Here is a 55704-nt window from a genome sequence, read left to right on the forward strand (position 1 = left end):
AGGTCCAGTTGAGCGTGGCCAAAAAAAGCGGCGCCTTTGTGCCCAGGTAGCTGGGCTGCGCGAGCGGCACGCCAACCGCATTGGTGATGCCAACGGTGTGCGGCCATTGCCCCCCCCAACCGTGACTGTGGGCGCAGTGGTGCCGCCATCGGGCACCACGCCGGCGGCAAGGCAAGTGTCCGTGAGCGGGAGCGCCCACAGGCCAGCGCTTAAGGGCGCAGGCCGTGCGCCGCCATTGCGGTGACCGTCTTCCCTTGGTGCCTCATCCCGGTCTCGCCATACCGCACAGGGCTCCTACCATTCCTAAGGTGCGCGTAGACGAAATCGGATAAGACGATGCGTGGGACGCTTCCCATGCTCAACGAGGTCGCTGCAATTCTGTCGCGCTGGATTTTGACGCGACATTAACAGAGTGAAATCGCCAGAACTTTGGGAAATTTCCCAATCTTTCGGTGTTTATTCGCTTCTGATGGTTCAGCAAACGAATCAGTCAGTGGATTTAACAAAAAATTAACAATTTGGCCCACAATAACGGCCATGTTTTAATCAGATGTTAGTAAGACTGAATTCAGAGTCTCAACCGATCTTTCCACAGGGGCAGCGATCGCTCGCAGAGGGGCGAGAGGAAGGAAGGTGTCCGCTTATGACGGCGGCCTGACAGCGAGGCTTCACCCTACATTGTGAGGGCGAGGCACGCGTGTCGATGACCAGAGGGATGCGGGCGAAGGAAGGCAGTCCACGTATTGAAATTGACGCGAGCCGACGACAGCCTGTCAACGATGCCTATGCTGTGAGAGACAGCAGGGTTTTCGGGGTTTTCAATCTTTTCCAGCCCGTCGAATCCGTGGAATTTGCTCGTCGGGGGCCCATCGGTCCGGCATCGACCGCTCCTATATGAGTTCGGTGGAGCGCGGAGGGCAAAACCTGGGGATGATGCATCTTTTGAGAATTGCGACTGCGCTTGACGTTACGGTCGCGGAGTTGATGGGTGTTGCCAAGCTCTAAGCGTCAACCCTAGCCGACTCGGGAGGTCCAACTCCAGGAACACGCCGGGCATCGGCCCACGCTTGTACTCTGACCGGCGGCGAACAACGGCAAACCCGGCTCGATGCTCTGGGGTCCCGGACATGGCATGCCGCCGCGTGCCTGGCAAGCCATTGCCAACGACGGCGTTTCAGAGGTGAAGTTCACCGCTGGCATATGGCAGCGGATTTCGGAGTGATCAGCGCTAGGCAGTAAGCTGCCGGCTTCGGTTTCCTGCCGGCCAGTTCCTCCGGCGGACTACCGCCAACGCATCACCCCTGCTCCTCCCATTTCACTTCCCCTGAGGCCCCAATGCGGCCTCTTTTTTCGTTCTCCCCGCGTAAGCCCTCGGATTGACATCCTCACTTCGAGACACGGGTGCGGATACCGAACGCCCCCCGCAGGCCCGGGTACAGCGCCTGCACCGGTTCACTGCCTGGTCCAACTGCTGTTTTAGCGGTGTCAGCAAGGCATGCAGGCGGCTATCGCCCGCGTGCAGGTTCAGCAGCGTGATGACGGATTCCAGATGCGCACTGATGCGCAGCAGTTCGTGGCAGCCTTGGTGGGCAGTCTCGTGGCTCGGATCCGCTTCGTGGTCCGGCAGCAAGGGCTCGGCTATCAGCCTGGCTTCCACGGCGGCTTCCCGTGCTTCGGCAGCGGTGCGCGGGCGACGTTGGCGGGCGGTCATGGGTACCTCCTGTTTTGTGATCGGGGTGCGAACTCAGACATCGATATGGCGATGGGCGGCGTTGGCGACCATCGTCCCGGCACGGGGCGGCGGCTGGGGCTTGCTTCGATAGGCGTGTGTATCCCCACCACCTGCGGCCTCGCGAGCCGCAGTGCAGGTGTGGGCAACGGGTGCGGCTCAGTACAGTGCTTGCACGCGGTTCACTGCCTGGTCCAACTGCTGCTTTAGCGGCGCCAGCAGGGCATGTAGGCCGTTGTTGGCGGCTTGCTCGTCGGCCTGTAGCTCCAGCAGGAGCAGGAGGGATTCCAGGCCTGCGCTGACGCGCAGGAGGTCGTGGCAGGATTGGTGGATGGTTTCGCGAGTGGAGTCAGTCGGCGCAGGCGTGGACTCCTCCGGCAGCAGCGCTTGGGCAAGCATGCTGGCGATCGGCGGCGGGAGCGAGAGTTTTCAGACGCGCGGTCATGGGATCACCTTTTTGGCGAATGGCAGGGTGTGTCGATTAATCGTCCCGCCCGTGTCGGCTTGCTGCATTAGGCCGACCGGCCGAGGGGGCGCGATTGCCTCGCTCCCCAGATGCTCAACAACCGGTTGCCCGCCAAGCTTCTGGCGGGTGCCGGGCACTGCGGTTACCCCGGTCATGTCCTGCAGGTCCCCTCTTGTGAGGGACTGCTACAGGGATCCCGTTTTTGATTCAGTGGCGGCGATATTCCGAAGTCTGACAAGCGTGTTCAGAGCCCTCTCCATTCGCTGGTGTGGCGCGCCTGGGTAATATCGTCCGTGGTCTTATCGTCATCATAGACCGAGCATGGCGAAATGCCAATAGCTTCCCCAAGGCACGGTGGTGCCGCCCCTCTTGTTCAGTTGGGATCCGCGATCAGAGAGGTCCGCCTTCGGCGTGGCCTTTCCCAGGAAGAGCTTGCCCATCGGGCCGGCATCGACCGCTCCTATATGAGTTCGGTGGAGCGCGGAGGGCAAAACCTGGGGATGATGCATCTTTTGAGAATTGCGACTGCGCTTGACGTTACGGTCGCGGAGTTGATGGGTATTGCCAAGCTCTAAGCGTCAACCCTAGCCGACTCGGGAGGTCCAACTCCACGAACACGCCGGGCATCGGCCCACGCTTGCACTCTGACCGGCGGCGAACAACGGCAAACCCGGCTCGATGCTCTGGGGTCCCGGACATGGCATGCCGCCGCGTGCCTGGCAAGCCATTGCCAACGACGACGCTCCAGAGGTGGAGATCACCGCTGGCGTATGGCGGCAGATTTCAGAGTGATCAGCGCTCGGCAGCAAGCTGCCGGCTTCGATTTCCGGCCGGCCAGGTCCTCCGGAGCACTACCGCCAACGCATCGCCCCCACTCCACTTCCCCTGAGGCCCTAATGCGGCCTCTTTTTTCGTGCTCCCCGCGTAAACCCTCGGATTGACATCCCCACTTCGTCTTTATATTCTTTTATGAACATTACGTTCATATTTGAACATATACACCGGCAAGTGCAACCGCTGAGCAGCGAGGCGCACACCCGGGCCCACACCAAGGCGACCCCAGAGGAACAAGCACCATGGCATCACAAAAGATTGGCATCAACGGCGCCGGCATCGGCGGACTCGCCGCGGCGATTGCGCTGCGCAAGCTCGGGAAGGACGTGGTGGTGTTCGAGCAAGCCTCGCGCTTCGCGCGGGTCGGCGCGGACATCAATCTCACGCCCAATGCCGTGCGCGCGCTGGATGGCCTGGGCGTGGGCGAGGCATTGCGCGAGACCGCCGCGCGGCCCAGCCACCGCATCAGCCGGGTGTGGAACACCGGCGAGGAGACCTCGCGGCTGGCCATGTCCGACGAGGCGCAGATCCGCTACGGCGCGCCGCAGCTCACCATGCACCGCGGCGACCTGATGACCGCGCTGGAAGCCGCGCTGCCGGCAGCCTGTGTCAAGCTGGGCAAGAAGGCGACGCAGATCGAGCGGCATGCGGCCGGCGCCACGCTGCATTTCGCCGATGGCACGCAGGAAGACGTGGATGTGCTGATCGGTGCCGACGGCATCCACTCGGCCGTGCGCACCGCGCTGTTCGGGCCCGAGCATCCGGTCTTCACCGGCGTGGTGGCCTACCGCGCGGTGGTGCCCGCCGAGCGCCTTGCCGGCGTGCCGAACCTGCAGGCCTTCACCAAGTGGTGGGGCCCGGAGGCGACGTCGCAGATCGTCACCTTCCCCCTCAACCGCGGGCGCGAGATCTTTATCTTCGCCACCGTGGCGCAGGAAGCCTGGCGCAACGAATCCTGGACCACGCCGGGTCGTGTGGAAGACGTGCGCGCAGCCTACGCTGGCTTCCATGCCGAAGCGCGCGCGCTGCTTGATGCCTGCGACGACGTGCTGATCTCCGCCCTCTACGTGCGCGACCCGCTGCCCGCCTGGTCGGCCGGCAACGTCGCGCTGATGGGCGACGCCTGCCACCCGATGATGCCTTTCATGGCGCAAGGTGCCGGCATGGCCATCGAGGATGGCGTGGTACTGGCGCGCTGCCTGGCCGAAGCCAATGGCGACGACATCCCCAGCGCGCTCGCACGCTACCGGGCCGCGCGCTTTGAGCGCACCAGCCGCATCCAGATCGGCTCGCGCAGCAATGCCTGGCTCAAGGAAGGCGGCAACGCGGACTGGGTGTACGATTACAACGCCTGGCAGGTAGCCCTCGGCTAAGCACCAAGTCCGCAGGCTGACCTCGCCGCCCCCCCCCTTTCCACGGAACCGATGAGCAAGAACCCCAAGCTGAACCAGCCCGTGCCCGACGCTAGCGATGCCGCCGATCTCGCCGACGGCGGCGACGAAGACAAGACGCAACTGGTCAGCCCGGTGATCCGCGCCATGCGGCTGCTGCGCTTTATCGCGGAAGGTGGGTCCACCACCAACCTGAGCGAAGTCGGCCGGCGCATCGACGTGAACCGCGTCACCGTGATGCGCCTGCTCGCCACGCTGGAACACGAAGGCATGGTGGAGCGGCTGCCGCAGGGCGGCCACCAGGCGGGCTTCGCTCTGCTCAAGCTGGGCGCAAAGGTGCTGGCAGGCAAGGATCTCACGGTCTTTGCGCGGCGCGTGCTGGCCACCCTGAGCGAATCGCTGCGGCTCTCCGCCTATCTCGGCGTGCTGGATGGCGGCGACGTGCTCTACCTGCTGCGCGATATGCCTCAGACCTCGCTGGTCAGCAATATCCAGGTTGGCAGCCGGGTGCCGGCGCACCTCACCACGCCCGGCCGCATGCTGATTGCCGGCCTGCCGGAAGACACGCTGCGCGGGCGTCTCGGCGAGGAACCGCTCGCGACCGTCACCGGGCAAAGCCCGGCCACGTATGCCCGCCTGGGCGACATCCTCGCCGCCGACCGCGAGCGCGGCTGCGCCTGGAGCTTCTCTGCGTTCGAGCCCGGCATCGACTCTTGCGCGGCACCCGTATTCGACGCCAGTGGCGCCACGGTGGCTGCCATCAGCGTGGCCGGCCCGGACATTCGTTTCGAGCGCGACCCCGATCTTCGCGAACGCGTGGAGCGCGAGGTCAAGCGTGCCGCACGCGATTTGTCCGGCCTGCTCGGCTACGCCGCCGGGCAGCGCCACCCACACTGACACCACGTCAACAGGAGACGCCCGGATGACAACGCCTGCACTCCCTACATTCTTCATCTCGCATGGCGGCGGGCCCTGGCCCTGGATGGAGGACCAGATGGGCAACCGCTACGACAAGCTCAAGGCCGCGCTGCAGCAGATGCCACAACTGGTACAACGCACGGGCAGTGCGCCCAAGGCCGTCCTGATGATTTCGGCGCACTGGGAAGAGCCGGAATTCACGGTCATGGCCAACCCGAAGCCGCCCATGATCTATGACTACTACGGCTTCCCGGATTACACCTACCAGATTCAGTACGCGGCACCGGGCGCACCGCAGCTCGCCGCGCGCGTGCAAGGTTTGCTCGAGGACGCCGGCCTGGCCGCGCGGCTCGATCCGCTGCGCGGCTTCGACCATGGCATGTTTGCGCCGATGGCCGCCATCTATCCCGACGCCGATATGCCGACCGTGCAGCTCTCGCTCAAGCGCGGGCTCGATCCGCAAACGCATCTCGCACTCGGGCGAGCGTTGGTGCCGCTGCGCCACGAAGGCATCCTCATCGTGGGCAGCGGGCTGAGCTACCACAACCTGCGCGCATTCGGCCCCGCTGGGAAAGCACCATCGGCTGCATTCGATGCCTGGCTCCAGCAAGCCTTGACGACAACCACCCCAGCGCAGCGCACTGCCGCGCTAACAGGCTGGGAAAGCGCACCCGCCGCCCGGCAGGCCCATCCGCGAGAAGAGCACTTGTTGCCATTGATGGTTGCCGTGGGTGCGGCCGAAGACGACATTGCCACGCGCGTCTACCACGAAGACGACTTCGCCGGCGGCATCACCGTGTCGAGCTTTATGTTTGGGGGAAGCTGAAACTTGAAGGCAGCCGGTGCGGGATTCCGCATTGGCGAGAGTAGCGTGGGCCGGGAGGAACAGCTTGTCGGCGCCAGCTAGCTTGATGAGCCCGCGCGAAGAACGCGAACCTGGGGACCTGGGGAAAAGACATGGTGCCCATGGGCAGGATCGAACTGCCGACCTCTCCCTTACCAAGGGAGTGCTCTACCACTGAGCCACATGGGCAACGATTGCGCGTTGCTTTACTACCTTACTACTTTATTCTTACCATCAAAAATCACTCTAACCCATTGATTTTTAAGGAATTTTTTGAGTTCCCGCCGAATCAATGGACTGCATTATGGACTAATCGACCCTGCTCGGCAACCCCTTAATCGCGAAAGTTTCCATCTCTGTTCCGGCAGAAATATCTCGCGGCATGTGATTCCGATGTGACTCTGCGTGGGTATTCGCAATTCAAAGCGAAATGCGGTAGGTCCACCCCTCGCTGGCGTGTAAACTGCAGGGTTTTTGATTCAGCCGGTATGGTGCAAGCTCCACAGCACACAGGTTGCAGCGGCCCGACGCTCATTCGCTTGCTTGCGCGCCTTGCGGACGTCGATGTTCCCGAACCCAGACAATCGCTCTCGGACCGACTGAGCCAGTGGCTCGGCTGGGCCGATGCCATCGAACTGTCCACGGCCCTGAACGGCAACCCGCCGTCGGTAGGCCCGGGCGCGCGCGCCTTCGGCAGCGCCGAGGCGCTTGCGTGCGACCGTGTGCGAGCCGCGCTGGCAAATGCCATCGCAGGCGATAGCGCCGTTGCTTCCGCCAAGCGGCGCGGGCAACCGCAAGCGCCTGCCCAGGGAGATTCCATGGATGCAGCGGTCGATTACGCGACTTATCGTCAGCGTTATCTCTCAATGCAGCAGGCGATGGAGACCGATATCGGCAGCTTGCGCGGCCGCCTGCGGGCGATGCTGGCCGCCAGGACGCCCGCCCTGTCGCAGCTCGCAGCGGTGGATGCTGTCATGGAGGGGGCACTGGGTGCGCGCGAGCGCAGCCTGCTTGGTGGCGTGCCCGCTTTGCTGGAAGGTCACTTCGCGCGCTTGCGCCAGGCCGAGCAGGCAATGCTGGCCGATGCCCAGGCCTCGGGCGAGCCCGCGGCGGTCACGTCCGGCGCATGGCTGGACGTGTTCCGCAGGGATATGCGCAGCGTACTGCTTGCCGAACTGGATATTCGTTTTCAACCGGTCGAAGGGCTGCTTGCCGCCCTTCGCTCCAGCTAACAGGACGCCATGTCCAGATATCTTAACTTCGCTGTTTTTCTGGTCGGTCTGGCCGCGGTGTGCTGGATCGGTGTCGGCTACGCCGGCTCGAACCCCCTGGCGCTGGCTGTCACCATGCTGATCGGCGCCTGCTATGTGGCAGGCGCACTCGAGCTGCGGCGCTATCACCAGGCCACGTCCACCTTGGCGCGGGCCATAGCTGGCCTGTCCGAGCCGCCGGCCAGCCTGGATGCCTGGCTGGCGCTATTGCCTGCGAGCCTGCGCAATGCGACGCGCCTGCGCATCGAAGGTGAGCGCGTGGGCTTGCCGGGTCCGTCGCTCACGCCGTATCTGGTGGGCTTGCTGGTGTTGCTGGGCATGCTGGGTACGTTCCTGGGCATGGTGGCCACCCTGAAAGGCACCGGCATGGCGCTGGAAAGCGCGACGGACTTGCAGGCCATCCGCGCCTCGCTGGCCGCGCCGGTCAAGGGCCTGGGATTTGCATTCGGCACTTCGGTCGCGGGCGTGGCCACCTCCGCGATGCTGGGGCTGCTTTCGACGTTGTGCCGCCGCGAGCGGACACAAGCGGCGCAGATGCTCGACACCAGGATCGCGACGACATTGCGCATCTACTCGCTGTCCCACCAGCGCGAGGAGACCTTCAAGCTCCTGCAGCGGCAGGCCGAGGTGATGCCCACCTTGGTCGATCGGCTGCAGGCCATGATGGCGGCCATGGAACAGCAGAGCCTGGCCTTGCACGAGCGCCAGCTCGCCAACCAGGACGCTTTCCACGGCAAGGCCGAGGCCGCGTACACCCGCCTGGCTTCCTCGGTGGAGCAATCCTTGAAGGAGAGCGTCGCCGATAGCGCCCGCGCCGCCGGTGCGGCGCTCCAGCCGGCGGTGGAGGCCACCATGGCAAGCCTCGCGCGCGGGACAGCCGCGCTGCAAGACACCGTCACGCAGGCCGTGCAGCGGCAGCTGGACGGCCTGTCGACCGGTTTCGAGGCGACCACCACCACCGTGGCCGGCATCTGGAACGATGCGCTGGCGGGGCACCAGCGATCGAGCGAAGCGCTTACCCAGGACCTGCGCACCTCGCTCTCCCGGTTCACCGACACCTTCGAGCAACGCTCCGCAGGCCTGCTGGAGGGCGTCTCCACCCGCCTGGAAGCCACGACCGGCAGCCTGTCGGCGGCCTGGAACCACGCGCTATCCCAGCACGAGCGCGTCAGCCAGAAAATGGCGGGCGACAATCAAAACGCTTTGGCGGCTGCCGCGGCGAGCCTAGAGCAGCAATCGACGGCACTCGTTCGCACGGTAGGCCAGTCGCATGCGGACCTGCAAGCGGAACTGGCTGGGCGAGACCAGCAGCGGCTGGCGGCCTGGGCCGATACGCTCGGCACGCTGGCTGCGACGCTGCGCAAGGAGTGGGAACTGACGGGCGCGCACACCGCGAGCCGGCAGCAGGAAATCTGCGACACGCTGGCGCAGAGCGTGCGCGACATTTCCGCCCAGACGCAAGCACACGCCAGCAACACCCTCGTCGAGATCGACCGGCTCGTGCAAGCCGCTTCGGCGGCCCCCAAGCTGCTGGAAAGCGTCTCCGCCCGCCTCGAGACCGCGACAAGTGGCATGTCGGAAGCGTGGAACAACGCGCTCTCCCAGCACGAGCGCGTCAGCGAAAAACTGGCGGGCGACAACCAACACGCCCTGGCGGCGGCCGCGGCAACGTTCGAGCAGCACTCGGCATCGCTGGTGCGCACCATGGGCCAGTCGCATGCGGACCTGCAAGCGGAACTGGCTGCGCGAGACCAGCAGCGGCTGGCGGCCTGGACCGATACGCTCGGCACGATGGCGGCATCGCTGCGCCAGGAGTGGGAGCAGGCAGGCACGCACAACGTCAGCAGGCAGCAGGAAATCTGCGACACGCTGGCGCAGAGTGTGCGCGACATCTCGGCCCAGACGCAGGCGCACGCCAGCAACACCGTCGCCGAGATCGACCGGCTCGTGCAAGCCGCTTCGGCGGCCCCCAAGCTGCTGGAAAGCGTCTCCGCCCGCCTGGAAACCGCGACAAGCGGCATGTCGGAAGCATGGAACAACGCGCTCTCCCACCACGAACGCGTCAGCGAAAAACTGGCGGGCGACAACCAACACGCCCTGGCGGCGGCCGCGGCGACGTTCGAGCAGCACTCTGCGTCGCTGGTGCGCACCGTGGGCCAATCGCATGCGGACCTGAAAGCGGAACTGGCCGCGCGGGACCAGCAGCGGCTGGCGGCCTGGACCGATACGCTCGGCACGATGGCGGCGACGCTGCGCCAGGAATGGGAGCAGGCAGGCACGCACAACGCCAGCCGGCAGCAGGAAGTCTGCGACACGCTGGCGCAAACCGCGCGCGACATCTCGGCCCAGACGCAGGCGCATGCCAGCAACACCATCGCCGAGATCGCCCGGCTCGTGCAAGCCGCTTCGGAAGCCCCCAAGGCAGCCGCCGATGTCATTGGCGAATTGCGCCAGAAGCTCTCGGACAGCATGGTCCGCGACAACGCGATGCTGGAGGAACGTGGCCGCTTGCTGGAAACGCTCGAAACCCTGCTCGATGCCGTGAACCACGCCTCCACCGAGCAGCGCACGGCCGTCGACGCGCTGGTGGGCACGACGGCGGATCTGCTGGATCGTGTTGGCACCCGGTTCACCGACAAGGTCGAGGCTGAAGCCGGGAAGCTGGAAGCCGTCGCCGCGCAGGTCACCGGCAGCGCCGTCGAGGTGGCAAGCCTGGGCGAAGCCTTCGGCATGGCGGTGCAGCTGTTCGGCGAGTCGAACGACAAGCTGGTGGCCCACCTGCAGCGCATCGAAGCCGCGCTGGACAAGTCCGCCGCGCGTAGCGACGAACAGCTTGCCTATTACGTCGCACAGGCCAGGGAAGTCATCGACCTGAGCATGCTGTCGCAGAAGCAGATCGTCGAAAACCTGCAACATCTCGCAGCACAGCGGGCGCCCGCCAGCGCTGAAGCGGCATGAGCGAGGAGATCGACGCCGGCGTGGAGCCGACCGTGCCGATCTGGGCCGTCTTCGGTGACCTGATGTCGGTACTGCTGGGCGCCTTTGTGCTGATCCTGGTGAGCGTCATCGGCGTGCAGCTTGAACTCTCGACCAGGCTGGAGGAGGAGGTCAAGCAGCGGCAGGTGGAGAAGCATCGCCGCGAGGCCCTTGAGCAAGCGCTGGCTGGCCCGCTGGCGGCGGGCCGGGTGACGCTGGTCAACGGGCGCATCGGCATCAAGGGCAGCGTGTTGTTTGCCCTCAACTCCGATCAATTGCAGCCCGAAGGCCGGGAGGTGTTGAAGAGCCTGGCCGCGCCGCTGTCCGCTTACCTCCAGGCCCGCGAGGAGATCCTGATGGTGAGCGGATTTACCGACGACCGCCAGGTGCGCGAGGCCAACCGCCGCTTTGCCGACAACTGGGAGCTGTCGGCCCAGCGCGCGCTGACGGTAACCCGCGCGTTGATCGATGAAGGCGTCCCGCCCTCCTCGGTGTTTGCGGCCGCCTTCGGCGCCGAGCAGCCCGTGACCTCGAATGCCAACGACGAGGGACGGGCCAAGAACCGGCGCGTGGAAATCGCACCGATTCCGAGGCCGTCCAACGAAACGGGGAAGCCGCGTGATTAGTGGCGAGATTGGTGGCGAAGGCCACGACGCCCTTGCCACGCTCGACGCATGGCGCGCGCGTGGCGCCGATCGCCTGAATCCTGTCCGCTTTCGATTCATCGAGGCGCTGGCCCGACGCGCGGCCGCCTACAGCGGCGATGCGCGACACATCCTGGACGGCAGGCTGGCCAAACTACTCGAGGCCTATGCCGGCGATCTTGAAAGCGCCGGTTGCAAAGACAGCAAGGACGGCAACGTCGGCGGCACAGCATTACCAGGCGCTCCCCCTCGCGGGCCGCTGGCCGGACTGGTCAACTACATCGCCATCCGGGCGCCGTCGGATCGCGGCGCCCCCGCGGCGATTGCTGGCGTGCCCCGTCGCGCGTCCTTACCGGACATGGAGGTGCTCGACTACTTCCGGGAAACCTGGTCCAGGGTCAGCACCGATCGACGGTTGCGGCAGTCGCTGGAGCAAGTGCCCGATAATGCCGGCCCGCTCAATTCGAGCCGCCTCGTGCATCGCTCGCTCTCCCTGATGCGCGATCTGTCGCCTGAATATCTCCACCAGTTCTTGTCGTACGTCGATGCCTTGTCGTGGATGGAGCAGATGAACGGCGGCGGTGTCATGGCGGGTAAAGACGCGCCGCGCGCAGGGAGCATCAAGCCGAGCGCTCGCAGCAGGCCACGCTAGCGCAGCTTGGAGGACGACGGGTCAATATCGGCTTAGTTCGTCCCGGCGAGCCGTACGATGCCACGCCACAGGTGCGAGGAGCAGCACCGCCAGAAGGAACCCCACCTGCGAAAGATAGAACGGCTCGAGCCATTGCCGATTCAATGCGACGTAAAACGTGTTGTGAACGACGTCGACAATAATGATTGCCGCGGTGAGAGCAATGCCCACCCTTGGTTTGATGAAAAGAAGCAGTGCCGCCAAGGGATCGACAATCGTCAGCGCGCCCCAGAACACCCGGCTGGCCAAGTACGCGCCATTCCCATAGCCGTAGTCCCAGAGAAAGCCATGTTGAAAATCTGCCCGCACGTGATTGGCTGTCGCGACCAGAAGACAGCAGGCAAAGAGAAAACGAATGGAAAATGAAACGCTTGGCATGGGTTGATCTGTCTGCTTGGTCGTCTATCTAGCGTTTGCCCGTGGCGATCGGCGGCGCTTCGCAAGCCTGCGCCGTGAGCTCCGATGTATCCGCGCACTGCCGCCACAACGCCTCCGGCATTGCCGCCACCAGCACCAGGTCCTGCCCCGGCGCATAGTTCCAGAACACCCGGCCCGGACGCGCGCGCGCGGTTTCCCAGATCTTGCGCTTCTGTTGCGCGGTGAGGCGGATGTCGCTGCCCCGCCCGCTGTTGCCAGCGGCGAGCACCTCGCGCTGCCCGGCGCTGAACGCCATCATGTCGCCCGCGGCCTCGTCGCCGGGCAGCAGCAGGATCTTCCATGGGTAATGCCAGGACTCCACCGATGGAACACGCCAGTCCGGGCCGTTCAGTACCATGGTGTATTGCGCGGGATTGCTCGCGGCATAGCTTGAGTCCTGCCCCTCCTGGGCGCCCAGGCTTTCGGGCAAGCGATACGGCAGGCCTGCGTTTATCGACGAGTAGCCCTCGCTCGGGCTTTCCTTGACGTACAGGTGCTGTGGCTTGCCTTGCGCGTCGAAGGTGCGCACCTGCACACGCCGCCCATGGGCATCGCGCTGGATCATGCGCAGCAGGTGGCCATCGGCATCATGCACATAGCGCAGCGCGGCCGTCTCGCCGGAGCCGGACTCGCATGCCCCTTCGCCCGACGAGGCAAGCCAGCCTGCCTTGTCGTAGCGTAGGCAATGCTGGCTGGACAGCTTTGGCGGCGCGTCGTCATCGCTGTCATACGTGTCGAACCCAGCCAAGCGTGCCGCGCCGTCGTAGCGCAGGACGAGCGTGCGCTCCCGCTTGTAGTCTTCAGGCCCGGCCGCACGCGCATCGTTGGCACGATTGCCCGGCTGGCCGTGCCGCCGCTCCGATGCGTAACGAAGGCTCTGCGCCGGACTCAGCAGCGCCTCGCGCCTTTGTTCGAACGCTTCGGTGAAGCGGTACTGCTCCACGCGGCACAGGTGGCGCGCGCTGTCGCCCGCATCATCGAAGTACAGCACGGTTGGGCCCACGCGCTGGTCCGTGGGCAGGCCGTAGACCGACCAGTCGACCTGCTCAGCCCATAGCAAAGCCCGCGCGCGGCCGGCAATGGAGATGCGCAGCGGCGTGTCCAGGTTGTCCGACTTGACGCGCGCGCCATCCAGGCCCAGCAGCGTGCCCGCTTCGTCCAGCGGAAAGTCCACCACAACCCGCGTCATCGCAGCCGAGGCGCTGGCCGCCGGATCGCACACGGCGTGAGCGACCGGCGAGACGGAAAGCGCGAGCAGCAGTGCCAGCGTTTGCGCTGGACTAGGCCTATTGAAATTGCGTGGCATGGAGGTAGGACACCAGGTTCCAGAACTCGGCGCTGACGCCGCCCAGGCGCAATGCGCCGCTCTTGTCATCCATCAACAGGAAGGGATAGGCACGCCGCTCAAACCTGCCCGCCGGTGGCAGGCGATAGGGCTCGAAGCGCTTGGGGTCGCTGAAGTAGCGCTCCGTGGTGTCGCCACCGCCGCCGTTGATGTGCATATACCAGACGCTAAGGTTGTGCGCGCCGATCGTCGCTTCGTTCTCCGGATAGATGCCGCCGTCACCCGCCGGCACCGCGTCGCGCAGCAGGTCGAAGAAGATGCGCCCCGCACCCACCACCGCGAAGCCGCTGCCCGCGCTAATGTCGCTCTGTTCCGCCAGAGCCTTCAATAGCGGCACGGCACGCGATTCCGGCACGACTGACTTTGCGAAAACCTGCTCGATCTGCGCCTCAGTGATCTGCGCGCCCGCCTTGCGCCGCTGCTGCAGCGTGGCGAAGTCGGTTTCGAATTGCTGCTGCCATGCGCGATAACGCTGCGCTTGTGCCGCGCGGTCGAACTGCTGAGAAAATGCGGACGTCGTGAACAGAAGAGCGAGCATCCAGAAGGCCAGCGCCCGGATGCTTGCGCTCTTGCCAGGTCGTGTTCTCATGATGTCGACGGCGAAGTGGTTCTTCTGTTGCGCGGCGCGGCGCAGGGTGGTCAGGCGTCTTTGCAAGGCGGTGGGCATTCAGGTGGAATTCGGTGTAAGCGTTTCAAAGTTGACTAGGCAATTGGATCGGCGACAGCCTGGCGCATTGGTTCATCCGCGCGTCAACCTGTCCTTCGATGGATGGCGCGCCGCGTGAAAAGCGTTGCCAGCATGCCGATCAGATAGCCACTGCCGGTGGCCACGCTGATGAATAAAACCAGAAGGCCCGAGTACGGTCGCCCCCAGATTGTCGCTGCGGAAAATGCTGCGATTGCCATGCTGGCCGGCAAAACCACGCGCCATATTACCGAGCGCAGCTGCATGCTCCCGACGGCTGCGGAAATGCCCCCCAAAAGCAGGCCGAGGCCAAACGCGATGTCTTCGATGTCTACTCTCCGTTGAGTGCGTGGATGATGCGTTCGCGGCAGCGCCACTGTCGCGCGGCCAGGCTGCCTCGCACCTGCGCGCGCGAAGGCGCATGAGAAGGAGTACGCTGGCCCCGGGCCACTAATATGTTCGTCAAGCGGCAACCGTTACGCAGTGCTACAGATTGATCTGCGCCTCCGTAATCACCTCTGCAACCAGCACCTTTCCGGGGCCATCCAGAAAATACTCCACCTCGGCCGGCTCGCGCAATTTCAAATAGGTGGATTCGCCGATCTGCATGGTATGCCCGGCCGCCAGCTCCGCGCCGCTTTCCATCATATAGCCCATGATGTTGTTGAAGATGTCGGCATACCGCTGGCCCTCTTCGTGCCCACTGGCAAGCACAGCAAAGTCGGGGAGTCCGAACAGGTCGCCGCCATAGGTGCGCATCCACACGCCCTGTACATCCTGCACTTCATACTTGACGAACCCGCAGTAGAGGGCATTGATCGGCAGGCTGCGCAGCAATTCCAGGCTCTCGCTGCCAAGACTGTCTGGCGCCAGGATACCGGCGGGCAGTGAGGTGCGCGCATGCTCGTTCAACACCGCCAGGGCACCGAAGCCCGCCAGGGCGCCGGCTACGGCGGCGAGCGCTACGTACTGCTCCAGCGGATTGTCGTCAAAACCAGCGTAGTACAGGATGATGTGGCTGGTGTGCGCGCGTACCTCGTCCTTGACCTGCGCCGGGTAGGCTGCGGGCGCCACGCAGGCTTCGAGCGAGTCCTGCGGATAGGGGGCATCGAAACCAATCAGCCGCACCACATGCTTGCCCCAGCCGATGAGCCCGAACAACTCCTGCATATCTGGCGCAATCTCGGCGCGGGCCTTGCTCATGGAGGGATGAAAGGCGCGCAAGGCGGTCGTCAACGTAGCCGCCTGCATCGTGAGCGGTCCGCAGAACAGCACCTGCAGGCTAAGCGGATTCTCGATAGCGGCGTTGGCGGTCAGGGCGGTGGCATCGGCAGATTCGTCGGCGCGTCCGAAGTAGCGGGAGAAGATGTTCATCTGTTGTACGGGCGGAGTAAGGTAAGCGCGATATCCACGCATCGCGCCGCCAGTTTACAGGCCGCAATCACAGCTGTCGCCTTCCCGCATCAAGATCCGAGTTCTCCTGGCCGGCGCCAGGGGGCTCGGCTCGCTCGCTCACCGCAGCGATGTCGGCTCCCGTTGCATGAGAACGCGGTCGATCAGCCCCCATTCCAGCGCTTGCTCCGATGTCATGTGGCGGTCTCTGTCAAGGGTACGCTCGACCTCCTCGTAGGTGCGCCCGCAATGTTCGGCATAGAGCCGGGTGACACGATGCTTGGTCCGCTGCATCTCCTCGGCATGAATGAGGAAATCCGACGCCTGCCCTTGAAAACCGCCCAGCGGTTGATGGACGTGCAGACTCGCATTGGGGAGCGCCACCCTTTCGCCTGGCTCACCCGCCATCAGCAGAAACGAGCCCATGGAGCGCGCAGTTCCCATGCACAACGTATGCACCGGCGCTTTGATGTATTGCATGGTGTCGTACATGGCGAGACCGCTTGTAATGACCCCGCCGGGCGAGTTGATGTAGAGATGGATAGGCTTCGCCGGATTCTCGGCTTCCAGGTACAGGAGCTGCGCACAGACCAATGCGGATACCGCATCGTTGACCTCACCGTTCAGGAAGACGATTCGCTCGCGCAGAAGCCGCGAATAGATGTCGAAGGACCGTTCTCCCCGGCTGGATTGCTCGACGACCGTAGGGACGAGTTGCATCATTTCGCGCATTGGCGAACTCCTGTCTTCCAGATTTGCGGTTGCCGGCGCGAGGCGTCAGGCGGCGCGCATGAGGTAGGGCCAGCGGTCGTTCGCAGCCGTCCGCGCGTGGTGCTCTAGTCGGGCGTCTTTCAGTATGTGGATGATTCTAAGCACGGTGCCGCCAACGGCATTGGGCCTGAGCTGCAGCGTCACGATGCTTTCGAGGAAAGGCGGCTCTTCCTCCCGCATCCTGTAGCGAATTTCCTCATCTGGCGTCGAAGAAACCGGCTCGGCATCGGCCAATGCTCCCTGGGGCAGCCATTTCTCACGAAACGCGGGGATACTGATTGCCCGCCAGACCTTCTCGGGCGGCGCGTCGAGTTCGTATTCGAGCACCAGATCCCTCATCTGCCCTTCGGTTTGCATGCCGTTCATTGGTCCATGTCCTTCAGCAAAGCCTTCAACGTGTCGACGCGCGCAGGCCAGTAGGCGCGATACTTCGCCAGCCAGCCCGCGATGAGCGCCAGGCCCTCTGGGTTGACCTCGTAATTCACGAAACGGCCTTGCCGCTCTTCACGCACCAGCCTGGCGTTGCGCAGGACCGAAAGGTGCTGGGACATGGCCGACTGGCTGATCTCCATGCCTTGCCGCAAGGCACTGGCGTTCATGCTGCCAGCCGCCAGCTTCTCGAAGATCGTGCGGCGGGTCGGATCGGCCAGCGCCTTGAAGATGTCGTTTTCAATCATGACAATACATTAGCGTATACTTATCTGAATCACAAGCACGCCGAAGGTTGATGCGCGGTATTTCTCCGGTACCCCTGACGCGCTTAGCTGCACGTTCAGCCTCGGCCAGTTGATTCCGCTTACTATAAGAAATTGTCACCGTGGCTGGCTGCGTCGCTGGACGGATGCCTTGGCGGTGCCCCAGCCAGCATTCCTGGCGACAGATTCAGGCGAAAGGGAACATCACGATGAAGAAACTGATCAATGACCCGCTTTCAGTGGTCGACGAAATGCTTGAGGGCGTTGTGCTGGCCGACCACAGGCTGACGCTGCTGGCAGGCGAGAACACTGTCGTTCGCAAAGACTTCCAGGCGCTCGCCGCCGCCAACAAGGTGAGCATCATTTCGGGCGGCGGCGCCGGCCACGAACCTGCCCACGGGGGTTACGTAGGCAGCGGCATGCTGACGGCTGCCGTTGCCGGGCCGGTATTCACCTCGCCCAGCGTGGACGCCGTTCTCAACGCCATCATGACTGTCGCCGGCCCGGCTGGCGTGCTTTTGATCGTGAAGAACTACACAGGCGATCGCCTTAACTTCGGGCTGGCCGCAGAGATTGCCAGAACGTTCGGCGTGAAGGTCGAGATCCTGGTCGTGGGCGATGACGTTGCCCTGAACGACAACGGCGGCCTGGTGGGCCGCCGCGGCATTGCCGGCACGGTGTTCATTCATAAGGTCGCGGGCGCTGCAGCCGATGCCGGTCTATCGCTCGCGGAGGTCAGGGCCGAGGCTCAACAGGCAGCCGCTGGCTTGTTCAGCATGGGGCTGGGGCTAAGTGCCTGTACGGTACCTGCCGCCGGAAAGCCAGGCTTCAAGATTGAAGACAACGAAGTCGAATACGGGCTCGGCATTCACGGCGAGAGTGGCGTGCGTCGTGGCCCTATCCAGCGGGCGGATGACATGGTCAACGTTCTCTTGGAACGGATCATCGAGCAAGGCCGATTGAAAGCAGGCGATCGTGTCGCGCTGATGGTCAATAACCTCGGCGCCACACCAGCGCAAGAATTGGACATTGTCACCCGCCAGGCCCTGCTGAGATGCTCTGCGCACGGTATCAAGGTGGAAGCTGCGATGGTCGGCACCTTTCTTACCGCGCTGGAAATGGCCGGCTGTTCGATCTCCCTCATGCGGGTCGACGATGCGATTCTGGCGCGCCTCAATGCCCCCGCCGGCGCCACCGCCTGGCACGGCATGACCGTTCCCGCAGTTGGAATTTCCAGGCAGTCTTGTGATAAGGCGGCGGAACAAAGCGCAACCCAGGGTGCTGCGTGGCCTGCGGCCAACGCCCAGGTGTTCAGGCGTGTCCTGCAGTCCGTCACACAAGCCCTGCAGCGAAACGAGGAGATCCTGACCGAGCTGGACTCTGTTGTCGGGGATGGCGACATCGGCATCAGTCTCGCCCGAGGCGCACGCGCGATCGACGACGCACTCGATACCCTCGCTTTGGATCGGCCGGCCATTGCCCTGCAGCAGATATCGGGCATCCTGCGTCGGGTCCTGGGGGGAACTTCCGGCCCGTTGTACGCGGTATTTGTCCTGCGTGCCGGCGCTGCCCTCTCGACCAGCACAAGCCTCACCTCGATATCCGCCTGGGCCGAAGCGCTGCAAGCAGGCTGCGACGGCATGGTCAGGCTGGGCGGCGCTGGAGCCGGTGACAGAACGATGCTCGATGCCCTGCTGCCTGCGGCCCTCGCGTTGCGCTCGCAGGAGGCAGGTCAGAGCGCATTGCATGCCGCAACTCAGGTAGTGAATGCAGCCTTGGGTGGCGCGGAAGCGACGCGCAACATGATGCCGCTGAAAGGCCGCTCGTCCTACATCGGAGAACGAGCACTCGGGCATGTGGACCCCGGCGCCTTTGCCATTGGCGTATGGACGAAAGCCATCGCCTCGGCCCTGGAAACATAGTGCCGTTGCGGCAGATGGAATGAATTATGGGCCAGTCACTGCCCCTTGGCAGTAAGCGAATCGGCATCCCTGTGGTGACGGGGCGCTAGGATTTCGGTAGTGCCTCAGGCCGAGCGTTGTAGCTGCCATCCGTAAAAGTGGCGTTGAAGCCCGCATACGCGTCGGCATGCAGGATGCCGCGGAAGCCGGCCAGATGAGCTTGGGGGGCAAGCACTGGCGATTTGCAGCGCGCATCCGGCACTCAAGAACACCAGCGCCACCAGCATCGCCCGCTCTTCGCCCAGCCGGTGTCGCAGCTTCAAGCCGATGACGGAAAACAGTCCCAGCAGCAAAGCAGGCAAGGTGGTGACGAGCAGCGTGATGGTTAGATCGATATCCAGGCGCTTGAGCAAGGGGCCAACGCTGGCGAAGATGATTCGCAGGTTCAAGGCGATCAGAATGAAGCTCACCCCAAGCAATCATTGGTCGCTGGTTCCCCACCCATCCGGGGCGCCAGTTCGTTCTATGTTCCGTTGATCGGTATGTTTCATGCCTAGTCCTATGCTGACGTCAAGATGCCCATGGAGCCGGAGGCGACGAGCTATCCGAGCGACCCGACATTTGGCCTGCCGAGCGGCGCGGCCCTGAGATATTGCAGGGTGAGCATGAGTACCCCCAACAGACCGGCGATAATGCCAGCGTGTTGCGCGTACCCCATACCGCTTGGTGACATAGCCGCCGATCATGCTGGCGACGGCACCGACAAGGCCGCCCGCAACGCCCGCTACCCAGGCAACGTTCTCGGCCTTCATCCCTTGGTCGAGCAGGAGCGGCTTCAGGTGGACAGCCCCGGCCACTCACAACTAGCCTGACGAATGACGGAAGCCACCCCGTCTTCGGTCATAGCGAGCCGCGTGGTCGTGGTAGCCTGACGCCAACATTTGTCAGGCCGGTGAATGCCATTTCATGCGCGGCCAGCGACATCGCGATTGCGCGCGAGCGTACTGCCCAACACAACTGTCAGCGTGGCGTCAGCGTGGCGCCAGCGATCTTCCGCTATAAATTCCTTGCCAATGATTCATGGCCCGCAATGGCCTACCCGAAATGCAATTGCCGCCCCTCTCCACCCGCTCGCGACGCGCGGCTCTGGCCAGTTCTGCCCTCGCACTGATCCTGCTCGGCACACTGGGCCTGCTCCAGCGCAGCCAGTCGAGCCATTCGCCCGCCCCCGCAGCGCCGCCCCCGCCCGTTCCGGTACTGCTTTCACGCGTGGAGGCGCGGGATGTGCCACGCCAAGCGGAAAGCGTCGGCACAGTGCGTTCGTTGCGCGACGTCGTGGTGCGGGCGCAGATCGATGGCCATCTCACACGCCTTTATGTGGTTGAAGGCCAGCAGGTCACGAAGGGAGAATTGCTAGCGTCCCTGGACGACCGCCCCGTCCAGGCGGCACTCAACCAGGTCCGCGCCACGCTGGAGCTGACCCTGGCTCAACTGCGGATAGCCGAACTGGATCTGAAGCGCTACAAGACCTTGATAGGCGAGAACGCGATCCCGCGCCAGACACTCGACCGGCAAGTAGCCTTGGTGGAACAGCTACGCGCGACCGCGCAAGGCAACCGCGCCGCGATCGCCGCCGAGGAAGTGCGGCTGTCTTATACGCGGATACGCTCGCCCATTTCTGGGCGGGTCGGTCTGCGCAATGTCGACGAAGGCAATCTGGTCCGTATGAATGACACCGAGGGGCTGTTTACAGTGACGCAGATCGCACCGATAACGGTGGAGTTCGCCATGCCGCAGTCGGCGCTGCCAGTATTACAGAGCCTGATTCGCGCCGGCACGCCAGCCGCTGTGCAAGCGATATCTCGCGAGGCTGGAACGTCCGTGGCGCAGGGACGACTGCTGGTGATCGACAGCCGCGTGGGTACAAGCAATGGCGCGGTACGTGTCAAGGCGGAGTTCGATAACAGTGCTGGTCAGCTCTGGCCCGGCCAGTTTGTCACTGTGCGTCTACAGACAGGGCTGCTGCACGACGCGCTGGTTTCCACGCCTGCGGTGCTCCGCTATGGCGAGCAGGACAAACCGTATGTGTTCCGCCTGAAGCCGGACAGCACAGTGGAAATCATACCGGTCAACGTCCTCTACCAGGACAGGCAGCAAGTCGTGATCGATGGCGTGACCGCCGGCGACCAGCTGATATCCGACGGACAGTCGCGCCTGCGCCCTGGCGTACGCGTGACCGTTCCGCCTGCCACCACGAAGGCGAGAATCTGACGTGACAGAACGAGCCCCCCTCTATCGCTGGTTCGTCGATCACCCGATCGGCACCGTCCTGCTCGCCATGGCGTTGGTCCTGCTGGGCGTAGTCAGCTACTTCCAGTTGCCCGTCGCACCGCTTCCTGAGGCCGAAGTGCCAACCATCCAGGTCAACGCGCTACTGCCTGGAGCAAGTCCCGACACCATAGCGTCGTCAGTCGCCACACCGCTTGAGGTCCAGTTTAGTGCGATCCCGGGCATTGCGGAGATGACGTCAACCAGCGCATTGGGCTCAGCTAGCATCGTCCTCCAGTTCACGCTGGATACACGGCTCGACAGCGCCGTGCAGGAGGTACAGGCGGCGATCAACCGGGCCAGCAGCAGGTTGCCGCCTGACATGCCGTCCATGCCGACCTGGCGCAAGGTCAACCCAGCCGACAGCCCAGTCGCGATCATTGGCGTGCATTCCGATTCGCTCTCGCTGACCGAGGTCAGCGACTATGCAGAGCGTGTTCTGGTGCGCGAGATCGGCCAATTGCCCGGCGTGGGCCTGATCACTACCACCGGCCTGCGCAGACCGGCCATTCGCGTGCAGGCGTCGCCCGTGGCGCTCGCGGGCGTGGGCCTGACGCTGGCGGACATCCGCACCGCCATTCGCGCCGCCAGCCGCAATGCGCCGAAAGGCGCGCTATATGGCGACACGCGCGTGAGCACGCTCGACACCAACGGCCAGTTGCTCGAGCCAGGCGCCTACGGCGACCTCGTGGTTGCCTGGCGGGGGGGCAGCCCGGTATTCCTGAAGGATGTGGCACAGGTCGCGCTGGGCCCAGAGGATGCCTATGTGAACGCATTTCCTAACGGCCGGCCAGGTGTCGCCCTGTCGATCATGCGCCAGCCCGGCGCCAACATCGTCGGGACATATGACCGCATCGCACGCGCGCTTCCTGCCCTGCGCGAAGCGCTGCCCGCAGCCATTCAGGTAGAGATCACCAACGACCGCACCCGCACGATTCGCGCCTCCCTGCACGAGGTCGAGTTGACGCTAGTGATAACCATCGCGTTGGTGATCGGCGTGATGGCGCTGTTCCTACGCCAGTGGTCTGCCACACTGGTCGTCGCGGCGGTGCTAGTAGTGTCCCTGGCTGCCACCTTCGCGGCCATGTACCTGATGGGTTTCAGCCTGAACAACCTGACGCTCGTCGCTGTGGTGGTGGCGGTTGGCTTCATCGTCGATGACGCCATCGTCGTGATCGAGAACATTCATCGCTATCAGGAAACCGGGCTGAGCATGCGACAAGCTGCGCTGCGCGGCGTGGAAGAGGTCGGTTCGACCGTTTTATCAATCGGCCTGTCGCTGGTGGCCGTGTTCATCCCGCTCCTGTTCATGTCTGGCGTGGTCGGCAGGCTGTTCCGCGAGTTCGCGCTGACCTCTGCCGTGGCCATCCTGATCTCCGTGGTCATTTCTCTGACGCTGGCGCCATCGCTCGCTGCCGTGGCCATGCGCCGGGGTGCGCATGGCGTTGATCTCAAGCAATCCCGGCTGTCCGCATGGCTCGTGCAGCGATACGCCGCTGGACTGCGCTGGTGCCTGCGCCGACAGGGCCTTATGCTATGCGTGTTCGGCATCACCGTATGCCTCAGTGCAGCCGGCTTCGTGCTGATGCCAAAGGGCTTCTTTCCTCTGCAGGATACAGCCTTTATCGTAGGCACCTCCCAGGCGGCCGCCGATGTCCCATACACGGCCATGCTCGAGAAGCACCGGGCGCTGACTGACATCATCCGCGCCGATCCTGCCGTGCTCACGATCACCCAGTCAGTTGGTATGACCGGTGGCAGTCAGACACTGGCCAACGGGCGCTTCTGGATAGTGCTCAAGGACCGCTCTGAGCGCGACGTTTCAGCCAGTGCCCTAATCGACCGGCTGCGCCCCAAGCTGGCGGCAATACCCGGCATCCAGCTTTATCTGCGCGCGGCGCAGGACATCAACATCGGCGCGGGCCAGCCGCGCGCCCAATATCAATATGTGCTGAAGGCGAACGACACGGGTAATCTGTACACTTGGTCGCAGCGCCTGGCCGCTGAACTACAAAAGGAGCCGCTCTACCGTGACTTGTCCAGCGATCTGCAGCTCGGCGCCAACGTCATTCGCCTGCAAATTGACCGCGCAGCTGCCGCCCGTCTGGGTCTCACCGCAGGCGATGTAGACGACGCGCTATATAACGCCTTCGGCCAGCGCCAGATCAATGAATTCCAGACCGATACCAACCAGTACAAGGTGGTGCTGGAAGTGGACGGCGACGGTCGAGGCAATATCGAGACGCTTCAATCGCTCCGGCTGCGCTCGCCGATTTCCGGCGACATGGTGCCGCTCTCGGCCATCGTCACCATCGCCGCGCCAGGTGCCGGGCCGGTTTCGATCCTGCACCACGGCTTGTTGCCCGCCGTCAACATATCGTTCAACCTGGCTGCGCGCGCGCCGCTCGGCGACGCCGTGGCGCGGATCGATGAGATACGCCGACGCATCGGCATGCCCGCCTCCATCCAAGGCACATTCCTCGGCTCGGCCCAGGCGTTCCAGGAGGCGCTGGCTGGTCAGCCGAGCCTGATCCTGGCTGCGCTGCTCGCTGTATACATCATCCTCGGTGTGCTGTACGAGAGCCTGGTCCATCCGCTCACCATCCTGTCCACGTTGCCGTCGGCCGCCATTGGCGCTCTCGCCTTCCTGTGGCTCGGCGGCTTTGACTTCTCGATCATGGCGCTGATCGGCGTAATCCTGCTGATCGGCATCGTCAAGAAGAACGGCATCCTATTAATCGATTTCGCGCTCGAAGCGCGGCGCGCGCGCGACATCAGTCCTGGACAGGCCATCTATGAGGCCGCGCTCACGCGCTTCCGTCCTATCATGATGACCACGCTGGCAGCTCTGCTAGGCGCCGTACCGCTAATGCTCGGCTTCGGTACCGGCGCGGAGCTACGGCAGCCCCTCGGCGTGGCCGTGGTCGGCGGCTTGCTGTTGAGCCAGATGCTCACGCTCTTCACCACTCCAGTGGTCTACCTGGGACTTGACAGGCTCTCGCGCTACCGCAGGAGACCCGTGCAATTGCAGCAGCCGGCGGCTGCCACGGAATAGGGCGACGCCATGCAGACCCGACGACCCCGCCGAACTGCGGCAGTTCCCACCGCACGTCCGAACCCTGAAATGATCCCGAGACTGTCCGCGCTGCTGACCGGCTTCCTTATAACCGGCTGCACGCTTGCGCCCCCCTATGAACGCCCTGCATCGCCAGTGGCCCCCGCCTACCCTGATGCGCCTGAAGGCTTTGCCAAGCCAGCCCCGGCCACATCGCGCAGCGCCAGCGACATCGGCTGGCGCGAATTCTTCCGCGACCTGCGCTTACAAGGCGTGATTGCCGCCGCGCTGGAGAACAATCGCGATCTGCGCGTGGCCGCGCTCCGGATCGACGAAGCGCGCGCCCTCTATCGCGTGCAGCGCGCCGACTTGCTGCCGCGGCTCGATGCGACGGCGGGTTTCACGCGCCAGCGGACATCCACCGCGCAATCGCTCAATAGTCAAGGCGAGATCCGACAGTCCTACCAAGCCGGTGGTGCTGTCACCGCTTACGAACTGGATTTCTTCGGCCGCGTGCGAAGCCTATCCGATGCGGCACTCGCACAGTACCTCTCCACCGAAGAAGCACGTCGCGCCGCGCAGCTTTCTCTTGTGGCGGAAGTAGCCAAGGCCTATCTCGCGGAGCGCTCGTACGCCGAGCAGTATGCCATCGCACGCTCCACGCTCGACGCGCGCAACCGCGCCTATGCGCTCACCCGGCAGCGATACGACGCCGGCATGGCTGCGGCGCTGGACCTGCAGGATAACGAATCCCTGGTCGCCCAGGCCCGTGTGGCCGTGGCCGAGCTGGGCCGCCTTCGCGCGCAGGCGCAGAATGCGCTGGAAGTGCTGATCGGAACCCCGTTGGCCGCACTGGGAGGGCTACCCGCGCCGCTCGCGCTGTCGGAAAGCAGCGTGATCGCCGACATTCCGGCCGGATTGCCATCGGACCTGCTGGTTCGGCGACCCGACATCCGCCAGGCCGAACAACAGTTGCAGTCCGCCAATGCCGTTATAGGGGCGGCGCGCGCGGCATTTTTCCCGCGCATCACGCTGACCACGACGGCGGGCAGCATCAGCCCTACCCTCGCCAGCCTCTTCGGGTCCGACACCGCTACCTGGTCATTCGCGCCGCAACTCGTGCTGCCGGTCTTCGATTTAGGCCGCAACCGTGCGAATCTCAATCTGGCCGAGGTTCGCCTGCGCATTCAGGCCACCAACTATGAGCGCACCATCCAAGTGGCGTTCCGCGAAGTGGCCGATGCGCTATCGGCGCTCGCCACCTTGCAGGAGACGGTGGCGGGCCAGGTGCAGGTGCGTGACGCCGAGGCTGCGCGGTACCGGCTTGTCAGCCAGCGATGGCGCAATGGCGTGGGCGGTCAAATGGAATCGCTGGATGCGCAGCGCCAGCTCCTTGCCGCGGAGCAGGCGCTAATACAGGCGCGCCAGCTTCGCCTAGCCAATGCCATCGACCTGTATCGCGCCCTAGGAGGAGGGCTCAGGGAGAGTGGTCCGGTGGCAAGTGCGACACTGCCATGACACCGGCTTCCGGGCCGGTACTGCACGATCCTGCCAACGCGCACCCGTTACCGCGCGGACTGGTATGCAGGGAAGGCGACCTCGCCTTGCAGGACAATGCTTGCGACAACTGACAGACGGGGTTGCCATCGCGTTCGCATCGCCAAGCTGCATGGGTCGCGTGTCTCCACTGCTGCCGCCGCGCGCACATCAGGGCCCGTTTGATAATTCGCCGTAGACCTGTACACAGGTTCGGATATGGAACAGGATAGCCGATCCGTGAAAGCGCCATTGACGAAAGAGTGCGACCCGGAAGCGGGAAAGATGCTGGTCTAGCGCAGGTGGCATATTGCCGCGGGCAGGAATGGCCGGCTGCTAATGGTGAACCTGACTCCTGCGGACATCGCCGACAGGTCGGGGGCGTTGGCGATTCTGAAGGCCCTCGAACATACTGCCTTGAATTCTCATACCGAAGGTGTTTATGCCTTCGCTACTGCTAGCGAAAACGGTGCCACCATGCATGCGTGCTATGGCCTTCACGATCGCCAGGCCGAGGCCGTGGCTGTCCGAGCCTCGCGCTCGTGATGAATCAATGCGATAGAAACGGTCGAACAAACGATTCAGGTGTTCCGATGCAATTTGGGCGCCAACATTTGACACCGCAACTTCAGCGCCTTCGTGGCACACCCGCATTGTTACGCGCACATTCGAACTAGGGGACGAGTACTGTATGGCATTGTGCAGCAAGTTGGTTATCGCTCGCCGGAACAACGCCCGGTCCACAAGTGTTTCTGCGTCTCCCTCTGTTTGGACCGTCAGAGCCTTCTCGTCGATCAATGGCGTCAGAAATTCAACCGTTTTCTTCACCTCGTCGGAGAGCCGGGTCTGCCTCAATGTTTGTGCAGCCTCTCCCTGGTCGGCTCGGGCCAAAAATAGCATGTCATTGACGATGGCTCCGAGACGTTCGAGCTCCTCGAGATTTGACTGCAATACATCCCGCAGATCTGCCGCGCTGCGTTCGCGAGTGAGCATCACCTGCGTGGCTCCAAGCATATTTCCTATCGGCGTTCGCAGTTCATGCGCTACGTCGGCGCTGAAGCCTTCTAGCTGCGCATAGGCAGATTCAAGCCGGTCTAGCGCGCCGTTGAACGATGATACCAAAGGGGTCAGCTCACTAACTGCCGGAACAAGGTGCAAACGTTGAGCCCGATTGCTCGGGCTGAGTGACTGCGCGCAAGCGGATAGTTGCGCTACCGGATGCAGTCCAACGCGTGCCACCCAGTAGCCGAGTCCGCTGACGAGTACGATGCCACACAAGCAGATTATGGTCAGTCCGACTGCGAAAGCACGCATCGTTTCCGCGATCTGCGTTGTGCTTACTCCTACAACCAGATGGATCTCCGGATGGTCCGCCAGAGGTTTTAGCATTTTCCCTAGGGTTCTCAGCGGGTGCTGCGGATCATCGAGCACCAATTGCTTGATGCGGCTGTCCCCTGGCGGATGAAGCGCGGACGGAAAGTTCTTTCCGTAATTCAGGGAGGGATCCATACAGGAGATCCAGAAGCGAGTGTTTCCGTCCGTGGTGGTCAACATGGTCAATGCGTCGCGTAACTCACCCCACCGCTCGACCGACGGCACCTTCTCCACGAGGTTCTGGACCACCTCCAGTTTCGCGCGCAGGTCGTTGTCCAATTGCTGATCGAGCGTATGACGGAGTCCTTGATATAGTGCGATGCCTGAAAGCGCGAACACTAAAAGGCCGACCAGCCCGAATAGTAACGAGAGCCGGAATGCAATCGAGCGTATCATTGCGTCACATCATTGATCCGGGACTCTAGAACGTAGCCCATACCACGAATGGTGTGTAGCAGCTTGTTATCATACGGCCCATCGATCTTGTCCCGCAGCCGCTTGATCGCAACTTCGACCACGTTGGTGTTGCTGTCGAAGTTCATATCCCACACGAGTTCCGCCAGCTCCGTCTTTGACAGTATTTTTCCCTTACGCCTCGCCAGCGTGGTCAACAGATTGAACTCCTTGGCGGTCAGCTCCAGCCTCACATTGCCGCGATAAGCCTTGCGTGCCAACATATCCACGTGGAGGTCGGCAATTTGAAGATGCACCATTTCCTGCGGCTTTCCGCGTCGGATCAACACATGCAATCGTGCCTGCAGTTCCAGGAATGAGAAGGGTTTGATTAAGTAGTCATCAGCGCCCGCCTGCAGACCTTTCACGCGGTCTTCGATCCTGTCACGGGCGGTCAGCATGATCACAGGTGTCTGTCGGCTGGCCCTGAGCGCTTCCAGTACGGCAAATCCATCGATACCGGGCAGCATGACATCAAGCACAATCGCGTCGTAGTCGTTCTGTACAGCCAGATGTCTCCCATCGATGCCATTGCTTGCCACATCGACCACACATCCGCTCTCGGTCAAACCTATGCGCAAGTAGTCTGCTGTCTTGGCCTCGTCTTCGACGATCAGAATTTTCATTTGATGTCCCTTGAGCAGGAAACCCAGTTCCGGACGTCATTTTTAACCGAAATCATATGCATGCTGAATGACAATTCCGTAAGGCTGGCGACAGCGTGGCGTTGAGTCCAGTGATCTATGGTTCTCGATACACCGCACCATTTCTGCTCACGTAGCGATTCCACTGGAGTTCCTCATGTCGAAGATCGCCGCCCTGGCTTTCGCATTTCCCCTTCGGCTATATCTCCTCTTCCCGGTTTGGGCTGATCCACTCAATCCCCCAGGAGGAGCTGCTTCCAGCGAATCGGCTGACCGCTTCGTCCGCCTGGATGCCAACCCTCCCTGTATCATTGTCGCACTCGGCGAAACCGTCACTCTGGTCAGCAGCGAGCAGTCATTCACCTGGCTTTTTGACACCTCCGGGGTAGATGGTTTCCCTCTGTCGCGGATCGCAGGTGCCGGATTCGCTGGAGGGGCCGTCAAAGAACGCCAGCCGGGAGTTGGCCCGGACAGCAGCATGAACCGAGCATCAATAGCAGGTGCGCGACCGTACTGCAATCGCTCGTTGGAAGACTGCACGGGCTGCGTACACAACGCCGTCATTGCGCTTCGCTTGCGTTGATTGCCAAGTGGGGACGCCTCGCCATCAGCAACAGCATCAGCGCGGAGATTACAGCCGGCACAGCCACAGCGAGGAATAGGTCGGCATTAGACCAGTTCAGCCGGATCAGTTCGCCTCCGACCACCGGCCCCACAATGGAGCCAACTCGTCCCACTCCCAGGCTCCAGCCCACGCCAGTGGAGCGCAACGAGGTCGGATAGTAAGTGGCAGCCAGGGCATTTACCGCAGGCTGACCGCCAATGATGCAGATCCCAGTGATGCCGACAACGAGAAACAGCAATGCCGGCGGTAGACCGGACTGACCGATAGTTGCAATTGTGACCGCTGCCAACAGGAAGGCCGGCACGAGTACTTTGAAGAAGCCGATGCGGTCAATCGCCGGCCCCATCGCTAGCGTTCCGACCACCCCACCTATCTGCAGCGTCGTGCCTACCAGCACCGCCGTCGAAGTCGGGAGCCCGGCGCTCTTGACGATCGTGGGTAGCCAGTTGGAGAGAAAGTATAGATTGAGCAGGTTCATGAAATTGACTGCCCAAAGGAGCAAGGTCGTCCTGGCGCGGCCGCCGCGAAACAGCTCCAGCACGGGTACGCCACCCTGGCGAGCGTCGTGCACGACCAAGCGCGTATCCGGCGTGACCGCCAGGGACGGGTCGATGCGGCGCAGGCACGCCGCTACCCGATCGAGCCGCACGCTGCGCACCACCAAGAACTGCATGGACTCAGGCATCTGCAGAAACATCAAGATCGCAAGCACCATCGGCACCATGCCACCCACGATGAAAACGGACTGCCAGCCCCAGGCCGGAATGAGCACGGCCGAGATCAGACCACCCAGCACCGCACCGACAGTGAAACCGCAAGACACCAGCATCATCAGCGTCACGCGCTTGCGCTTGGGGCTGAACTCGCTCGCCAGCGCCATGGCGTTGGGCATGATGGCGCCCAGGCCCACGCCCGTAGCAAACCTCAGCCCCAGCAGTTGCGTAATGGTGGTCGCCTGAGAAGTGGCGAGCATGCACAGCGCAAAGGCAAGCGTAGCCCAGATCAAGACCGGGCGGCGCCCCACCTTGTCGGCAACGACACTGAAGGCCAGCGAACCCAGAAGCATGCCCAGCAAGCCGGCGCCGAATACCGGGCCGAGCGCAGCCTTGTCCACACCCCAGACCTGGATGATGGCGGGCGCGACGAAGCCCATGGATTGCACGTCGAACCCATCGATGATGACTGTCAGGCCAGTCAGCACCAGGATCCAGATCTGGAAGGTGCTGAGGCGGCTTGTGTCCACGACCGCTGAAACGTCTATAGTGGGCTGCGGTTTAAACATCGCAGGTGCCTCCTGTTGGGGCATTGTTGGATATTGATGGCAACCCGGCTCAGATCCTGACCGAAGGTTCGCCACGGACTCTCGACTTTGCCTAGTCGGCAGCCCGGCTGAGGCGTGGGATTGCATCGGTGCATGCGAGCATCAGCAATGCGCCGAACAGGGCGCTATTCTTGAGGAAATGATTCAGCTGGTTACTGTAGTTGGCAGAGTCAGCGAGCCAGAAGCTATGGAAGGTAAGCGTGGCCGGAACCACAAACAGCGCCAGTACCGCAGCGGCCAACCGCGTTTTCCAACCTAGCGCCAATGCCAGCCCTACACCAACTTCGACGATGATGACAAGGACGGTGACGCACTGCACGAATGGCAGCCCTAAGGTTGTGAGCATTGCCGAAACGCTGGCAAAATGTCCGATTTTCAACAAGCCAGATACGACAAACAGCGCGCCCAGCAGTGCGCGCCCTACGATTACGCCCAAGTGCAGTCTCGGTGACGCAGGAAAAAATTGGATTCTGTTCATCCCTAGACTCCATATAGTTACGATCCTGATGACTTCATACTCTACGAGTAGTCCCTACTAACAAGAAGTCATCTGGCGGCATTTCATTTGTGCCACGGCGGCACAAATTCTTGAACATGCAGCATTGCGAGTCGGCCATATCACGTTGGCCAAGCTCCGCGCGGCAAGGGATGATGCCGCGATACTTCCTTTCGGGGACACACGTCATGAAAGATCTGGGCACAAGCAGACTGAATACAGTGGAACTGTTCTGCGCCGCGGCGAAAGCGCAGAGTTTCACCGCGGCAGCGGCCTCCCTGGGGACCACACCGTCCGCGATTAGTAAGGCTGTGCGGCGCTTGGAGAACAGGTTGGGGCTCAAGCTGTTTCAGCGCACAACCCGCGCCATCCGCCTGACGGACGACGGACTTGCTTACTACAAGACCTGCCACCAGGCGCTGGAAAGCATCCAAGAGGTAGAGCAGGCGCTTACCTGCCATAGCAGGCCTCGCGGAGTGCTGCGCATAAGCCTGCCTTACAGTTACGGCATCAAGCGCGTCATCCCACTGATCCCGCGGTACGTCGAGCGCTACATGGGGCAAGTGAGGATCGAAGTCTCTCTTAGCAATTCGTTGGCTAATTTTGTGAAACAGGACTTTGATATGGCTATCCGGCTGGGGCAGATAGCAGACTCACGGCTAGTTGTGCGCCGCTTGCATGAGGCACAGTTTCGTGTCGTTGCCACGCCAGCGTACCTGCGCCAGCATGATGTCCCCCGCAGCCCCGATGATTTGCGCCAGCATAATTGCCTGGGGTTGCTTATGCCCGATAGCGGACGCGTCCTGCCTTGGACTTTTTCTGCAGAGGGGAATTCCAAAAGCGAAGTCGCCATTCGCTCGAGCATGACCTTTGATCACCCGCTGGGCACGCTGGCTGCCGTACTCAGCGATGCCGGTATCGCGCAATTGCTCGATTTCACGGTTGATGATGATCTTCGTAGTGGTCGCCTGGTCGAGGTACTGGCGGACGTACGTCCACCGTCCCAGGCAGTTTCAGCCGTCTATCCCAGCAGCCGAAATCTGTCGACAAAGGTGCGCACGTTCCTGGATTTCTTGCTTGAGGCAGTTGATGAGCGGAATCGTGGCTAGGGATCTCACCACCCTCGTGAGGGCTGAGGCACGTTGCCTTGAACTGATAGTACATCGCGCCGAGCCGGAAGTCTTCCGGATGGCATCCCCACAATGGGGAAGACGTGTGGCGACAGCAATTGCCGCAAGGTCGCCTAGGGGCCGGGTGATTTGGAGGGTCGTCCTGGACGCTACCGGTCGGAAGTGGCGACTTTGGCCGATGAGCGAACGATCTATTCACCGGGCAGATTAGCACCGCACCAGCGGCTCGCGATCGGTCCTCGTGGTCACTGCGGCTAGCGCCGGCGCGATCGCCAACACGCCCAGGAACCAGCGCCTCAGCCCCGAAACGTGCCGTGGTCGACGCGGCCTTACCACTCTCCCCGACGGTGATTCGATACCCAGCGATACATGCCCATGATGTTCATGGTCCGCATCGTGTCGAAAGCGATCCACCGTTTTACCTCCTCGGTGAAACGGACGTTTCGATAGAGTTGATCCCAAATCCGAGGCAACAATGCCCGGCGGCCCTTGCCGCGGAGGCGCATCCAAAGCCGCCAGTTTCCTAGCCGTTCTCCCGCGCTCCGTTGTTCTCCAGCGCAGGGCGCACATCGACATATCCTTGACCTGGGCGCAAGAATCATTTGCCCGCGGCGGGGTTTTTTCGGAACCCGGGTTCTCCCGATAATCGCCACATCTTGCCGGCAACGCGGCCGGAGCAACCCCAAGGGTCTTCATGCTGGCCGGCTCCTCGTGGCGGCTTTCAGCCCAACCCTTCCTACGTGCGAGAGAACCATGCTTTTCACTCCCTACCGCCTCGGCAACATCGAGATGCCCAACCGCATCGTCATGCCTCCTATGACCCGCTCGCGGGCTGGCGTCGGCGACATCGCCACCGACCTCATGGCCGAGTACTACAGCCAGCGCGCTAGCGCAGGCTTGATCATTTCCGAAGGCACGCAGATCAGCAGGCAAGGCCAGGGCTATGCCTGGACCCCCGGCATCTACAGCACGGAGCAGGTGCGCGGCTGGCGCAAGGTCACCGACACGGTGCATGCCGCCGGCGGCAGAATGTTCGCGCAGCTCTGGCATGTGGGCCGGGTTTCGCACACGTCACTGCAGCCGGACAATGCCGCGCCGGTTTCGTCATCGGCGCTGGTCGCGGATGGCGTCAAGGTATTCGTCGATCCGGAGGGACGCGGCCCGCAAGCCGGCGTCGGCGAGATGATCCAGCATTCCACGCCGCGCGCGCTTGCTGTCGACGAAATCCGGGGCATCATCGCGGACTATGCCAGCGCCGCGCGAAACGCGCTGGAGGCTGGCTTCGACGGCGTTGAACTACATGGCGCCAATGGTTACCTGATCAACCAGTTTATCGATTCGCAAGCCAATGCCCGTGATGACGAATATGGCGGTTCGCTGTCCAATCGGCTGCGCTTCCTCAAGGAAGTGGCCCAGGCCGTGACCGACGTGGTTGGAAAGGAACGCATCGGTGTGCGGCTGGCGCCGTTGACCACCCTGCAAGGCGCGGTCGACGACACGCCGGAAGCCACCTACCTTGCCGCTGCGCATGCGCTCGGGCAGATCGGTGTTGGCTATATTCATATCGCCGAGGCGGACTGGGAAGATGCCCCGGTGATGCCGGCGGCGTTCAAGGAAGCGTTGCGCGCCATCTATCCGGGCACGCTGATCTATTCCGGCAACTACACCCTGGCGCGTGCCGAGCAAGCGCTGACCAATGGCTGGGCGGACCTGATCGGCTTCGGCCGCGCGTTTGTTGCCAACCCGGATCTGCTCTACCGCCTGCAGCACAAGCTGCCGCTCAGTGTGGGCGACCGCTCCAAGTATTTCGGGGGTGCTGCTGCCGGCTATACAGACTACCCCCGCTACACCGCCGCCTCGCTCGAAACCAAGGCCGCCGCATAGACCGGCACACAAGGAATCGCCATGCCATCCGCATTGGAAAAACTGACCGCCGGCGGCTTCAGCGTCGGCGTCGAATTGCCGCTGGACAATGACTGGTCGCCTGCCGGCGACCTTGCGCGCCGCCAGGCCGGCCGCCTGCCCGGAGAGCCGGACCTGGCCCGGCACGGCGAGTTGGCCAGGTTGGCAGATCAACTCGGTTTTCGCGCACTGTGGGTGCGGGACGTACCGCTCTATGACCCGCAGTTCGGGGACGCCGCGCAGGTCTTCGAAACCTTCAGCTACCTGGGCTACCTGGCGGGCGTGACCGAGCGCATCCTGCTCGGCACGGCCGCGGTGGTGCTGCCGCTGCGCGAACCGGTGCTGACACTGAAATCCTCCGCCACAGTAAATCATCTCAGCAACGGCAGGGTACTGCTCGGGGTGGCCAGCGGCGATCGCCCCATCGAATACCCGGTCTTCGGCCGCGACTTCGAACACCGCGGCGAGGCCTTCCGCAACCAGGTAGCACTGTTGCGCGACGTGGGCGCGGCCGAGTTGCCCGCTGGCGTCAAGGTATTGCCGCGCCTTCATAAGCCATTGCCCCTGTTGGTAGCAGGACTGGCCCAGCAGACCCCCTCTTGGGTAGGTGAGCATATGGACGGGTGGCTTGCCTATCCCGGCACGCCGGAAGACCACACGCGCCGCAGCGTGCTCTGGCGCAGCGTGGCCGGCGCGAAGCCTTACATCAGCTTTATCCATCTTGACTTGCTGGACCATGCGAACGCGCCGCTGCAACGCCAGCGCTTTGGCGCGGCAGTTGGCCGCAACGGCCTGATTGCCGAGCTCCATGCCATGCGCGAAGCCGGCGCCGGACATATCGGCCTGCACTTCCGCCGCAGCCACCGGCCGGTGCAGGAAGTCATGGAGGAAATCGCGGCGCACGTACTGCCGCACTTTCACGACGACGCGCGCATCGCCAATGCTCAGCCAGAAACCGCCTGAGGAACCCCAGATGCATCAACCTACCGACGATCGCCAGTCCTCCCCGCGCGAATACCTTGCCTGGACCTGGTCCGAGACAGGCGAGCCCTCGGCCTTGAAGCTGCAGCGCAAGGCGATGCAGTTGCCCGGGGCTGGCGAAGTACTGCTGGCAAACCGCATCATCGCCCTGAATCCGGTGGACTGGAAGATGATCGAATGGGGCCACGCAGCGTGGCGCCCAGGCCACGTACCCGGCGTCGACGGCCTCGGCAGCATCGCAGCGCTGGGAGACGGCGTGCGGCTGCCTGTCGGAGCCCGCTTTGCCTACCACCAGGACCTGGCGCGCGACGGCAGCTTTGCCGAATACACCTGCCTGCGCGCCGAATGCCTGTTGCCGGTGCCCGAAAACGTGAGCGACGAACTCGCCGCTAGCCTGCCCTGTCCTGGGCTGACCGCCTGGCAAGCGCTGCAAAAAGTGCCCGACGCGCCGGCGCGCGACGTGCTGGTGAGCGGCGCGGGCGGCAGCGTTGGCTTGATCCTCGTCCAGTTGGCGCTCGCGCGCGGCTGGCGGGTCTGGGCCGCTGCCTCGACGAGGCATCACGCCCGGCTCATCGCCCTTGGCGTGGCCGGCGCCTTTGACTACCGCGAGCCGGGCTGGCTCGACCGGCTACAGGCCGTGCTCGGCACGCGCAGGCTGTACGCCGCATTCGATACGGTCAGCGGCGACCATGCCCGCTCGCTGGCCGCTCGACTCGGCTACAACGGGCATCTGGTCTGCATCCAGGACCGCCAGGAGCAGGCACCACTGCCCGCCTTCACTAGTGCGATCTCGCTTCATGAGGTAGCGCTCAACAGCGCCCATGCCTTCGCAGCCGCACAGGACTGGCAAGAGTGGCGGGGCGCCGGCCTCAGGCTGTTCGAGCAGCTTCGCGGCGGCAATCTGCAGTTGCCGGAGACCACCATGTACGATTTCGCTGCGCTGCCCGCGGCACTGGCTGCCCTCAAGGCAGGGGATGCCCAAGGCAAGCAGCTGATCCGGCTCTGACCGCCGCTCCGTAGCGTCGCCGAGGCCGTGCCCACCCCCGAGGTGGGCACGGCTGCGGTGTGTTGGAGTCTCGTTGCCACCAGTAAGCCACTCGGCCTGGAACCGGCAATTGCCTTGCTGGCCAGCCGGCCGTATGGGATAGATTCCGGGATGACGTGTAGATGGGCATTGCGTATGACATATGATGTGTCCTTAAACATCCCCTATCGAGGCAAGACGTCACGAGAGAACTAGCGCGCGTGGAGAAGAGCAATCTGTCTTCACGCGTCTATGACCAGATCCGGTCCGCACTGATGAGTGGCAAGTACGTTCCGGGCGAACGATTGCGCGTGGCGGAACTGGCCCAATCGCTGGGAACGAGCAGCACGCCAGTGCGTGAGGCAATCTTCCGGCTCGTCAGCGAACAAGCCCTGACGATGACAGCGGCAATATCAATCACGGTGCCCGAACTCGATGCGGATACGGTGTCCGAGATCCAGTTGATGCGCACCCTCCTCGAAGGCGCTGCCGCGGAAGCGGCCGCACTTCGGGTGACGCCGCAGGAAATCGCCCGGCTGCGCAAGACGCATGAAGCGTTCATCAAGGCGGTGGCAACCAGCCCGCGCGAAGCAGCAAGCCAGAACCGCAAATTCCATTTCGAACTGCTGGCGGCCTCGCATCTGCCGAACCTGTTTTCGGTCGTCGAGAGCATGTGGGTACGCATGGCCCCCCTGCTACACGTCTTTCACGCCGAACTGCAAGCCAGCCGGGAAAGCCTGGACGAGCATCCGCACTACCGTGTGCTAGAAGGACTGACGAAGCACGACGCGAAGATGGCATCGGGCGCTATACGCGACGACATTCAGTGGGGCAGGACCGTTTTGCTGAATTGGATGGCCGCACGGGAAGAAGAAACTGCCTGACCGCCGTAAAACGCGACGCCTAACGGGCCTCGCGTCGAGAGCCGGGCGTCACGCGAGTACGCCCGGCATTGCCTCTTCCGCAGATGTCGAGACTCCACGGATTACCGCGTCAAGCTCCGTTTATGACTTTGGTTTCCAGGAAGTCCTCGAATCCAGGCCGGCTTATACCGACGCACCGCCATCTCGGCTGGCAGGGCTTTGACGCGGTCTGGATCGGCGTGGTGGCGCCGCGGGACTTGCCCACGCCCATTGTCAACCGGCTGAACAAGGAACTGGCCGCGGTCATGGAGTCCGCCGACATTCGCAGCAGCTACGAGCAGGTAGGTAAGGAGATCGAGCCTGGCACCCCGGAAGCGATGACTGCGGCGATCCGCCAGGAGGTCCCACGCTGGCGCGAGGTGGTCCGACAGGCCGGGATCGCTTCGAACTGAGACGACGCGGGGTGGCACAAGTGGTACGGCCCTGACTCTTGCCTGACCACGCGCCGCTCTGTGGGTATCGGGTGCGTTTCCCGCGCCGTGTGTTGCCGCAGTCCCGCATGTCGAACGGGCCAGACCACTAGCCGAACGACTAAGGCAGTCGCAATGGCTGCCTGAGCATTCACCGACTCACCCCGATCGCTTCTGGACCTGTTCTACCGCGCCGAGCCGAAAATAAAGAGCCGCAATGGCGGCAGCACTTCGGAAGCGGTCTTCGCGATGAACCAGACCCGAACGACCGGTTGAATCCTCACTCTGATAGCCGCCACTCCTGCTGCCGGAGGCTGGACGGTTCTTCGGGGTCGATTAGAGCCATCTGGCTCGACAGCGACCTAGCCTGCTAAATGTCCACGGGGCCGCTGCAGATCCCACGCAGCATCCCCGGTATTCGGTACCGAGCCAAGTAAGTAAGATCGACTGATGAGCACATCGTCCCCCATCTTTCCAACCGGCGAAATGGACAGGGTTTCGGAGCTATGAGCCACGCCCGATAGGGGATTCGGATGTATCCGTCGTTCCGAACCTCTCCGTATCGAAACCTTGGCCATCGTCCAGCATCACGCCGAGCAGCGACTCTCCGAGCTTTCTGCTGGCCCGTTGCGAGACGATCTGGCAGTGCCGGCAATGACCACGTAACCCGACCGGCGGCGCTCCGCTAAGGCTGGCCAACCCTACCGCGTCAGGGGTTTAGTTCAAGAATAGTTATCGGCATGAATGGGGGCGCAAAAGAACCCTCACCAAGGACGGGTTTCGCTCACTCAACGGAATCTTTGCTCGCTTAACTCTGAACTCCAGCTGCCATGGTGGCCCGTGCCTGGTCAAGTGGCATGGCGCGGTTGCACTTCTTGTTGGCGGCTGTCTGTACCGCAACCGAACCCCGACCTCGCGCGGTACGGTCCGAGGTGCGTGTTCATGCGGAATGCCGTCGGCTGGCCGTCCAATCGCGTGGTGCAAACACTCGCCCTTCAGTGCACTTGTCGTACGCCGGGTGTCCGCCTTTAGTGGAAATGCTGTGATGCAGCATTTCCTAGATCTAGCTACGCGAGATCGCAATTGGGACGAAATCCCATAATCGCACGAACTTTTGTAATGATCTCTACATCATTGAAACCTGTGCGATGTCTCCCTATGCTGCCTTCCATGACCACACCCCAAGACTCCTGGATCCTGCTGATTGTCAGCCTTCCCACATCGGGCGCGACTGCACGCATGCGGATTTGGCGCACCCTCAAGGCGTTAGGCGGAGCCGCCTTGCGCGACGGAGCCTATCTGCTGCCTGCCCGCGCCGAACAGGTGGAACAGTTCCGCGAGCTGGCCGACGAGACGCAGCAGCAGGACGGCCAAGCCTGGCTGTTGACGGTGCATCCCCATCAGGATGACGACGCTGCCGCATATCGCGCACTGTTCGACCGAGCGAGCGAATATGCCGAACTCCTTGCATCTGTCTCGGAAGCCCGCCAGACCCTTTCCGGACTAAGTGAGGCCGAACTCAACCGCTTGTTGCGACGGCTTGGACGCATTTTTGAAGCGATCCGCAAGGTCGACTTCTTTCCCAACGAGGCGTCCTTGCGTGCTGAAGCGCAGTGGCGAGATTTCACGGGCGCCGTTGAAACGATCCTGTCGCCGGGAGAACCGCATCCCGCTTCCGGGGCAATCGCCCGGCGCGCCCCCGCGCAGTATCAGGGACGGCTATGGGCCACCCGCCGCCATCTTTGGGTCGACCGGGTGACTTGCGCCTGGCTGATCCAGCGCTTTATTGACCCCCACGCCCGATTCCTGTGGCTCGAAAGCCCCAGCGATTGCCCCGCAGACGCGTTGGGCTTTGACTACGACGGGGCGACCTTCACCCACGTCGGCGAGAAGGTGTCCTTCGAAGTGCTGCTAGCGAGCTTTGGCCTTGACGCGAACCCTGGATTGCAGCGTCTGGCGGGAATGGTCCACGCGTTGGATGTCGGCGGCCCGACCGTCCCCGAAGCGAGCGGGTTCGAGGCGATTCTGGCCGGCGCCCGCGAGCGGCTAGCCGACGACGATGCGCTGCTGGCCGAAATCGGCTTGGTGCTGGATTCCCTGCATGCCCACTTTTTGAATAACCGGAAACGCTAGCCGTCACCGAACCCATCTCAAGGAGGATCAATGAGCAACCTGCAGCAAACCGAAATTCCGCAGGCCCCGGCGGCCGAACGGCCGAGCTATACGCTCTGGCAACTTGTGCTCTATATGTTGCGCCTGGGTACGCTGGGCTTCGGCGGCCCCGTGGCCCTCGCAGGTTACATGCACCGGGACCTGGTGGATACGCGCAAGTGGATCAACGATGCCGACTACAAGGAAGGCCTAGCGCTGGCGCAGTTGGCTCCCGGTCCACTGGCCGCGCAGCTCGCCATCTATTTCGGCTATGTGCACTATCGCCTCGTCGGAGCGACCTTGGTCGGCATTGCGTTCGTCATCCCGTCGTTCCTGATGGTGGTGGCGCTGGGTTGGGCCTACGTGCGATTTGGCGGGCTAACCTGGATGCAGTCGGTGTTCTATGGGGTCGGTGCCGCGGTCATCGGGATCATTGCCATCAGCGCCTACAAGCTCACGAACAAGAGCGTGGGCAAGGACAAGCTGCTGTGGGTGATCTACCTGGTGTTGGCAACAGTGACCGTGGTGACCGAATCCGAGATCGCCTGGCTGTTCCTGGCGGCCGGCATCGTGGTGTGGTTTTGGCGCGCGCCACCGAAGTGGCTGCGACAAGGCGGCCTCAATGCCTTCGCGGCGACGCAAATGCCCTCGGTGGGCGGGATCGTCAGCACCGTGGACTGGCCGCTGCTGACGCAAATCGGCGTGTTCTTCGCCAAGGCCGGCGCCTTCGTCTTCGGGTCCGGACTTGCCATCGTGCCGTTCCTGTACGGCGGCGTAGTGACCGAGCACCATTGGTTGAACGACAAGCAGTTCGTCGACGCAGTGGCAGTGGCCATGATCACGCCGGGCCCCGTGGTGATCACGGTCGGGTTCATCGGCTATCTGGTTGCCGGCCTGCCAGGGGCGTCCGTGGCCGCGCTGGGCACCTTCCTGCCTTGCTACCTGTTCACCGTGATCCCGGCACCCTACTTCAAGAAGTACGGGAAGCGCCCCGGCATCATCGCCTTCGTCGATGGCGTGACGGCGGCAGCTGTTGGGGCCATCACGGGCGCCGTGATCGTCCTGGCCAAACGCTCAATTATCGATCTGCCCACAGTCTTGCTTGCGCTTGTTACCGTCGCGTTGCTTTGGAAATTCAAGAAGCTGCCTGAACCAGTCATCGTCGTCGGCGCTGCACTAATCGGCCTGGTCGCCTACCCACTCCTCCACGCATGAGCCGCACGAACAAGGAATCCATCATGATTCACCGCAATGGGCAAAGCGCTAGGCGGCGGCTCGGGATGGGTGCTGCTGACCTACTCGCCGCGCGACAAGCGGCTCGTCAACCAGTGGGCGCCAGATCACGCACATACCCTCGCCGGGGCTACCCCAATCCTGGCGCTTGACATGTATGAGCATTCTTACCACATGGACTTCGGCGCCAAAGCTGCGGCTTATGTGGATGCCTTCGTGCAGAACATCCATTGGGCCCAGGCAGCCGAGCGCTTCGCCGTGGCCCAAAAATAATTCGAATACCAGATCATGCCCACAGCCATTTCTCCCCGCGAACTTGCCGAAGCTATCCAAGGTCCTGCCCCACCTCAGATTGTCGACGTCAGACGCAAGCCGGCCTTTGATGCCAGCGCGCAAATGATCGCAGGCGCCTCCTGGCGCGATCCCGACAACATTGACGGCTGGATCTCCGCGCTCGACACCGGCCGACCGGTGATCGTCTATTGCGTACACGGTCATCAAGTCAGCCAGGACAGTGCCGCCCGGCTAGAAGACACAGGCTTCCAAGCAGCGTATCTCACCGGCGGCATCGAGGAGTGGGCCGCCGGCAATCACCCCACGATCGGCAAACCGTAAGGAGTCAGCCATGAAATGGATTACCCGCGAACGTCCGAAGATTGACCGGATTGCCTGTCCTTGGCTGATCGCCCGCTTTATCGACAAGGAACCAGAATTTTTGTACGCGCCCACCGGCGACGTCGTGAAAGTCGCTGGCGAGACGGGTGCCGTTCCCTACGACATCCCCGGCGTCGAGCTATCGCATGTCGGCGAACTGTGCAGCTTCGACGCGTTCCTGGATAAGTACCATCTGAACGATCCTGCCTTGCAACAACTCGCTGGCATTGTGCGGGGCGCGGACACGTCAAAGCTGGACCTGACCCCGCAATCCGGAGGGCTCTACGCTATCTCGCTGGGTCTCTCGCAAGTATTCGTCGACGATCACGAGATGCTCCGGCACGGCATGGTGATGTATGACGCCTTGTATGCCTGGTGCCAGCATTGCCAGGCGGAAACGCATCAATGGCCGCCGAAGATGCCGGCGTAAATCGTTCCGTTACCGCATCGCCCAGGAGGTGCTCCGTGAAACCGATCCTGCTCATGGTATCGATGCTTCTGACAGCCATGCCGGCAACTGGAGAGACGCTTATGTTCAACCAGGACCAACAAGGTGCATTGCCGGCGGGATGGGTGGCGGGTGTCACCGGCCGCGGCAAGCCGAAATGGACCGTCGAGACAGACCCGACCGCGCAGGACGCCGCCAACGTGCTCAAGCAATCGGGCTCCGGAGATTTCCCCTGGTGCGTGAAGCAAGACGTCTCTATCGCCGATGGCTTCGTGGAGGCGAAGTTCAAGCCCGTTTCAGGCCGCGAAGATCAAGCTGGCGGCGTTGTCTGGCGTTGGAAGGACGGCGATAACTACTATGTCGCGCGGGCAAACGCACTGGAAAACAACGTCTCGCTGTACTACACGACGGGGGGCCGCCGACACACGATCCAGTACCGGGAAGCCCCTGTCGCCGCCCGGGTCTGGCATACGCTGCACGTGGACTTCGTGGGCAACCGCATCCAGGTGGCGCTGGACGGCAAGCGCTATATCGATGTCGCGGACGATCACATCGGCGGCGCCGGCCGGGTCGGCGTATGGACCAAGGCGGATAGCGTGACCTTGTTCGACACCGTCTCATTCGGAAACGCCAGCACGAAGTGACAACAAGGAAGAGCTATTCGGTGAGCGCAGTCACCAGCCCATTGATATTGCGCAAGTACCTGCTCCGGTCAAAGCGGCAATCGAGAAGCAAGCGCAGGGCCGTACGGTCGGCGAGATCGAGAAGCAGACAGCAAACGGCAAGATCCGCTATGAGATTACGCTCGGCACCGGCAGCGAGAATCAAACCGTTCTCATTGGCGAAGACGGCAAACAGTTCGCCGCCCGTGCCGACGATGATAATGACGAAGATAATTGACGCGAGTTGGCCACAGGAGAACGGCTCAAGCTGCCGATCGGGAGACCCTCATGCAATTTATTGCTCGAGAACCCACCTGAATTGACCGGATCCACTTCAGTACGGCCGGCTATGACACATCATACAGACGGCACTTTCGCGATGCATACCCTTAAAGACCCAGTTGCACCCAACAGTCGAGGCTGGCTTGCACGCCAGGTGTTGCCGGCAGGCGTTCACGCAGGCGCGTTGCCGCTTCTCGTCGGCCGCGCGTTACGCGGCTTCTGTGACGGGTTCATCGCCGTCCTGCTGCCAGCATACCTGCTGGGGCTCGGTTTCGCGCAACTGGCGGTGGGGTTGATCAGCAGTGCGACCCTGATCGGCTCAGCACTGGCGACGATACTGGTAGGCGTCCTCGGCCATCGCTACCCACAGCGCCGCCTGCTGGTGTTGGCGGCTGCATTGATGGTCGCAACCGGTATCGGCTTCGCCGGACTGTCCTCCCTATGGCCACTGTTGCTCGTCGCATTCGTCGGCACGCTCAACCCGAGTTCCGGTGACGTTAGTGTTTTCCTGCCGCTGGAGCAGGCTCGTCTCGCCGACTCGTCGACCTCTGATGCTCGCACTGCGCTATTCGCCCGCTATAGCCTGACTGGCGCCTTCTCCGCCGCCATCGGCGCGCTGGCGGCAGCGCTGCCGGGCTGGCTTGCCCCGCAGTTGGGGATATCGTTCCTCAGCGCCATGCGCGTGATGTTCATGATCTATGCATTGACGGGTGTCGCACTCTGGTTCCTCTATGCGCGCATCCCCGAGCCACACCCGCACGCGACATCGGTGCGAGTACCGCTTGGCCCGTCTCGCCGGATCGTTACCCGCCTTGCACTGCTCTTTAGCGTCGACGCCTTTGCCGGCGGGCTGGTGGTGAACTCGCTGCTGGCACTGTGGTTGATGCAGCGCTTCGGTCTTTCCCTTGGCGCCGCTGGCCAGTTCTTTTTCTGGGCGGGGATGCTCACGGCCGGCTCCCAACTCGTTGCCGTGCCGCTGTCCCGCAAGTTCGGCTTGCTGAACACGATGGTGTTTACCCATATTCCATCCAGCCTCTGCCTGATCGCGGCCGCCTTCTCCCCCTCCCTGGTGGCGGCCCTGGCCTTGTTGCTCGTGCGCAGCGCGCTGTCCCAGATGGACGTACCGACCCGGACTGCCTATGTGATGGCGGTGGTCACGCCGCCGGAGCGACCGGCGGCCGCAAGCCTGACCGCGGTCCCCAGAAGCCTGGCTTCCGCACTCGGCCCGACCCTAGCAGGCGCGCTGTTGGCCTTGGGCTGGGTCGGTGCACCGCTGGTCGCCTGCGGCCTGCTCAAAATCACCTATGACCTGGCGCTCCTGGGCGCCTTTCGACGTATCAAACCGGTCGATTGACCGTAAGTCGACTTTGATCCATGCATGGCTTGCGTGTAGCTCTGCCAGACCCGCTTCGGATACGCGCTCTCCGAAGGCACTATTGGCGGACATGGGCCGGATTCACCCGCATGCCTTCCGGCATGCATTCGGCTCACACGGTCTCGCCGCCGGCATGGCCCTCAACGTCATGCAAGGCTACCTGGGACACACCTCCATCGCGACAACAACGCTATATAGCACGGCAGATCGCGACGGGCGCTTACAGGACGTCGAGAAGTTCTATCGTGGGTCCTGAGGCGGGAACGGGCATCCGCCTCCCGGACGCGGCATAGCTAGCGGACCCACGCTTATGACGGATCTCCGCCAGCTGATACGCGCCTGGAATCTCACCAGGGAGATGTTGGACTATCTGGCCGTCGCGTTGACCAGTTGAAGCCATAGCCATGAGCGGTTATTGAAGCACCTTCTGTGGCGAAGGCTAGAATACGTATATCCACCGACGAACGAGCGACTGATGAACGCCTCCTCGAAGCTTGATATTGCTGAGATTCTCTACGACTCGGGACGCGTGCGCTATCGCTACGCGCGCGTGATCGCGCCGGATGGAAGCAAATGGCTTCGCAATGGACTTTTTGTTCACTATGGAGAGAATGGCTCGATTCTCTCTGAGGGTACGTATGTCAAAGGGAAAGAAGAAGGGCTCTGGCGAGATTTTCATCCGAACGGTGTACCGGCGGCCGAGGGCTACTTCGTTGGCGGCAACGAGACGGGAACATGGCGATTTTGGTCCGACACTGGCAAGGAGGAGCCTTCCCAGAGTTTCCCTGCTGTGACTGGCTGACAGAGCGAATGGCGCGACATGACCGTCTCGGTCCACAAGTGCTCGTTTGAAGTTACTAGACACCTCATGGAATTCGTCTTAGCCCATGCATCACTGAACCACAGGTTAAACTTCCGAGTGCCGGCAAATGACTGAGACTTGCTATGATTGACCCGCTTCGCGAAGATGAGCTACCGCCCTGGTTTTGTTTTCCAAGTGAATTCCTCCCACTATGAGGGCACCACCCGGGGCAAAGCTTCTTCGCTTATCTCGGTTACGTTACCTCAAGGAAGATCGTCAATCTCTTTGTGGAAACGCCACTCTCATATGCGCCTGGCCTACGCGGCATGTTCCATGAGGTCACTGGTGGTTTTTGAAGTCCTCCTGCCCTAGCGTACGTCCTGTTTGATTTCTTTCGGGAGTTTGAAAGGATGTTCGGCTGGTTCAAGCGAAAAGGTTTGCCGGCCAGCGGTCCGGACTATCGGCACATTGACTCGCGAGAGAAGGCCGATTCGCTCTACAGGCGTGGCAAGTTGTAGAAGCTGTTCCTGTTACCTGCTAAATTCGGTGGCGAGGATGTTCCCCCAAACATTGTCTACATCCCGCCATTTTCGGCCCAGCTGAAACAACGGCTGGATCACGATACGATCATGCCGATGGCAAGGAACGGGAACGTGCGCCAATACAGCGCGAGTCCCGAATACGAAGAAAAGAGCGTCATTCCGTCGCGAATATGCATTGCGGCAACGGATCCTGGCCACTTCGAAGGGACCATTGCGATCTGGGGCAAGGCGGCGCGGCAGGCACCCATTCCGGGCGTACATTTGCAGTCCGAGGAAGTTCCCGCTTTTCATCTGGATGCATCTGCGGTTGTAAAAGCTGAACCGACAGAAATGATCCGCGCTTTCATCTCGGATTACGAGACCTGGAATCAGTATGCCACTGCGACGGATGAGCGTGATGCTGCTCTTGGCATGGCCGCAGCGGAATCAGCGAACAAGGTACTGATGAGAAAGTATTGTCCGCCCGGCTGTAATCACCAGCCCATCTCATTTGGGAGCAGGTCCGCGCACAGCAGTACGCAAGAGGAAATCGTCAGCGCCGATTCCGCAGGTGAGGCGTCCTTGGTGAGGACCCGTCACACAAGGGTCACAGGCTCACTAACGATGACGGATGACTACGAGTATCACCTGAAAAGGATTGATGGGCGGTGGTACGTGGTCAGCGTCCTATATGTTGATGCCGAGGGCAAGTACGAATGTCTGTAGCCGCCTTGCAGTGCCACGCACCGGCGTTGGCCTGCCGCAGCAAAGAGAACTCGACCTAGTCCCTATCCTCAAGGTGATGGAACCGGCCGACCCTTCTGCCGTAGTCTCGACCCTCGCTCGCAACGAATCGCCTGTCATGCGACCGTTTGCCGCAGACTTGATTGTCATGTACGCAATCGACTTGCCAACTCACTTTCGTTTCGTTACCTATCGAGAACTTAAGGACGCCTCGATTTCAGAGGAAGAGTTGCATTCACTCGCTCTTCGCAATTTGCCTATGCGGTTACCCGAGATTGAGTTTCATGGCGAGGCGCCTCGCTACATGGTTACCGCCGGAGGGAATTTTGAGGCGACCTTGCTGCTCTTGGAATCATTATGGGAGCAGGTCGAGGAACAGATGCCTGGCGAAATTCTCGCTGTAGTCCCCGCGCGCGATTTGTTGTTCGTGTCGGCTTCCGGATGGGAAGGCGCGCTGTCATTCATGCAGGAGATGGCCAGCAGAGACCTTCCTGAGAAAAGGTACGCACTGACGACATGCGTGTTCGCCCGTCGTGACGGAGAGTGGGTCCCTCACGCTCTTTCCGCTTAAGTTGCCGGCGGCGGCGCGATTGAGCGGACTGCTGCTGCCGGCCACGAACCGTCATTCGCTCCCATCAACTATTCGACATCCGGCAGGCAGCCCGGCCTCTGAAAGCAGACGCTCAAGGCGCTGTTGGACGACCGCGTTATATTTGATGCGTGAAACCTACGCGCCTTGACGCAGCGCTTGAGCAACGACAACGAACGCAGGAGTCGGTTGCCGGCGGCTCGGATAGTACAGGTGAAAGCCGGAAAACGACGGACACCAGTCGGACAGCACGCGCAGCAGCTCCCCGCTCGCGAGTTGCGACTGCACCCGTTGTTCGGGAACGAAGGCGAGGCCGACGCCAGCAAGTGCGGCCTTGACGGCCATCGTCGCCGTATTGAACACGAGTTGCCCTTCGACGCGCACGTTCAGTTCGCGTCCTCCCTTCCTGAACTCCCACGCGTAAATGCCACCGGCCGTTGGCAGCCGGATGTTGATGCAGTTATGTGCCGTCAGGTCCTGCGGCGTCTTCGGCTTCGAGTGCCTCGCGAAATACTCCGGCGTGCCGACCACGGCCATGCTCACATCGGGGCCGATGCGAACGGCGACCATATCCTTGGCGACCTGCTCGCCAAGCCGCACACCTGCATCGAGCCGTTGTTCGACGATGTCCGTGAGTCCGTTGTCGACAACGATTTCGATCGTGATGTCCGGATAGTCAGGCAGAAGCCGTTCGATTACCGGCCACAGCAGCAGTTCTGCCGCGTGTTCTCCAGCGGCGATGCGCACCGTGCCCGCCGGCGTGTCACGCAGAGCGGTAAGCGCACTCAGCTCGGCCTCGATCTCATCCAGGCGGGGGCCGACCGACTGGATAAGCCGTTCGCCGGCTTGCGTCGGCGAAATATTGCGGGTGGTTCTAGTCAGAAGCCGCAGCCCGAGCCGGGCTTCCAGATTGCGCACAGTCTGACTTAGCGCAGACTGCGAAACGCCGAGCTTCGCGGCCGCTTTTGTGAAGCTGCCATCACGTGCGACGGCCAAAAACGCGGTGATATCGGAGAGGTCGGAACGCGCCATTTATAAGCCTGCCTTCTAGCATCATGCGGATTCTAGCTCTTTATCGCGGGAAGACGCGTTGCTAAATTGAAGGTTGAGATACCAAACCAAGGAGCGTCCATGGAAATCACAAGAAGCGGCTCGCAGCCTTCGGCGAAAGGGCCCGCGGAGTACTTCACGGGAACAGTGCGAGTCGATGCACCATTCGCAGGCGAGCAGCCGGCCCGGATTGGCGGCGCGACGGTGACGTTCGAACCGGGCGCGCGGACTGCCTGGCATACACATCCGCTCGGTCAGACGCTGATCGTGACCGCAGGCCTCGGTTTGGTGCAGCACGAGGACGGCGCAGTTCAGGAGATCCGGCCTGGCGACATCGTCTGGATCGCACCCGGCGAAAAGCACTGGCACGGCGCGACTGCTATCACGGCGATGACGCACATCGCTATCGCTGAAAAGCTTAACGGCAGCCCGGTCGACTGGATGGAAAAGGTCACAGACGAGCAGTACCTGGCCGGCGTGACCGTAAGCGATCAAGGAGTTGGGTCATGAAGAAGCGTATTCTCGGAAAGAACGGGCTGGAAGTCTCTGCTATCGGCCTCGGGTGCATGGGCCTGAGCTTCGGACTCGGGCCCGCAACGGAGCGCAGTGAAGCGCTGCAGGTCATCCGCTCGGCCGTAGATCGCGGTGTCACGCTGTTCGACACAGCCGAAGGCTATGGCCCCTTCATCAACGAAGATCTGGTCGGAGAGGCGTTGCAGCCGGTCCGGGACCAGGTACTGGTGTGCACGAAGTTCGGCTTCGCGATCAATGAGAAAGGCGAATTGACCGGACTCGACAGCCGGCCCTCGCATATTCGCGCGGTGGTCGATGCTTCCCTTAAACGCCTGCGCACCGATCATATCGACCTCCTTTATCAGCACCGCGTTGACCCGAACGTGCCGATGGAGGACGTTGCTGGTGCTGTCAAAGATCTCATCGCCGAAGGAAAGGTCCTGCACTTCGGCTTGTCGGAGGCAAGCGCGGCAAACATCCGCCTGGCACACGCGGTGCAGCCGGTGACGGCCATTCAGGACCATTACTCACTCTGGATGCGCGAGCCTGAGCAGACGAAGTTCTCTCTCTGCGAGGAGCTGGGCATTGGCCTCGTTGCATGGGGCCCGCTCGGCCAGGGTTTCCTGACCGGCAAGATCACGCGAGGCATGAAGTTTGACGATGCCAACGACCTGCGCAAGGATTTCCCGCGCTTCACGCCCGAAGCCATGGAGGCCAACTTCAAGGTCGTCGACTTTCTGAAGGACCTGGCCGCCCGCAAAAACAGCACGCCGGCTCAGGTTGCGCTGGCGTGGCTGCTCGCGCAGAAGCCTTGGATCGTGCCGATCCCCGGCGGTACAAGGATCGAGCACCTCGATGACAACCTGCCGGCCGCCGACCTTGTGCTGACGCCGGACGACCTGCGCGAGATCGACAACGCCTTCGAGACGATCGACATCAAGGGCGCGCCGCTGTCGGCTTCCCTGGATGCGGCGATCGACCGCTAAACCATACGGGCACGAAACGATGCACAAACGTATCCTTGGTAAGGACGGATTGGAAGTCTCCGCGCTTGGCCTCGGCTGCATGGGCATGAGCACGAATTACGGTCCTGCGCCCGACAAGCAGGAGATGATCGAATCCCAAGGCGGGCTTTGATAAATCCGACGTCCGGTCCTGGTTTCCGCGCTTCACCCCTGAGGCGATGCAGGCCAATTGGGCGTTCGTCGACCTGCTAAACGAGATCGCGAGCAAAAAAGAGGTGACTGCCGCACAGATCGCGCTGGCATGGCTCCTTGCAAAAGAGCCCTGGATTGCGCCGATCCCCGGAACCCGAAAGCTGCATCGGCTTGACGAGAACCTGGCTTCGGCGAGCGTCATGCTGACAGCGGACGACATGCGGGAGATTGAAACGGCAGCGGCAAAAATCGAGGTACATGGCGCCCGGGGAACCGGCCACGAACAGCACGCCTGACCTGTGCCTCACCATCACATGCAAGGAAATAAACATGCAAAAACGAATTCTCGGTAAAAGCGGCCTCGAAGTCTCTGCCCTCGGTCTTGGCTGCATGGGACTCAGCTATGGCTACGGTCCCGCCGCCGACAAGACCGACGCGCTCAAGCTGATCCGCACCGCGTTCGAACGCGGCGTGACATTTTTCGATACGGCCGAAGCCTATGCGCAAGGCGCCAACGAAGAGTTGTTGGGCGAGGCGCTGCAGCCATTTCGGGACCAGGTCGTTATCGCGACGAAGTTCGGTTTCCAAGATGGCGACGCCAGCAAGGGCCAGGATAGCCGACCGGAGCGCATCCGCGAAGTGGCGAACGCTGCGCTGAAGCGGCTGCGGACCGATCGCATCGACCTCTTCTATCAGCACCGCGTCGATGCGAACGTTCCAATGGAAGACGTCGCGGGCACCGTCAAAGAGTTGATCCAGCAAGGCAAGGTCAAGCATTTCGGCATGTCGGAAGCAGGCGTGCAGTCGATCCGTCGCGCTCATGCCGTGCAGCCGGTCGCTGTGTTGCAAAGCGAATATTCTCTGTGGTGGCGCGAGCCCGAGAAGGAGATTCTGCCGCTACTCGAAGAGCTGGGCATTGGTTTTGTGCCGTTCAGCCCGCTTGGCAAGGGCTTCCTGACGGGCGCGATCAATGAGAGCACCAGCTTTGACAAGTCCGACTTCCGCAATGTGGTGCCGCGTTTTTCGGAAGAAAACCGCAAAGCCAACCAGGGCCTGGTTGACGTGTTGAAACAGATCGCGACCGGACTGAATGCGACGCCCGCGCAAATCGCGCTTGCGTGGCTTCTGGCGCAAAGGCCCTGGATCGTGCCGATCCCCGGCACGACGAAGCTGCATCGACTGGAAGAAAACATCGGCGCGGCCGCCGTCGAGTTATCCGCCGACAACCTGCGCGATATCGATTCGGCGCTCTCGACCATTGCTGTCCAGGGCGACCGTTACCCGGCGCATCTGCAAGCGCGCGTCGGAAAGTAGCCCTCTCCATTAATCGCGCGATTTGCGCAGAAAGGACGACCATGTCAGAGAACATCGCAGGCAAGGTTATTGTCATCACCGGCGCAAGCAGCGGCCTTGGTGAAGCAGCCGTTCGCCGCCTGGCGGCAGACGGCGCAAAGCTGGTGCTCGGCGCTCGTCGCGTCGATCGCCTGAAGGCGTTGGCCGCCGAACTCGAGCTCCCCGAAGACGCGGCAGTCGAGACGGACGTCACTGATGCCCAACAGGTCAAGGCGCTCGTCGATTGGGCGGTGAAGACCCACGGCCGCATTGACGTCATCATCAACAATGCCGGTCTGATGCCGCACTCGCCTCTGGAGCGCGGAAAGATCGAGGATTGGGAGAGGATGATCGACGTCAATATCAAGGGCGTGCTGTATGGCATCGCCGCGGCGCTCCCGCATATGACGCGCCAGAAAAGCGGTCACATCATCAACGTGTCGTCGGTCGCGGGCCATAAGGTCGGCAAGAACAACGCTGTTTACTGCGCCACGAAGACAGCGGTTCGGGTGCTCTCCGAAGGACTGCGTCAGGAGGTGAAGCCCCACAACATCCGCACGACGATCATTTCGCCGGGCGCGGTGCAGTCGGAACTGCCCCAGAGCGTCACCGAAGCCGATGTAGCGGCAGGCATCGCCGACTTTTACGAGAAGTTCGCCATTCCGGCAGACAGCTTTGCAAGGATGGTCGCTTTCGCGATACAACAGCCCGAAGACGTGGACGTGAACGAAATCCTGTTCCGCCCCACGGCTCAGGAACTGTGAAGTCGACTGGGGATTGCCTGAATGACAAGAATTCTGATCCTTGGAGCCAATGGCGGCCTGGCGCGGAATACGACGCGCGTTCTGCTTGAACGCGCGGACGTCTCGCTGACGCTTTTTTTACGCGCGGCTAGGCGGCTTGAAAACCCTGACCCGGTCCGCGTGACCATCATCGAAGGGGATGTTCTCGACACGGCCGCATTGGGCTGCGCAATGCAGGACCAGGATGTCGTCTACGCGAACCTGTCGGGGGACATGGCCCGGCAGGCGCGAAGCATTGTCGACGCGATGCACGCGGTCGGTTTGAAGCGGCTGATCTTCATCAGCTCGATGGGGATTTACAGCGAAGTGCCGGGCGAGAAATATCGCAGCATTCTTGACCCTTACCGGGACTCGGCCGCGCTGATCGAGGCGTCCGATCTCGACTATACGATCCTGCGGCCGGGTTGGTTCACGCACGATCCTGGAGGGCGATACACCATCACGCAGAAGGGCGAACCGTTCCAGGGTCACGATCTCTCTCTCGATAGCCTGTCAGGGCTGATCGCCAAGATTGCGACCACGCCCGGGCTCTACGTTGGCAGCAGCATCGGCGTCAGCGATCGCTGAATCAAATAGAAGGACACAACACCATGCAGAAAGTCATCGTTGTCATCGGGCCTGGATCAATCGGGCAGGCCATCGCGCGCCGGGTCGGCGCCGGCAAGCATCTCCTGCTCGCTGACCTGCGGCAAGAAAATGCCGATGTGGCCGCGAAGACGCTGAGCGAAGCCGGATTCGACGTGACGACAACAACCGTCGATATTTCATCGCGCGCGTCCATCCAAGCCTTGGTCGCAAAAGCTTCATCGCTGGGAGAGGTTCACGGTCTCATCCAGGCGGCGGGCGTCTCGCCGTCGCAAGCCTCGCCGGAGACGATCCTGAAAGTCGATCTCTACGGCACGGCGGTCATTCTTGAAGAGTTCGGCAGGGTGATCGCGGAAGGCGGTTCCGGAATTGTCATCGCGTCGCAGTCAGGACACCGGCTGCCGCCGCTAACAATCGACGAAAACAAGGCGCTCGCGTCAACACCTGTCGAGGATTTGCTGAAGCTGCCCTTGCTTCAGCCCAACCAGGTCAAGGATTCCCTGCACGCCTATCAGCTCTCGAAGCGTGGCAATGCGCTGCGTGTGATGTTCGAGGCCATTCGTTGGGGCAAGCGCGGTGCGCGGGTCAACACGATCAGCCCCGGCATCATCATCACGCCGCTCGCGAAGGACGAATTGTCCGGTCCGCGTGGCGAAGGATACCGCCGCATGATCGCCGGCTGCCCGGCGAAGCGAGCTGGCACGCCCGATGAGGTCGCGAATGTCGCGGCGCTGCTCATGGGGCCTGACGGCGGTTTCCTTACCGGCAGCGACTTCTTGATGGATGGCGGCGTTACCGCTTCCTATTGGTTTGGCCCCTTGGCTCCGCAGTAGTGATTGCCTGGCGTTTTATGCCTCGAAAGCGGCCATTGCCGGCTCGCCACGCTCTATGGCCGAGATGGGTCGGGTACGGCCTGCCGCCCCTCAATCACAGCCGTCGCCTGCCGGCCATGAAGCGTAGTTGGTCCACGCGATCACTCGGCCAATCGAACGTCTGCTCCAGCCAAGCCAACGGACTTTCGCTGGCCAGCGATGCAAGTCGCTCCATCGGCGGAAGCGGAAGGCTCTGGTCATCTCAGAGACTTATCACGAGAACGAATTCTATTTCTAGATAATCCAGATACCAGTTGAGTAGGGTCTGTTCAAGTCCGGTCGGCCCCGGCGCGAATGCCCGCTGCGATGAAGGTCACCAGGTACTCGGACTTGCGCCGCGCGTCGCCGGCCTTGACCTTGCCGCCGGAGATGCGCTCGATACGGCTGTCGAACACGCTCATTACCAGCGCCCCCACGGCAAACAGATAGGCCCAATGCGCATAGCCGGCGCTGTTGCCTGACAGGGCCTTGCGGATCGCCTTGACGAATTCCATGGCAAAGGGGTCGAAGTAGTCCGCAACAATGCCTCGCTCAGCTTCTCTTGGATCCGATGCCTCGCGTGCGACGAGTTTGGCGTAGGCGATGCCGGCCTCCGTGTCCTGGATCCGCATTACTGGCTGCACGAACGCACGCACGATGTGCTCCACCGGATCCTCGCCGGCAATGAGGGGGTCGTGTAGCGCCGCCAGCCGGGCCTCGAACAGCGTCTTACGCCGTTCAAAGAGCGCGCGGTACAGATTTCGTTTGGTCTCGAAGTGGTAAACGATCAGCGGCAAGCCAACGTCCGCGGCCGCCGCGATATCACGCATCGACACGCCGTCAAAGCCGCCTTCGGCAAAAAGCCGCTCCGCTGCATCGAGCACGCGTTCGCGCTTGCTCGCTTCCGGGATCGGCAGCCCCTGCGCTTCTTCCCGCGCCCCGACCACCGACTTCCGCGCTTCCCTGCCTTCCATGCTGCCTCCATATAGACGCGCCATTGTAGCGAACCTCACTTCGCCACATTCGCACCCGCGTTTACCCCAGTGTAGCGTTTGACTGCACGAGTGTACAGTCCGTTCTGCGCGATACTGAACGATCGTACAGTCAGTACAAAACTGGTGCGTCACCTGCTTCGGCCAGGGGCGCCAAATCAGGAGACCCATCATGCCCCCCAATCCTGCCTCGCTGAAGTGGCGCGTGCTTATCGGCTGCTTCCTGAGCTATATGTTCGACGCGGTGGACATCATCATCCTTGCCATCGCCATGCCGGCTATTACCGCATCCCTTCACATCACACAGGCGCAGGCCGGCTTGCTTGTCACAGCCACGCTGCTCGGCATCGGGCTGAGCAGCGTGGTGATGGGGAGGCTGGCGGATACCATGGGCCGCCGCAAGGCGCTGCTACTGTCGCTGGTGACTTTCGGCGCGCTCACGATGGCAATTTCCGGCGCCACCGACTGGCGCCAGATCCTCTTCCTGCGCTTCCTCTCAGGCCTCGGCCTGGGCGGGGTCTGGAGCACGGCCGCGGCTCATGTCAACGAGACCTGGCCGGCGCACCAGCGCGGACGGGCCACTGCCTTCGTGCTCAGTTCCTTCTCTTCGGGCGCAACCGTGGCCGCCCTGGCAGCGGCCTACCTGCTGCCGGCGCATGGCTGGCGCGTGTTGTTCTTTCTCTGCGGCGCGGCCGTGGCCATCGCCATCGGCTACGTCTGGCTGCGCGTGCCGGAATCTGAGGTCTGGCGCGCGCAACGGTCCAGTGGGCAGTCCACCAGAGCAAGCGCCGGCCGTGCCAGCCTTGCTGCGTTGTTCGCGCCCGGCCTGCTGCGCATTACCCTGCTCGGCACCGCGACCTCGGCCTTGGCGCTGTCCGCGTACTGGGGCGCTTCGACCTGGCTACCGACCTTCCTGGTCAAGGAACGGGGGCTCGATGTCACCACCATGGCCAGCTTCGTGGCCGTGCTGAATGTCGGCATGTTCCTTGGCTATAACGTCTTCGGCCTGCTCGCAGACCGCATCGGGAAACAGCGTGCCGTGATCGCGTCGCTGGTCGGCTCCGGACTGACGCTACCGGCCTATGCTTTCGCCACGGACCATGCGACCCTGCTCGTCCTCGGCCCGGTATTCGCCTTCTTCATGGCCTTCGCCGGCCTCGTGGGCTCCTACTTCGCCGAACTGTTCCCGACGCACATCCGCGCAACCGGCGCCGGATTCTGCTTCAACGTCGGCCGTGGCATCTCCGCCTTTGCTCCGCTGGCGCTGGGCTGGGCGGCGACTGGGTTCGGCTTTGCGCCCGGTATCGCGCTGTGCGGCGGCTTGTTCCTGCTATCCGCGATCGTGGTTGCCCTGCTGCCACGTGAAATCGCCGCGCAGGACACCGGCGCCCACGTGCGCAAGGTGCCGGGCGCCGATCCGTCCCTCGATGCCCGTTGAGCTCACCCCCCATTTCACGTATCTCCACAAAGGACTTGTCACCATGACACGCCGCTTCGTCGATCTCTCGATCTACCTGGAAAACGATGTCGTCTCCGACCCGCCCGGCTATGGCCCCCAGATCGAGTACCTGTCGCATCGTTCCACCGCCGAGCAGGTCACGGCCTTTTTTCCGGGGCTGATGCCGTCAGACCTGCCGGACAGCGAAGGCTGGGCGATCGAGCACGTCCGGCTCAATACGCACAATGGCACTCACCTTGACGCTCCCTATCACTTCCACAGCACCATGAACGAGTCATTGGGGCAGCGCGAGCGCGCCATCACCATTGACGAGGTGCCACTGGAGTGGT

Annotated in this window: 57 protein-coding genes, 1 tRNA gene and 1 pseudogene (1 of these 59 only partly in view); 41 read left to right on the top strand and 18 right to left on the bottom strand. The window is 62.5% G+C overall.

Translation table 11 applies throughout. From position 1 onward, the window contains the following. The first annotated feature begins 849 nt into the window (after positions 1 to 849). Positions 850 to 1005, top strand: a complete 156-nt coding sequence (locus AC1Q7Q_RS33205; protein ID WP_492387263.1) for a helix-turn-helix domain-containing protein — start codon at positions 850 to 852, stop codon at positions 1003 to 1005. Between the two features lie 310 nt (positions 1006 to 1315). Here the strand turns inward: AC1Q7Q_RS33205 and AC1Q7Q_RS33210 are convergent, their stop codons facing one another. After that, positions 1316 to 1711, bottom strand: a complete 396-nt coding sequence (locus AC1Q7Q_RS33210) for a DUF1484 family protein (RefSeq protein ID WP_492376295.1) — start codon at positions 1709 to 1711, stop codon at positions 1316 to 1318. A gap of 177 nt (positions 1712 to 1888) precedes the next feature. Beyond that, positions 1889 to 2128, bottom strand: coding sequence for a DUF1484 family protein (locus AC1Q7Q_RS33215; RefSeq protein WP_492376294.1), 240 nt, complete (start codon positions 2126 to 2128; stop codon positions 1889 to 1891). Between the two features lie 396 nt (positions 2129 to 2524). Between AC1Q7Q_RS33215 and AC1Q7Q_RS33220 the strand changes: the two genes are divergently transcribed. The 4 genes from AC1Q7Q_RS33220 (at position 2525) to AC1Q7Q_RS33235 (ending at position 6164) form a co-directional block, all read left to right on the top strand. Continuing rightward, positions 2525 to 2770, top strand: a complete 246-nt coding sequence (locus AC1Q7Q_RS33220) for a helix-turn-helix domain-containing protein (RefSeq protein ID WP_492376293.1) — start codon at positions 2525 to 2527, stop codon at positions 2768 to 2770. A gap of 501 nt (positions 2771 to 3271) precedes the next feature. Further along, complete coding sequence (locus AC1Q7Q_RS33225; protein WP_492376292.1) at positions 3272 to 4402, top strand: FAD-dependent monooxygenase; 1131 nt, start codon at positions 3272 to 3274, stop codon at positions 4400 to 4402. 51 nt (positions 4403 to 4453) lie between these two features. Continuing rightward, a complete protein-coding gene (locus tag AC1Q7Q_RS33230; protein ID WP_492376291.1) occupies positions 4454 to 5317 on the top strand; it encodes an IclR family transcriptional regulator in 864 nt (287 codons plus the stop codon). Positions 5318 to 5342: 25 nt separating this feature from the next. Beyond that, positions 5343 to 6164: a DODA-type extradiol aromatic ring-opening family dioxygenase gene (locus AC1Q7Q_RS33235; RefSeq protein WP_492376290.1), complete on the top strand. Its 822-nt coding sequence runs from the start codon at positions 5343 to 5345 to the stop codon at positions 6162 to 6164. Between the two features lie 132 nt (positions 6165 to 6296). Here AC1Q7Q_RS33235 and AC1Q7Q_RS33240 read toward each other — a convergent pair. Continuing rightward, positions 6297 to 6371 (bottom strand) — tRNA-Thr (locus AC1Q7Q_RS33240). A gap of 299 nt (positions 6372 to 6670) precedes the next feature. On the opposite strand from AC1Q7Q_RS33240, the gene AC1Q7Q_RS33245 reads away from it, so the two are divergent. The 4 genes from AC1Q7Q_RS33245 to AC1Q7Q_RS33260 are packed head-to-tail and all read left to right on the top strand — an operon-like array spanning position 6671 to position 11725. After that, the gene (locus tag AC1Q7Q_RS33245) at positions 6671 to 7414 is read left to right on the top strand and encodes a DUF3348 domain-containing protein (RefSeq protein ID WP_492376289.1); all 744 of its coding nucleotides are present in this window, start codon (positions 6671 to 6673) and stop codon (positions 7412 to 7414) included. Positions 7415 to 7423: 9 nt separating this feature from the next. Next, the gene (locus AC1Q7Q_RS33250; protein WP_492376288.1) at positions 7424 to 10411 is read left to right on the top strand and encodes a DUF802 domain-containing protein; all 2988 of its coding nucleotides are present in this window, start codon (positions 7424 to 7426) and stop codon (positions 10409 to 10411) included. Further along, on the top strand, positions 10408 to 11055 hold the full coding sequence (locus AC1Q7Q_RS33255; RefSeq protein ID WP_183035725.1) for an OmpA family protein: 648 nt from the start codon (positions 10408 to 10410) through the stop codon (positions 11053 to 11055). The genes AC1Q7Q_RS33250 and AC1Q7Q_RS33255 overlap by 4 nt, the downstream gene beginning before the upstream one ends. 7 nt (positions 11056 to 11062) lie before the next feature. Beyond that, positions 11063 to 11725 (top strand): DUF2894 domain-containing protein, encoded by a 663-nt coding sequence (locus tag AC1Q7Q_RS33260; RefSeq protein WP_492376296.1) that lies wholly within the window; start codon positions 11063 to 11065, stop codon positions 11723 to 11725. Positions 11726 to 11746: 21 nt separating this feature from the next. Here the strand turns inward: AC1Q7Q_RS33260 and AC1Q7Q_RS33265 are convergent, their stop codons facing one another. The 8 genes from AC1Q7Q_RS33265 to AC1Q7Q_RS33300 all read right to left on the bottom strand — a co-directional run bounded on the left by AC1Q7Q_RS33265 (position 11747) and on the right by AC1Q7Q_RS33300 (position 17051). Beyond that, a complete protein-coding gene (locus tag AC1Q7Q_RS33265; RefSeq protein WP_492376287.1) occupies positions 11747 to 12142 on the bottom strand; it encodes a hypothetical protein in 396 nt (131 codons plus the stop codon). 28 nt (positions 12143 to 12170) lie between these two features. Beyond that, a complete protein-coding gene (locus AC1Q7Q_RS33270) occupies positions 12171 to 13487 on the bottom strand; it encodes a hypothetical protein (RefSeq protein WP_492376286.1) in 1317 nt (438 codons plus the stop codon). After that, on the bottom strand, positions 13468 to 14181 hold the full coding sequence (locus tag AC1Q7Q_RS33275) for a hypothetical protein (protein WP_492376285.1): 714 nt from the start codon (positions 14179 to 14181) through the stop codon (positions 13468 to 13470). The genes AC1Q7Q_RS33270 and AC1Q7Q_RS33275 overlap by 20 nt, the downstream gene beginning before the upstream one ends. 95 nt (positions 14182 to 14276) lie before the next feature. Next, the gene (locus tag AC1Q7Q_RS33280; protein ID WP_492376284.1) at positions 14277 to 14477 is read right to left on the bottom strand and encodes a hypothetical protein; all 201 of its coding nucleotides are present in this window, start codon (positions 14475 to 14477) and stop codon (positions 14277 to 14279) included. A gap of 220 nt (positions 14478 to 14697) precedes the next feature. Then, positions 14698 to 15585, bottom strand: coding sequence for a DUF4261 domain-containing protein (locus AC1Q7Q_RS33285; RefSeq protein WP_492376283.1), 888 nt, complete (start codon positions 15583 to 15585; stop codon positions 14698 to 14700). 138 nt (positions 15586 to 15723) lie between these two features. Further along, positions 15724 to 16335: an ATP-dependent Clp protease proteolytic subunit gene (locus AC1Q7Q_RS33290; RefSeq protein WP_492376282.1), complete on the bottom strand. Its 612-nt coding sequence runs from the start codon at positions 16333 to 16335 to the stop codon at positions 15724 to 15726. Between the two features lie 45 nt (positions 16336 to 16380). Beyond that, positions 16381 to 16740, bottom strand: a complete 360-nt coding sequence (locus AC1Q7Q_RS33295; RefSeq protein WP_492376281.1) for an SRPBCC family protein — start codon at positions 16738 to 16740, stop codon at positions 16381 to 16383. Next, entirely contained in the window at positions 16737 to 17051 is a 315-nt protein-coding gene (locus tag AC1Q7Q_RS33300; protein ID WP_183035720.1) for an ArsR/SmtB family transcription factor, read from the bottom strand. Before AC1Q7Q_RS33300 ends, AC1Q7Q_RS33295 begins: the two co-directional genes overlap by 4 nt. Positions 17052 to 17278: 227 nt before the next feature. Between AC1Q7Q_RS33300 and dhaL the strand changes: the two genes are divergently transcribed. Beyond that, entirely contained in the window at positions 17279 to 18991 is a 1713-nt protein-coding gene (gene dhaL / locus AC1Q7Q_RS33305; RefSeq protein ID WP_492376280.1) for a dihydroxyacetone kinase subunit DhaL, read from the top strand. Positions 18992 to 19095: 104 nt separating this feature from the next. On the opposite strand, the gene AC1Q7Q_RS33310 is transcribed toward dhaL, so the two are convergent. Then, positions 19096 to 19440 carry a hypothetical protein gene (locus AC1Q7Q_RS33310; RefSeq protein ID WP_492376298.1) on the bottom strand — a complete coding sequence of 115 codons (345 nt, stop codon included), beginning with the start codon at positions 19438 to 19440 and terminating at the stop codon, positions 19096 to 19098. A gap of 610 nt (positions 19441 to 20050) precedes the next feature. Here AC1Q7Q_RS33310 and AC1Q7Q_RS33315 point away from each other — a divergent pair. From AC1Q7Q_RS33315 to AC1Q7Q_RS33325, 3 genes are all read left to right on the top strand, one after another. After that, entirely contained in the window at positions 20051 to 21241 is a 1191-nt protein-coding gene (locus AC1Q7Q_RS33315; protein ID WP_492387262.1) for an efflux RND transporter periplasmic adaptor subunit, read from the top strand. 1 nt (position 21242) lies between these two features. Further along, complete coding sequence (locus tag AC1Q7Q_RS33320) at positions 21243 to 24353, top strand: efflux RND transporter permease subunit (RefSeq protein ID WP_492372287.1); 3111 nt, start codon at positions 21243 to 21245, stop codon at positions 24351 to 24353. Positions 24354 to 24422: 69 nt separating this feature from the next. After that, positions 24423 to 25871, top strand: a complete 1449-nt coding sequence (locus AC1Q7Q_RS33325; RefSeq protein WP_492372288.1) for an efflux transporter outer membrane subunit — start codon at positions 24423 to 24425, stop codon at positions 25869 to 25871. 354 nt (positions 25872 to 26225) lie between these two features. On the opposite strand, the gene AC1Q7Q_RS33330 is transcribed toward AC1Q7Q_RS33325, so the two are convergent. Next, the gene (locus AC1Q7Q_RS33330; protein ID WP_492372289.1) at positions 26226 to 27659 is read right to left on the bottom strand and encodes a heavy metal sensor histidine kinase; all 1434 of its coding nucleotides are present in this window, start codon (positions 27657 to 27659) and stop codon (positions 26226 to 26228) included. Beyond that, complete coding sequence (locus AC1Q7Q_RS33335; protein WP_492372290.1) at positions 27656 to 28342, bottom strand: heavy metal response regulator transcription factor; 687 nt, start codon at positions 28340 to 28342, stop codon at positions 27656 to 27658. The genes AC1Q7Q_RS33330 and AC1Q7Q_RS33335 overlap by 4 nt, the downstream gene beginning before the upstream one ends. A gap of 175 nt (positions 28343 to 28517) precedes the next feature. Between AC1Q7Q_RS33335 and AC1Q7Q_RS33340 the strand changes: the two genes are divergently transcribed. After that, positions 28518 to 28943 (top strand): CzcE family metal-binding protein, encoded by a 426-nt coding sequence (locus AC1Q7Q_RS33340; RefSeq protein WP_492372291.1) that lies wholly within the window; start codon positions 28518 to 28520, stop codon positions 28941 to 28943. Here AC1Q7Q_RS33340 and AC1Q7Q_RS33345 read toward each other — a convergent pair. After that, positions 28921 to 30267, bottom strand: a complete 1347-nt coding sequence (locus AC1Q7Q_RS33345) for an MFS transporter (protein ID WP_492372292.1) — start codon at positions 30265 to 30267, stop codon at positions 28921 to 28923. The genes AC1Q7Q_RS33340 and AC1Q7Q_RS33345 overlap by 23 nt on opposite strands. Before the next feature lie 91 nt (positions 30268 to 30358). Beyond that, positions 30359 to 30784 (bottom strand): DoxX family protein, encoded by a 426-nt coding sequence (locus AC1Q7Q_RS33350; protein ID WP_492372293.1) that lies wholly within the window; start codon positions 30782 to 30784, stop codon positions 30359 to 30361. Positions 30785 to 30990: 206 nt separating this feature from the next. Between AC1Q7Q_RS33350 and AC1Q7Q_RS33355 the strand changes: the two genes are divergently transcribed. The 17 genes and pseudogenes from AC1Q7Q_RS33355 (at position 30991) to AC1Q7Q_RS33435 (ending at position 46615) form a co-directional block, all read left to right on the top strand. Further along, complete coding sequence (locus AC1Q7Q_RS33355; RefSeq protein WP_492372294.1) at positions 30991 to 31911, top strand: LysR family transcriptional regulator; 921 nt, start codon at positions 30991 to 30993, stop codon at positions 31909 to 31911. A gap of 774 nt (positions 31912 to 32685) precedes the next feature. Then, positions 32686 to 33816, top strand: a complete 1131-nt coding sequence (locus tag AC1Q7Q_RS33360) for an alkene reductase (protein WP_492372295.1) — start codon at positions 32686 to 32688, stop codon at positions 33814 to 33816. 21 nt (positions 33817 to 33837) lie between these two features. Next, positions 33838 to 34797, top strand: coding sequence for a TIGR03571 family LLM class oxidoreductase (locus AC1Q7Q_RS33365; RefSeq protein WP_492372296.1), 960 nt, complete (start codon positions 33838 to 33840; stop codon positions 34795 to 34797). A 10-nt stretch (positions 34798 to 34807) separates the two neighbouring features. After that, positions 34808 to 35821 carry a zinc-binding dehydrogenase gene (locus AC1Q7Q_RS33370; protein ID WP_492372297.1) on the top strand — a complete coding sequence of 338 codons (1014 nt, stop codon included), beginning with the start codon at positions 34808 to 34810 and terminating at the stop codon, positions 35819 to 35821. Positions 35822 to 36060: 239 nt separating this feature from the next. Next, positions 36061 to 36723, top strand: a complete 663-nt coding sequence (locus tag AC1Q7Q_RS33375; protein WP_492372298.1) for a GntR family transcriptional regulator — start codon at positions 36061 to 36063, stop codon at positions 36721 to 36723. A gap of 122 nt (positions 36724 to 36845) precedes the next feature. After that, complete coding sequence (locus tag AC1Q7Q_RS33380) at positions 36846 to 37154, top strand: hypothetical protein (RefSeq protein WP_492372299.1); 309 nt, start codon at positions 36846 to 36848, stop codon at positions 37152 to 37154. 1188 nt (positions 37155 to 38342) lie between these two features. After that, positions 38343 to 39305, top strand: coding sequence for a chromate resistance protein ChrB domain-containing protein (locus AC1Q7Q_RS33385; RefSeq protein ID WP_492372300.1), 963 nt, complete (start codon positions 38343 to 38345; stop codon positions 39303 to 39305). A 30-nt stretch (positions 39306 to 39335) separates the two neighbouring features. Then, entirely contained in the window at positions 39336 to 40538 is a 1203-nt protein-coding gene (locus tag AC1Q7Q_RS33390) for a chromate transporter (RefSeq protein WP_492372301.1), read from the top strand. Between the two features lie 27 nt (positions 40539 to 40565). Beyond that, a pseudogene (locus AC1Q7Q_RS33395) lies at positions 40566 to 40829 on the top strand (Fe-Mn family superoxide dismutase); the annotation flags it as partial. 15 nt (positions 40830 to 40844) lie between these two features. Continuing rightward, a complete protein-coding gene (chrE, locus tag AC1Q7Q_RS33400; protein ID WP_492372302.1) occupies positions 40845 to 41171 on the top strand; it encodes a rhodanese family chromate resistance protein ChrE in 327 nt (108 codons plus the stop codon). Between the two features lie 10 nt (positions 41172 to 41181). After that, a complete protein-coding gene (locus tag AC1Q7Q_RS33405) occupies positions 41182 to 41640 on the top strand; it encodes a chromate resistance protein ChrB domain-containing protein (protein WP_492372303.1) in 459 nt (152 codons plus the stop codon). A 35-nt stretch (positions 41641 to 41675) separates the two neighbouring features. Next, positions 41676 to 42302 carry a hypothetical protein gene (locus AC1Q7Q_RS33410; protein ID WP_492372304.1) on the top strand — a complete coding sequence of 209 codons (627 nt, stop codon included), beginning with the start codon at positions 41676 to 41678 and terminating at the stop codon, positions 42300 to 42302. Between the two features lie 397 nt (positions 42303 to 42699). Next, on the top strand, positions 42700 to 43956 hold the full coding sequence (locus AC1Q7Q_RS33415) for an MFS transporter (protein ID WP_492372305.1): 1257 nt from the start codon (positions 42700 to 42702) through the stop codon (positions 43954 to 43956). 91 nt (positions 43957 to 44047) lie between these two features. Beyond that, positions 44048 to 44233 carry a tyrosine-type recombinase/integrase gene (locus tag AC1Q7Q_RS33420; protein WP_492372306.1) on the top strand — a complete coding sequence of 62 codons (186 nt, stop codon included), beginning with the start codon at positions 44048 to 44050 and terminating at the stop codon, positions 44231 to 44233. A 219-nt stretch (positions 44234 to 44452) separates the two neighbouring features. Next, positions 44453 to 44779, top strand: coding sequence for a toxin-antitoxin system YwqK family antitoxin (locus AC1Q7Q_RS33425; protein WP_492372307.1), 327 nt, complete (start codon positions 44453 to 44455; stop codon positions 44777 to 44779). Positions 44780 to 45432: 653 nt separating this feature from the next. Then, positions 45433 to 46026 carry a hypothetical protein gene (locus AC1Q7Q_RS33430; protein WP_492372308.1) on the top strand — a complete coding sequence of 198 codons (594 nt, stop codon included), beginning with the start codon at positions 45433 to 45435 and terminating at the stop codon, positions 46024 to 46026. Positions 46027 to 46162: 136 nt separating this feature from the next. Beyond that, entirely contained in the window at positions 46163 to 46615 is a 453-nt protein-coding gene (locus tag AC1Q7Q_RS33435) for a DUF1444 family protein (RefSeq protein WP_492372309.1), read from the top strand. Between the two features lie 156 nt (positions 46616 to 46771). On the opposite strand, the gene AC1Q7Q_RS33440 is transcribed toward AC1Q7Q_RS33435, so the two are convergent. Then, a complete protein-coding gene (locus AC1Q7Q_RS33440) occupies positions 46772 to 47665 on the bottom strand; it encodes a LysR family transcriptional regulator (protein ID WP_492372310.1) in 894 nt (297 codons plus the stop codon). A 99-nt stretch (positions 47666 to 47764) separates the two neighbouring features. Here AC1Q7Q_RS33440 and AC1Q7Q_RS33445 point away from each other — a divergent pair, with 99 nt between their 5' ends. Genes AC1Q7Q_RS33445 through AC1Q7Q_RS33480 form a run of 8 tightly spaced genes read left to right on the top strand, consistent with a single transcriptional unit; the run spans position 47765 to position 52906 of the window. Further along, positions 47765 to 48193, top strand: coding sequence for a (R)-mandelonitrile lyase (locus tag AC1Q7Q_RS33445; protein ID WP_492372311.1), 429 nt, complete (start codon positions 47765 to 47767; stop codon positions 48191 to 48193). Beyond that, positions 48190 to 49182 (top strand): aldo/keto reductase, encoded by a 993-nt coding sequence (locus tag AC1Q7Q_RS33450; RefSeq protein WP_492372312.1) that lies wholly within the window; start codon positions 48190 to 48192, stop codon positions 49180 to 49182. The genes AC1Q7Q_RS33445 and AC1Q7Q_RS33450 overlap by 4 nt, the downstream gene beginning before the upstream one ends. A gap of 19 nt (positions 49183 to 49201) precedes the next feature. Next, positions 49202 to 49333 (top strand): hypothetical protein, encoded by a 132-nt coding sequence (locus tag AC1Q7Q_RS33455; protein WP_492372313.1) that lies wholly within the window; start codon positions 49202 to 49204, stop codon positions 49331 to 49333. Positions 49334 to 49379: 46 nt separating this feature from the next. Next, positions 49380 to 49649, top strand: coding sequence for an aldo/keto reductase (locus tag AC1Q7Q_RS33460; RefSeq protein WP_492372314.1), 270 nt, complete (start codon positions 49380 to 49382; stop codon positions 49647 to 49649). Between the two features lie 34 nt (positions 49650 to 49683). Continuing rightward, the gene (locus AC1Q7Q_RS33465) at positions 49684 to 50667 is read left to right on the top strand and encodes an aldo/keto reductase (RefSeq protein WP_492372315.1); all 984 of its coding nucleotides are present in this window, start codon (positions 49684 to 49686) and stop codon (positions 50665 to 50667) included. Positions 50668 to 50708: 41 nt separating this feature from the next. Then, on the top strand, positions 50709 to 51449 hold the full coding sequence (locus AC1Q7Q_RS33470) for an SDR family oxidoreductase (RefSeq protein ID WP_477102794.1): 741 nt from the start codon (positions 50709 to 50711) through the stop codon (positions 51447 to 51449). Positions 51450 to 51470: 21 nt separating this feature from the next. Then, a complete protein-coding gene (locus tag AC1Q7Q_RS33475; RefSeq protein WP_492372316.1) occupies positions 51471 to 52055 on the top strand; it encodes an NAD(P)H-binding protein in 585 nt (194 codons plus the stop codon). A gap of 23 nt (positions 52056 to 52078) precedes the next feature. After that, a complete protein-coding gene (locus AC1Q7Q_RS33480) occupies positions 52079 to 52906 on the top strand; it encodes an SDR family oxidoreductase (protein ID WP_492372317.1) in 828 nt (275 codons plus the stop codon). A gap of 308 nt (positions 52907 to 53214) precedes the next feature. Here AC1Q7Q_RS33480 and AC1Q7Q_RS33485 read toward each other — a convergent pair whose 3' ends face one another. Then, positions 53215 to 53898 carry a TetR/AcrR family transcriptional regulator gene (locus AC1Q7Q_RS33485; RefSeq protein ID WP_492372318.1) on the bottom strand — a complete coding sequence of 228 codons (684 nt, stop codon included), beginning with the start codon at positions 53896 to 53898 and terminating at the stop codon, positions 53215 to 53217. A gap of 190 nt (positions 53899 to 54088) precedes the next feature. On the opposite strand from AC1Q7Q_RS33485, the gene AC1Q7Q_RS33490 reads away from it, so the two are divergent. After that, entirely contained in the window at positions 54089 to 55354 is a 1266-nt protein-coding gene (locus tag AC1Q7Q_RS33490) for an MFS transporter (RefSeq protein ID WP_492372319.1), read from the top strand. 43 nt (positions 55355 to 55397) lie between these two features. After that, positions 55398 to 55704: the beginning of a cyclase family protein gene (locus AC1Q7Q_RS33495; RefSeq protein ID WP_492372320.1), read on the top strand. It continues 497 nt past the right edge of the window; only the first 307 of its 804 coding nucleotides appear in the window; its start codon is at positions 55398 to 55400; its stop codon lies beyond the right edge, outside the window.

Source organism: Cupriavidus sp. GW823-FHT07A04, from assembly GCF_058794615.1.

Bases quoted from the DNA above. Each gene is read 5' to 3' on its own strand.
- AC1Q7Q_RS33210 (WP_492376295.1), bottom strand. From the start codon at position 1,711: ATGACCGCCCGCCAACGTCGCCCGCGCACCGCTGCCGAAGCACGGGAA.
- AC1Q7Q_RS33215 (WP_492376294.1), bottom strand. From the start codon at position 2,128: ATGCTTGCCCAAGCGCTGCTGCCGGAGGAGTCCACGCCTGCGCCGACT.
- AC1Q7Q_RS33220 (WP_492376293.1), top strand. From the start codon at position 2,525: ATGCCAATAGCTTCCCCAAGGCACGGTGGTGCCGCCCCTCTTGTTCAG.
- AC1Q7Q_RS33225 (WP_492376292.1), top strand. From the start codon at position 3,272: ATGGCATCACAAAAGATTGGCATCAACGGCGCCGGCATCGGCGGACTC.
- AC1Q7Q_RS33230 (WP_492376291.1), top strand. From the start codon at position 4,454: ATGAGCAAGAACCCCAAGCTGAACCAGCCCGTGCCCGACGCTAGCGAT.
- AC1Q7Q_RS33235 (WP_492376290.1), top strand. From the start codon at position 5,343: ATGACAACGCCTGCACTCCCTACATTCTTCATCTCGCATGGCGGCGGG.
- AC1Q7Q_RS33245 (WP_492376289.1), top strand. From the start codon at position 6,671: ATGGTGCAAGCTCCACAGCACACAGGTTGCAGCGGCCCGACGCTCATT.
- AC1Q7Q_RS33250 (WP_492376288.1), top strand. From the start codon at position 7,424: ATGTCCAGATATCTTAACTTCGCTGTTTTTCTGGTCGGTCTGGCCGCG.
- AC1Q7Q_RS33255 (WP_183035725.1), top strand. From the start codon at position 10,408: ATGAGCGAGGAGATCGACGCCGGCGTGGAGCCGACCGTGCCGATCTGG.
- AC1Q7Q_RS33265 (WP_492376287.1), bottom strand. From the start codon at position 12,142: ATGCCAAGCGTTTCATTTTCCATTCGTTTTCTCTTTGCCTGCTGTCTT.
- AC1Q7Q_RS33270 (WP_492376286.1), bottom strand. From the start codon at position 13,487: ATGCCACGCAATTTCAATAGGCCTAGTCCAGCGCAAACGCTGGCACTG.
- AC1Q7Q_RS33280 (WP_492376284.1), bottom strand. From the start codon at position 14,477: ATGCAGCTGCGCTCGGTAATATGGCGCGTGGTTTTGCCGGCCAGCATG.
- AC1Q7Q_RS33285 (WP_492376283.1), bottom strand. From the start codon at position 15,585: ATGAACATCTTCTCCCGCTACTTCGGACGCGCCGACGAATCTGCCGAT.
- AC1Q7Q_RS33290 (WP_492376282.1), bottom strand. From the start codon at position 16,335: ATGCGCGAAATGATGCAACTCGTCCCTACGGTCGTCGAGCAATCCAGC.
- AC1Q7Q_RS33295 (WP_492376281.1), bottom strand. From the start codon at position 16,740: ATGAACGGCATGCAAACCGAAGGGCAGATGAGGGATCTGGTGCTCGAA.
- AC1Q7Q_RS33300 (WP_183035720.1), bottom strand. From the start codon at position 17,051: ATGATTGAAAACGACATCTTCAAGGCGCTGGCCGATCCGACCCGCCGC.
- dhaL (WP_492376280.1), top strand. From the start codon at position 17,279: ATGAAGAAACTGATCAATGACCCGCTTTCAGTGGTCGACGAAATGCTT.
- AC1Q7Q_RS33315 (WP_492387262.1), top strand. From the start codon at position 20,051: ATGGCCCGCAATGGCCTACCCGAAATGCAATTGCCGCCCCTCTCCACC.
- AC1Q7Q_RS33325 (WP_492372288.1), top strand. From the start codon at position 24,423: ATGATCCCGAGACTGTCCGCGCTGCTGACCGGCTTCCTTATAACCGGC.
- AC1Q7Q_RS33330 (WP_492372289.1), bottom strand. From the start codon at position 27,659: ATGATACGCTCGATTGCATTCCGGCTCTCGTTACTATTCGGGCTGGTC.
- AC1Q7Q_RS33335 (WP_492372290.1), bottom strand. From the start codon at position 28,342: ATGAAAATTCTGATCGTCGAAGACGAGGCCAAGACAGCAGACTACTTG.
- AC1Q7Q_RS33340 (WP_492372291.1), top strand. From the start codon at position 28,518: ATGTCGAAGATCGCCGCCCTGGCTTTCGCATTTCCCCTTCGGCTATAT.
- AC1Q7Q_RS33345 (WP_492372292.1), bottom strand. From the start codon at position 30,267: ATGTTTAAACCGCAGCCCACTATAGACGTTTCAGCGGTCGTGGACACA.
- AC1Q7Q_RS33350 (WP_492372293.1), bottom strand. From the start codon at position 30,784: ATGAACAGAATCCAATTTTTTCCTGCGTCACCGAGACTGCACTTGGGC.
- AC1Q7Q_RS33355 (WP_492372294.1), top strand. From the start codon at position 30,991: ATGAAAGATCTGGGCACAAGCAGACTGAATACAGTGGAACTGTTCTGC.
- AC1Q7Q_RS33360 (WP_492372295.1), top strand. From the start codon at position 32,686: ATGCTTTTCACTCCCTACCGCCTCGGCAACATCGAGATGCCCAACCGC.
- AC1Q7Q_RS33365 (WP_492372296.1), top strand. From the start codon at position 33,838: ATGCCATCCGCATTGGAAAAACTGACCGCCGGCGGCTTCAGCGTCGGC.
- AC1Q7Q_RS33370 (WP_492372297.1), top strand. From the start codon at position 34,808: ATGCATCAACCTACCGACGATCGCCAGTCCTCCCCGCGCGAATACCTT.
- AC1Q7Q_RS33380 (WP_492372299.1), top strand. From the start codon at position 36,846: ATGACTTTGGTTTCCAGGAAGTCCTCGAATCCAGGCCGGCTTATACCG.
- AC1Q7Q_RS33385 (WP_492372300.1), top strand. From the start codon at position 38,343: ATGACCACACCCCAAGACTCCTGGATCCTGCTGATTGTCAGCCTTCCC.
- AC1Q7Q_RS33390 (WP_492372301.1), top strand. From the start codon at position 39,336: ATGAGCAACCTGCAGCAAACCGAAATTCCGCAGGCCCCGGCGGCCGAA.
- chrE (WP_492372302.1), top strand. From the start codon at position 40,845: ATGCCCACAGCCATTTCTCCCCGCGAACTTGCCGAAGCTATCCAAGGT.
- AC1Q7Q_RS33405 (WP_492372303.1), top strand. From the start codon at position 41,182: ATGAAATGGATTACCCGCGAACGTCCGAAGATTGACCGGATTGCCTGT.
- AC1Q7Q_RS33415 (WP_492372305.1), top strand. From the start codon at position 42,700: ATGCATACCCTTAAAGACCCAGTTGCACCCAACAGTCGAGGCTGGCTT.
- AC1Q7Q_RS33420 (WP_492372306.1), top strand. From the start codon at position 44,048: ATGGGCCGGATTCACCCGCATGCCTTCCGGCATGCATTCGGCTCACAC.
- AC1Q7Q_RS33425 (WP_492372307.1), top strand. From the start codon at position 44,453: ATGAACGCCTCCTCGAAGCTTGATATTGCTGAGATTCTCTACGACTCG.
- AC1Q7Q_RS33435 (WP_492372309.1), top strand. From the start codon at position 46,163: ATGCGACCGTTTGCCGCAGACTTGATTGTCATGTACGCAATCGACTTG.
- AC1Q7Q_RS33440 (WP_492372310.1), bottom strand. From the start codon at position 47,665: ATGGCGCGTTCCGACCTCTCCGATATCACCGCGTTTTTGGCCGTCGCA.
- AC1Q7Q_RS33445 (WP_492372311.1), top strand. From the start codon at position 47,765: ATGGAAATCACAAGAAGCGGCTCGCAGCCTTCGGCGAAAGGGCCCGCG.
- AC1Q7Q_RS33450 (WP_492372312.1), top strand. From the start codon at position 48,190: ATGAAGAAGCGTATTCTCGGAAAGAACGGGCTGGAAGTCTCTGCTATC.
- AC1Q7Q_RS33455 (WP_492372313.1), top strand. From the start codon at position 49,202: ATGCACAAACGTATCCTTGGTAAGGACGGATTGGAAGTCTCCGCGCTT.
- AC1Q7Q_RS33460 (WP_492372314.1), top strand. From the start codon at position 49,380: ATGCAGGCCAATTGGGCGTTCGTCGACCTGCTAAACGAGATCGCGAGC.
- AC1Q7Q_RS33465 (WP_492372315.1), top strand. From the start codon at position 49,684: ATGCAAAAACGAATTCTCGGTAAAAGCGGCCTCGAAGTCTCTGCCCTC.
- AC1Q7Q_RS33470 (WP_477102794.1), top strand. From the start codon at position 50,709: ATGTCAGAGAACATCGCAGGCAAGGTTATTGTCATCACCGGCGCAAGC.
- AC1Q7Q_RS33475 (WP_492372316.1), top strand. From the start codon at position 51,471: ATGACAAGAATTCTGATCCTTGGAGCCAATGGCGGCCTGGCGCGGAAT.
- AC1Q7Q_RS33480 (WP_492372317.1), top strand. From the start codon at position 52,079: ATGCAGAAAGTCATCGTTGTCATCGGGCCTGGATCAATCGGGCAGGCC.
- AC1Q7Q_RS33485 (WP_492372318.1), bottom strand. From the start codon at position 53,898: ATGGAAGGCAGGGAAGCGCGGAAGTCGGTGGTCGGGGCGCGGGAAGAA.
- AC1Q7Q_RS33490 (WP_492372319.1), top strand. From the start codon at position 54,089: ATGCCCCCCAATCCTGCCTCGCTGAAGTGGCGCGTGCTTATCGGCTGC.